This window comes from Myxococcus xanthus, assembly GCF_006402735.1.
Lineage (GTDB): Bacteria > Myxococcota > Myxococcia > Myxococcales > Myxococcaceae > Myxococcus > Myxococcus xanthus_A.
Genome location: NZ_CP017174.1, coordinates 7646696 through 7704366 on the forward strand (window position 1 = coordinate 7646696; position 57671 = coordinate 7704366).

35 protein-coding genes and 4 pseudogenes (1 of these 39 cut by a window edge) are annotated in these 57671 nt (G+C 65.8%); 23 read left to right on the top strand and 16 right to left on the bottom strand.

The window, feature by feature from the left end; all coding sequences use genetic code 11:
* Positions 1-32 precede the first annotated feature (32 nt).
* From BHS09_RS31430 to BHS09_RS31440, 3 genes are all read left to right on the top strand, one after another.
* Positions 33-1103 carry an IS630 family transposase gene (locus tag BHS09_RS31430; protein ID WP_237077616.1) on the top strand — a complete coding sequence of 357 codons (1071 nt, stop codon included), beginning with the start codon at positions 33-35 and terminating at the stop codon, positions 1101-1103.
* 1094 nt (positions 1104-2197) lie between these two features.
* Positions 2198-2521: an integrase core domain-containing protein gene (locus BHS09_RS31435; protein WP_237079927.1), complete on the top strand. Its 324-nt coding sequence runs from the start codon at positions 2198-2200 to the stop codon at positions 2519-2521.
* Positions 2522-2569: 48 nt separating this feature from the next.
* The gene (locus BHS09_RS31440; RefSeq protein ID WP_174259365.1) at positions 2570-3922 is read left to right on the top strand and encodes a hypothetical protein; all 1353 of its coding nucleotides are present in this window, start codon (positions 2570-2572) and stop codon (positions 3920-3922) included.
* Positions 3923-4407: 485 nt separating this feature from the next.
* Here the strand turns inward: BHS09_RS31440 and BHS09_RS31445 are convergent, their stop codons facing one another.
* Positions 4408-7656 carry a hypothetical protein gene (locus BHS09_RS31445; protein WP_237077619.1) on the bottom strand — a complete coding sequence of 1083 codons (3249 nt, stop codon included), beginning with the start codon at positions 7654-7656 and terminating at the stop codon, positions 4408-4410.
* A gap of 842 nt (positions 7657-8498) precedes the next feature.
* Between BHS09_RS31445 and BHS09_RS40370 the strand changes: the two are divergent.
* From BHS09_RS40370 to BHS09_RS31460, 3 genes and pseudogenes are all read left to right on the top strand, one after another.
* Positions 8499-8836: pseudogene (locus BHS09_RS40370) on the top strand (transposase); the annotation flags it as partial.
* Between the two features lie 234 nt (positions 8837-9070).
* Positions 9071-10387 carry a DUF1254 domain-containing protein gene (locus BHS09_RS31455; RefSeq protein WP_140795102.1) on the top strand — a complete coding sequence of 439 codons (1317 nt, stop codon included), beginning with the start codon at positions 9071-9073 and terminating at the stop codon, positions 10385-10387.
* Between the two features lie 290 nt (positions 10388-10677).
* Positions 10678-10983 carry an alpha/beta hydrolase family protein gene (locus tag BHS09_RS31460; protein ID WP_257792124.1) on the top strand — a complete coding sequence of 102 codons (306 nt, stop codon included), beginning with the start codon at positions 10678-10680 and terminating at the stop codon, positions 10981-10983.
* A gap of 118 nt (positions 10984-11101) precedes the next feature.
* On the opposite strand, the gene BHS09_RS31465 is transcribed toward BHS09_RS31460, so the two are convergent.
* The gene (locus BHS09_RS31465; protein WP_140799857.1) at positions 11102-13060 is read right to left on the bottom strand and encodes an alkaline phosphatase family protein; all 1959 of its coding nucleotides are present in this window, start codon (positions 13058-13060) and stop codon (positions 11102-11104) included.
* 697 nt (positions 13061-13757) lie between these two features.
* On the opposite strand from BHS09_RS31465, the gene BHS09_RS31470 reads away from it, so the two are divergent.
* The 11 genes and pseudogenes from BHS09_RS31470 to BHS09_RS31520 all read left to right on the top strand — a co-directional run bounded on the left by BHS09_RS31470 (position 13758) and on the right by BHS09_RS31520 (position 25667).
* Positions 13758-14501, top strand: coding sequence for a GntR family transcriptional regulator (locus BHS09_RS31470; RefSeq protein WP_140796666.1), 744 nt, complete (start codon positions 13758-13760; stop codon positions 14499-14501).
* 15 nt (positions 14502-14516) lie between these two features.
* On the top strand, positions 14517-15383 hold the full coding sequence (locus tag BHS09_RS31475; RefSeq protein ID WP_140799858.1) for a sulfite exporter TauE/SafE family protein: 867 nt from the start codon (positions 14517-14519) through the stop codon (positions 15381-15383).
* Positions 15380-15697, top strand: coding sequence for a DUF1634 domain-containing protein (locus tag BHS09_RS31480; protein ID WP_140799859.1), 318 nt, complete (start codon positions 15380-15382; stop codon positions 15695-15697). The genes BHS09_RS31475 and BHS09_RS31480 overlap by 4 nt, the downstream gene beginning before the upstream one ends.
* Positions 15698-16247: 550 nt before the next feature.
* Positions 16248-17255 (top strand): ferritin-like domain-containing protein, encoded by a 1008-nt coding sequence (locus tag BHS09_RS31485; protein WP_140799860.1) that lies wholly within the window; start codon positions 16248-16250, stop codon positions 17253-17255.
* Between the two features lie 220 nt (positions 17256-17475).
* A complete protein-coding gene (locus BHS09_RS31490; protein WP_335929624.1) occupies positions 17476-18867 on the top strand; it encodes a hypothetical protein in 1392 nt (463 codons plus the stop codon).
* 36 nt (positions 18868-18903) lie between these two features.
* Positions 18904-20220, top strand: a complete 1317-nt coding sequence (locus tag BHS09_RS31495) for a DUF1254 domain-containing protein (RefSeq protein ID WP_140799861.1) — start codon at positions 18904-18906, stop codon at positions 20218-20220.
* A 250-nt stretch (positions 20221-20470) separates the two neighbouring features.
* A pseudogene (locus tag BHS09_RS40375) lies at positions 20471-21120 on the top strand (transposase); the annotation flags it as partial.
* A gap of 378 nt (positions 21121-21498) precedes the next feature.
* Positions 21499-22365 (top strand): hypothetical protein, encoded by an 867-nt coding sequence (locus BHS09_RS31510; protein WP_140799864.1) that lies wholly within the window; start codon positions 21499-21501, stop codon positions 22363-22365.
* Positions 22366-22687: 322 nt separating this feature from the next.
* Positions 22688-22861 (top strand): annotated as a pseudogene (locus tag BHS09_RS39695) (pentapeptide repeat-containing protein); the annotation flags it as partial.
* A 297-nt stretch (positions 22862-23158) separates the two neighbouring features.
* Positions 23159-24544 (top strand): prenyltransferase/squalene oxidase repeat-containing protein, encoded by a 1386-nt coding sequence (locus BHS09_RS31515; RefSeq protein WP_237080474.1) that lies wholly within the window; start codon positions 23159-23161, stop codon positions 24542-24544.
* 337 nt (positions 24545-24881) lie between these two features.
* Positions 24882-25667 carry an anti-sigma factor antagonist gene (locus BHS09_RS31520; RefSeq protein WP_161605183.1) on the top strand — a complete coding sequence of 262 codons (786 nt, stop codon included), beginning with the start codon at positions 24882-24884 and terminating at the stop codon, positions 25665-25667.
* 755 nt (positions 25668-26422) lie between these two features.
* Here BHS09_RS31520 and istB read toward each other — a convergent pair.
* The 3 genes from istB to BHS09_RS31545 all read right to left on the bottom strand — a co-directional run bounded on the left by istB (position 26423) and on the right by BHS09_RS31545 (position 32030).
* Positions 26423-27187 (bottom strand): IS21-like element helper ATPase IstB, encoded by a 765-nt coding sequence (gene istB / locus BHS09_RS31530; protein ID WP_140787629.1) that lies wholly within the window; start codon positions 27185-27187, stop codon positions 26423-26425.
* Complete coding sequence (gene istA, locus BHS09_RS31535; RefSeq protein ID WP_140793108.1) at positions 27184-28800, bottom strand: IS21 family transposase; 1617 nt, start codon at positions 28798-28800, stop codon at positions 27184-27186. The genes istB and istA overlap by 4 nt, the downstream gene beginning before the upstream one ends.
* Positions 28801-30275: 1475 nt before the next feature.
* Complete coding sequence (locus tag BHS09_RS31545) at positions 30276-32030, bottom strand: Ig-like domain-containing protein (protein ID WP_140799867.1); 1755 nt, start codon at positions 32028-32030, stop codon at positions 30276-30278.
* Between BHS09_RS31545 and BHS09_RS40380 the strand changes: the two genes are divergently transcribed.
* The gene (locus BHS09_RS40380; RefSeq protein ID WP_418763971.1) at positions 32029-33348 is read left to right on the top strand and encodes a transposase; all 1320 of its coding nucleotides are present in this window, start codon (positions 32029-32031) and stop codon (positions 33346-33348) included. The two genes, BHS09_RS31545 and BHS09_RS40380, sit on opposite strands and share 2 nt — an antisense overlap.
* On the opposite strand, the gene BHS09_RS38760 is transcribed toward BHS09_RS40380, so the two are convergent.
* A complete protein-coding gene (locus BHS09_RS38760) occupies positions 33258-33488 on the bottom strand; it encodes a hypothetical protein (protein ID WP_161607137.1) in 231 nt (76 codons plus the stop codon). The genes BHS09_RS40380 and BHS09_RS38760 overlap by 91 nt on opposite strands.
* A 220-nt stretch (positions 33489-33708) precedes the next feature.
* On the opposite strand from BHS09_RS38760, the gene BHS09_RS31555 reads away from it, so the two are divergent.
* Positions 33709-34614 carry a hypothetical protein gene (locus BHS09_RS31555; protein ID WP_140799869.1) on the top strand — a complete coding sequence of 302 codons (906 nt, stop codon included), beginning with the start codon at positions 33709-33711 and terminating at the stop codon, positions 34612-34614.
* A gap of 575 nt (positions 34615-35189) precedes the next feature.
* On the opposite strand, the gene BHS09_RS31560 is transcribed toward BHS09_RS31555, so the two are convergent.
* Together BHS09_RS31560 and BHS09_RS31565 are read right to left on the bottom strand one after the other, a co-directional pair.
* A complete protein-coding gene (locus BHS09_RS31560; RefSeq protein WP_140799870.1) occupies positions 35190-36206 on the bottom strand; it encodes an alcohol dehydrogenase in 1017 nt (338 codons plus the stop codon).
* 375 nt (positions 36207-36581) lie between these two features.
* Complete coding sequence (locus tag BHS09_RS31565) at positions 36582-37475, bottom strand: LysR family transcriptional regulator (RefSeq protein ID WP_140799871.1); 894 nt, start codon at positions 37473-37475, stop codon at positions 36582-36584.
* Between the two features lie 638 nt (positions 37476-38113).
* On the opposite strand from BHS09_RS31565, the gene BHS09_RS31570 reads away from it, so the two are divergent.
* Positions 38114-38995: a DMT family transporter gene (locus tag BHS09_RS31570; RefSeq protein WP_140799872.1), complete on the top strand. Its 882-nt coding sequence runs from the start codon at positions 38114-38116 to the stop codon at positions 38993-38995.
* Between the two features lie 84 nt (positions 38996-39079).
* A pseudogene (locus BHS09_RS31575) lies at positions 39080-39286 on the top strand (transposase); the annotation flags it as partial.
* A 188-nt stretch (positions 39287-39474) separates the two neighbouring features.
* On the opposite strand, the gene BHS09_RS31580 reads toward BHS09_RS31575, so the two are convergent.
* The 3 genes from BHS09_RS31580 to BHS09_RS31590 form a co-directional block, all read right to left on the bottom strand.
* The gene (locus BHS09_RS31580) at positions 39475-42498 is read right to left on the bottom strand and encodes an efflux RND transporter permease subunit (protein ID WP_140799873.1); all 3024 of its coding nucleotides are present in this window, start codon (positions 42496-42498) and stop codon (positions 39475-39477) included.
* The gene (locus BHS09_RS31585) at positions 42495-43439 is read right to left on the bottom strand and encodes an efflux RND transporter periplasmic adaptor subunit (protein ID WP_161605185.1); all 945 of its coding nucleotides are present in this window, start codon (positions 43437-43439) and stop codon (positions 42495-42497) included. Before BHS09_RS31585 ends, BHS09_RS31580 begins: the two co-directional genes overlap by 4 nt.
* A 118-nt stretch (positions 43440-43557) precedes the next feature.
* Positions 43558-44754, bottom strand: a complete 1197-nt coding sequence (locus BHS09_RS31590) for a TolC family protein (protein ID WP_161605186.1) — start codon at positions 44752-44754, stop codon at positions 43558-43560.
* Positions 44755-44960: 206 nt separating this feature from the next.
* Between BHS09_RS31590 and BHS09_RS31595 the strand changes: the two genes are divergently transcribed.
* Both BHS09_RS31595 and BHS09_RS31600 read left to right on the top strand, forming a co-directional pair.
* A complete protein-coding gene (locus BHS09_RS31595) occupies positions 44961-46007 on the top strand; it encodes a hypothetical protein (RefSeq protein ID WP_140795121.1) in 1047 nt (348 codons plus the stop codon).
* 182 nt (positions 46008-46189) lie between these two features.
* Positions 46190-47221, top strand: a complete 1032-nt coding sequence (locus BHS09_RS31600; RefSeq protein WP_140799876.1) for a trigger factor — start codon at positions 46190-46192, stop codon at positions 47219-47221.
* A 25-nt stretch (positions 47222-47246) separates the two neighbouring features.
* On the opposite strand, the gene BHS09_RS31605 is transcribed toward BHS09_RS31600, so the two are convergent.
* The 5 genes from BHS09_RS31605 to BHS09_RS31625 all read right to left on the bottom strand — a co-directional run.
* Entirely contained in the window at positions 47247-47615 is a 369-nt protein-coding gene (locus tag BHS09_RS31605) for a hypothetical protein (protein ID WP_237077622.1), read from the bottom strand.
* A gap of 150 nt (positions 47616-47765) precedes the next feature.
* A complete protein-coding gene (locus BHS09_RS31610) occupies positions 47766-48107 on the bottom strand; it encodes a zinc ribbon domain-containing protein YjdM (RefSeq protein WP_140795124.1) in 342 nt (113 codons plus the stop codon).
* 399 nt (positions 48108-48506) lie between these two features.
* Positions 48507-53054 carry a myxosortase-dependent M36 family metallopeptidase gene (locus BHS09_RS31615; RefSeq protein WP_140799877.1) on the bottom strand — a complete coding sequence of 1516 codons (4548 nt, stop codon included), beginning with the start codon at positions 53052-53054 and terminating at the stop codon, positions 48507-48509.
* Between the two features lie 43 nt (positions 53055-53097).
* Positions 53098-55701, bottom strand: a complete 2604-nt coding sequence (locus BHS09_RS31620; protein ID WP_161604930.1) for an Ig-like domain-containing protein — start codon at positions 55699-55701, stop codon at positions 53098-53100.
* A 159-nt stretch (positions 55702-55860) separates the two neighbouring features.
* Positions 55861-57671 carry the 3' portion of a hypothetical protein gene (locus BHS09_RS31625; protein ID WP_237079929.1) on the bottom strand. It continues 1618 nt past the right edge of the window, so only the last 1811 of its 3429 coding nucleotides appear in the window; its start codon lies beyond the right edge, outside the window; its stop codon occupies positions 55861-55863.

Genomic DNA, 57671 nt, shown 5'->3' on the forward strand with positions numbered 1-57671 from the left:
AGGCCCTGCCCGAAGGCAAAGGTAGGCAGTGGTTGAAGAGGAAGCAGCGACAGGCGCTGCTTCGGTGGGCAATCAAGAGCGGCTGCCCGCTCACCTATCGGAGGTGCCTGGCGGTGGCGGCCGTGGGGCGTGGAGCGTCGTGCCACGCCACCGCCCGGACATTGGAGTGTGCCACTTCGACAGTGGTGGTGGCGGTCCGGCGCTACCGGGAGGGTGGACGCCAGTCTCTTCGAGACAGGCGGGAGGGAAACGGACGCGCCAAGGTGGACGAGCGCTTCCGCGAGCGGCTCATCCGCGTGCTGGAGGGGACGCCCGAGGACTGGGGCTGGTGTCGTCCTACTTGGACTCGCGAGTTGCTGTGCCAAGAGTTGGCCCGCCGAGGCCTGGCCCGCGTGTCCGTGGCGACCATGGGGCGCACGCTCGCCTCGCTCGGTGCCCGGCTCAAGGCGGCCAAGCCCATTGTCGAGTGTCCATGGCACAGCTGGAAGCGACGACGTCGACTCCATGAGTTGAGGTGTCTCGAGGTGTATGGGCCCGCCAAGGAGCCCGTCCTCCATGTCGACGAGGTCGACATCCACCTCAACCCCAAGGTGGGGCGCGACTGGTGTCTGCCCGGACAGCGCCGGGTGGTGGTGACGCCGGGCAACAACCAGAAGCGTTACTTGGCCGGAGCACTCAACACACGCACGGGGAAACTGACGTGGGTGGAAGGCACGTCCAAGGCGAGCTTCCTCTTCATCCAACTGCTCTGGCGCCTGGCGAGTGAATACCGACGAGCCCGCCGCATCCACCTCGTCCTCGACAACGCCTCGGTGCATTCCAGCAAGAAGACGCTCAAGGCCCTGGCGCAACTCCGCGGGCGCTTCGTCCTCCACTTCCTGCCGCCATACTGCCCCCAGGGCAATCGCATCGAGCGGGTGTGGCTTGACTTGCACGCCAACGTCACTCGCAATCACCGCTGCCGCACCATGGCCCAGCCCATGCCCGCGTGCATGCCTACCTTACCGCTCGCAATGCCCAGCGCTCCGCCAGTCCATCCCTGCGTCGAGCCGACCTCAGGCGCACCTCCTGAGGTCGTTCGAGAATCACGATCGTTGGTTTAGCACATGAATCAGCCCACGGACTTGACTGGGTAACTGGCAAAGTCAAATATGGAGGTGAGGCCTTTACTGACCATGTCGCGATACTGATTGAAAGCTATCGGCAACACTCCTCGCCAACGTGCCGCTGCTCTCGCACTCACCTGCATATACGGATGCACGGCGCCCTCTGAGAGAGCCCCTGCCCCCATCGACATTCAGAACGAGGCGGACAGCATCGAATGCCAGAGGGCTCGCACCATCTTCAAAACCGATGCCGAGCGACATAACAACTGCGTAGAAGACGACGACTGCTACATAGAAGACCTCCGCGTGGTCCCCCAAGGATGTTGCTTTTCAACGTCATGGACTTGGCGCCAACGCAGGGAAACCCGTGCTCTTCTCAATACGACCTACATCCAATGCGGCGGTGTGGCGGACTATTACTGCCCCAGGTCATGTACTGCCGCATGCATCGAAGGGAGATGCGTTGGCAGGATTAAGCCTCCAGTCGAAGCACCACCCGCCCCGTAGAGACTGCTCGCAGCTCGTTTGTTCATGAGATGCGCCCACGAAAATTGACCATGTAATTTCTGGGCGCGCCTCCCGACACAGCCACTTCCACCCAGTTCGGAAACCACATCTGGCGACTCACACGCCAGATGTGGTTTTTTCTCCACCACAGGGCTCTATTGAGCACCTCTTTCACCGACTGGAAAGTCCGGTTGCCCGCTACACCCACCCAAACCCGGTCGCCGCGTCACGCGCGCGGCAAGGCCAGCCCGCCAGTGCGTCAATTCGAGTGAGCGAGGCGCGCAAGGACATCGCTCTGCCTGGGCCAGTTGATGCATCAGCCGGGGCTGCTGGCAAGGAACCGGGCCCTCCGGGTGCTGGGGCCCACGACGGCACGATTACCATCGACAAGCCCAACGTCATGTGGGGCACCGAAGCCATCTGCACCGTGACGACGCAGGAAGGCCAGGCCACCGTCTTCATTGCCGTCGACCACGGCACCTCCGCGCGCGTGGGCAGCCACGCCGCTCGGGTGGGAAATCGCGTCGAGGCCCTCGAGCCCCTGCCAGGGCATCCAGGCCCGCTCCGGCGCGTACGACCGTGGCGTGGCCACAGGGCTGGCCATCCGCCACGACAACGACCGCCAGTACGCCTCGGAAGCCTTCCAGGACAAGCTGCGCTTTCTGGGAGCCGAGTCCCGCCCGTCCTTCGTCCGCAGCCCCGAAGGCAATGGCTGCGCCGAGCGCTTCATCCGCACGCTCAAAAAGCAACTGCTCCGGGTACGCACCTTCGCCACCGAGGAAGAACTCCGGCTGGCCCTGCTGCAGTGGGCCTACCGGTACAACGAGCACTGGCTGCTGGAGTGTCACAACTATCACTCTCCGAGTCAGGCCCGGCGGGAGCTGATGCAGTCGAAACAGGCGGCCTGATTACAACCAACCTGGTGTCTCAACAATCCGGCGCGGTACAATGGCTCAATGAGATTCCTTCGACAGGTGAGGCTCGCGCAGGTGGCTGTGGCGGCGATTGGCTTCTCAAGCTTCGGTTCGGCCGTGGCCGAACCCGAGGTGAAGACAGTGCCCGACGTTCTGGAGGTAGGGGCACTCACCTCGACGTTCGAGGAATTCCAACGAACGTGTGACGCCGCGGGACGGCGACTGTGGGGACAGTCGCTGTGTGCCCCTCTCCTCGTCGTCCATCCCGTCACGCGCGTCTTCGTCGCGAGCACCTGGCCGAGTGGATCGGGAACAGGGCCCTGGGTGGGAATGTTCCCCTCGGAACTCACCATCGCCAACACGGCGCTGACTTGGGCGGGAACCACCTGGGTCCAGCTCCAAGGTCCGTTGCCCGATGCCCCCGCGCGTCGCCGTGCCCTGCTTGCCCACGAGGCCTTTCATCGGCTCCGCACCACCTTGGGCCACCCAGGGCGGGAGAAGGACAATGCCCACCTCGATGGCATCGAGGGCCGCACGCTGCTGCAACTCGAGTGGCGTGCCCTCGCGGCCGCCCTGCGCGCGACGACCCCCTCGGTCCGCACCCGCGCCGTCGAGGACGCTCTCGTGTTCCGTCGCGAGCGCCGAACGCGCTTCCCTGAAGCGGCGGTCGCGGAAGGGCTCCTCGAGGAGCACGAAGGCCTCGCCGAATACACGGGTGTGGCGCTGGCGGTGGCCGACGCACGTGGCAGGCGGGCCCTGGCGCTGGAGAACCTCGACGATGCCGTCAAGCGAAGCTCCTTCGTGCGCTCCTTCGCATATGCATCAGGCCCCGCCTATGGCCTCCTGCTGGACGAGGCGGGCCCCCGCGCCCAGGGATGGCGTGCCCGAGCGCTCGCCGGGGCGGACCTGGGAACGCTGCTCCAGGACGCACTGCGGCTGGGCACGCCCGAGCCCTCACCCGAGCGCGAAGCGCGCTACGGAGGCGCCGCTCTGCGAGAGACCGAACGCGAGCGGGCCCGCCTCGCCCAGGCCCGGGCCGAGGCGCTGCGCAAGAAGTTGGTGGAGGGCCCCGTGCTACACCTCCCCCTGGTGCGCATGCGTATCCAATTCAACCCCGGTGAGCTCATCCCGCTCGCCGAGCACGGCACGGTGTATCCCGGCGCCCGCATCGTCGATGCGTGGGGCTCGCTCACTGCGACCTCCGACGTGCTCCTCTCCTCGGACTGGAAGACGGCCACGGTGAACGCCCCCCCGTCGGGCCCCCGAGATGCACGCTGGGAAGGCGAGGGCTGGGTGTTGGAGCTGGCCCCCGGCTGGCGCGCCAACAAGGGGCCCCGACCAGGAGACCTGGTTCTCCAGGCTCCCGAGGCTCGCTCACCGGCGCCTCAACCCTAATGAGCCTCAGGGAGTAAGGTTAAGAGCGAGGCTGTTGCGTTCGTGAGGAGGTGCACTTCTCATGGCTTGGCAGCCTCGCCGGCTCTCCGCCGAGCAACAGCAGGAGCGACGCTGGTGTAGACCCGCGCGTGCTGCACCAGCCTACCTGCGTTCGCAGGAAGGGCGGGGAGTGTCCACACGCAGGCAGAGAGGTGTTGAGGCGTCTGAGACGGGCGTAATTCCGACCTCTGTCAAACGGAAGGGAGGACCCACGGCTCGCCATGCGAATCGCTCACGTCATGACGCGCGTTTTGACGCAGCCTTGACGCACTCATGACGCAGCGACTGAATTTTGGGTAGGCACAACTCGAGAGTGGCCCTTCCGCCCCATCCGCCTCGCCCAAGCCAGCGCCCCGCCACCCATCTTCCTTCTGGGGATGGATGGGAGGCGCGGGCGCCTGGCTGGGAGCCTGGCTCTGGCGGAGGCGACAGAGGTCGCCGAGCGCCTAGCGGCAACTCCTGTCGAGGACGTAGCCGACGTACATGGAGGTGTTCGCGCTATCCACCGCGAGCCCGCGGAGATAGCCATCTGCACCACAGCCGAAGGAGTACTCGGCGTTGCCCACCTTGCAGTTAGTGCCCCCCCCGCCTACCTTGGGCATCACCGTGATTTTCCCCGTCTGGAGATTCCTGCACGACAGCACAATCGTCGAGAGGTTGAGTTCGCTGCACCATGCTTGATTTTGCGCGTCCTTTGCCCAGCCGTTGATTCCGGTGACCCTCTGGACGACTTCTCCCGCCGCGCAGTCCTGGGTGAAGAGGTTGCCGCCCATGCCACCAATCGAGGGAGCGCTCGTGGTGCCACCGATGACTCCTCCGGAGTCGAAGCGGGCGCAGCGCATCCCGAGCGCATCCAACCATTCGCCTGCCCGCCCGTGGATTCCGACCGCCACCTCGTCGTCCCCGCACGTGAGGACCTGGACGGTGTCGTTCTTCTCGCACTTCGTCCCCGTGGCGTCGCGCAGATACCCAGCTTTGCAGGTCCAGGGACAGTCCTTCTTGGCAGCGGTTGGACTCGTATACACCGCATTCACGGGTGCGTTCGTGCAGGCATTACGGGCATTGGAGCTCGCGGGCGACCAATACCCGATTCCCACGTCCACACAGACTCCACTGGAGAGGTACTGGCCCGCAGCGCAGAGGAACGACACACAGAGGCGGGGAATGGCCGACGTATCACACTCCAGACCCGCGGCGCAGTCACTCTGCTGGTAACACTTCTTTCCCTCAGAACAAGGTGCGCAGGGCCCCCCGCAGTCCACGTCGGTCTCGTTCAAATCCTTCTTCCCATTATCGCACCATGAGGGCTGGCATAATCCATCGTCTGAGCCGTATTTCTCACAATACAGGGGACGCCTCTCCGCCCCCCCCCGCAGCATACAGTCGGAGTTCTGCTTGCACTCCATTCTGATATCGCAGCGTGCACAGACGGAACCGCCGCAATCCACGTCCGTCTCGTCACCGGATTTCTTGTCGTCCTGGCAGGAGCTCAGGACACAGAAGGTGCCGTTGCTCACCCCGGACGCACAATCTGCCCCCACCGCGCATCGCGCTTTCACCTTGCATTTCGCACAGTCCTTCCCACCGCAGTCGATGCCGCTCTCGTCCGCGTCCTGGACACCCGTGTTGCAGTGGTTCTGCACACATACTCCCAAATTCACTCCAGAAACCTCGGACTTCTTGCAGTACCCGGATGCGCAATCCTCGGGGCGGATACAGCCCTGCTTATTGCCGCAGGGCTTGCACTTCGAACCGCCGCAGTCGATGCCCGTTTCGTCTCCGTCCACGACGCCATCGGCGCAGTGGTCCTTGGCCGAGCACTTACCCGCATTGCAATACCCATGTGCGCAGTCCGAGTTGACTAAGCAGCGCTTGCCCGCAGCACAAGCGCCACAGGAACCACCGCCACAGTCTATTCCCGTCTCACGCCCATCCCGCTTCCCATTGCCACACGTGTTCGCGCAAAAACCCAGACCATCCTTCAGGCTGATCTTCTCGGGCCCCCAGAGTGGAATCGGAATGGTGTGGACTTCGAGGGGACCAATGTCCCATCCAAGCCCCGCCCCGGAGGAGCCCAAGTAGCTGGTTCCCGGGGGCTGGACCCGCCCGCCCACCTGGACACCGAGGCTGGCGTCGAGCCCCAGGGTGATGTCCGCCGTCGCCTTCTTCCCTTCGCAGCGTGACGCATACTTCGCACTGGCCACCAGTGACGCGCGGACACCGGCATTCACACCGAGGGCGTCGTACACGTACACGTTCAGGCGGGGGATGAGCCCGCAGACGACCACCAGGCTGCCTTCGCCAGTCACCGTGGCGGAGGTGTTCTTCGCAGTGGTGTGCACGGGCTGCGTGTTCGTCAACGCTCCGTTCTCGTATTTCGCCGTGAACTTGAAGGTCGCGTTCTGCTCATACTCCACCTTCGCCTTGATGCCCGCCTTCGCCTCGAATCCACACTCGAGGTCCAGCTGGAGGGTCTGGGTAAACACGACCGGCACGGGCCCGACGAGGACCGTCTGCACGGCTGGCTTCGTGACGAGGATGTTGCGCTTCCAGCCTCCCGCGGGCCGCATGTCCGGATTGCCCAGGTACTTCTGCTTCGCGTCGGCAAGGGTGTCCTCGGCGAACTTCGTTCTCTCCGCGAGCTTCTTCGCGAGTTCGGGGCCCTTCAGCGTGCCCACGGATGCTATCGTGGCATTCAGAATGGCCTCGAGGTCGAGCTTGAACCGGGCCTTGCTATCCACGTTCAGCGTCATTCTTGTCGAGTCGCGGCCCGCCAAAAGGCCGGGCACGTGCAACTCCACCTGCGCGCCTGGGTTGAAGGTGTACTCCACCGCCGCGCTTCCACTGCCCGAAATGGAGAGCGTGTACGGAGTCTTGCCTGTCTCGTTGAAGGTCTTCTTGTATTCCTTGAGCGTGAACAAGGGGCTGGCGTAGTTGTTCTTGATTTCGGGCTTGATATCCAAGCCCTTGGTGATTCCCTCGACCGTCACGGCCTTCCAGATGTCCACCGCCGCTTCAGCCACCGCCCTGGCCGCTCCGCCTATGGCCTCGCCCACCGCCTTGATTGCGTTCCAGATGGAGCCCAGGAAGGGGTCTCCCGGCTGATTCGGGTCAAGCTCCTCTCCAACTTCGGGCAAGGGCTCATCGTCGGGATTGCCCTCGGCGCTGGGGGACATCACATTCGCATCGACGTACAGGTGGCTGGCGGCCCATTCAAGGTCGAGCTTTGAGATGTCCACGGTCTCCATGTTCGAGTAGTCGAACGTAAGCCGCATCTCCCCCTTGACGATGTCCTCGAGCGCCGCGGCTTCCGTTGCCACGACGAGGGTGTCATCCACCTCGGTGACGGAGACAACCCTCCGGGCGAAGCCCAGGGGATTCGCGCCCGGGCCGTCACTCGGTGCGGACACCACAATTTTGCCAGCTTCCCACTCCAGCACCTCGGGGTGCTCCGCCCTGGGGAAGATGAGCGAGTCTGGCCGGACGACGACGGTGCGCGCCTGGGTCTCCGTGACGACCTCCACCCAGGGCTGGGGTTGAAGGTTGTTGTAGTCGGGCTCGAACTGGGGCTCCCACACGACGCTGTCGAGGTCCTCGTGGGGGCTCTTCACGGTGAATTCCGTTGGGGTATCGTCCTCGGGGAGCGTCTCCGCGCACGAGCCAGTCAACAGGAGACAGGCGAGAATCGCCAGCACAGGGGGGCGGCTGCCACCCATCCAGCGGCGCCGGGAACATCTTTTCTTGGACATGGGGATTCCGGGGGTAGGGATTCTCGGGACTTAGCAAGTGCCGTTCCACGGACAATCCCCGCGCGCTCCCTCCACAGAGGGGACGTGGTGAGGAGGGTTGACGTGTCATTGAGGCAGCGTTGACGTGTCAATGGCGCTGTACCTACCGGACGCACGTCGAGACCTGGGTAAGCCTGAAGGCGTTCCGCCCCAAGGACGAGAAGGCGCAGGGCGACAAGGGCAACCCGACGATTGACTTCCACGGCCACAAGCGCAGCAACGCGAGCATGAGTCGAAGATTGCCCCGGAGGCGAAGCTGGTGCGCAAGGGGAAGGGCAATGAAGCGAAGCCAAGTAACTGTGCCTACCCAAAACTCGGTCACTGCGCCCTGGGTGCGCCGGAGTCCACATCTGACAGTGCGTCAATGCGAGCGAGGCGCGCACGGGGCAGGTGCGCGTGCGGCTGTGATGCGGGGCTGTCACCGAGGGGGGTCCGGACTTCCGACACCTCCCCCCTTCTCGGCAGGCCTGAACTTCCAAGACCGCTGGGGATGACGGAGGAATCGCCATGCTGGACTCGGTACCCCTCCGGTAGTTCCCATCTTTGGCCCCGGTCACCGCCAAGGCATGGAGCTGGCTGTGCCGCCCAGGCCCCTCTCGCGAAGTTCCGCTGGCCGTAGCTGATGCGCGAGGCAGGGCTGCCGGTCCCGAACCAAGCTGCGCCTCCTCAAGCCTCGGGCGCAGCATCAGTCCCCCGTTGAACCGTGCGTCAGTGCAAGTGAGAGAGGCCCGCACGGCAGAGGCGACATCTGGCGGCTGCGTGGACAGCTCCGCAAGCAGAGGTCGGCCCTCTTCGAGGCGCCGACTCTCCAGGCCTCCAGGAGGGGCTGCGGCGGCAGGTGCCCGAGGGGCGATGCAGCGCCTGCGGCAGGGCTTCGCCACCGCCACCTGCTTCTTCTCCTTCCCCACGGCCACGGAAGCACCTGCGCAGCACCAACGGCCTGGAGCGCCTCCGCGGTGAGGTGAAGCGCGGCATCCGTGGTGTCGGGGCGTTCCCAGACCGCGACAGCGCTCTGCGCCTATTCACCGCCGTCGCTCTTGAAGTCACCGGTGTCTGGGATGACCGCAGATACCTTGACGTGGCCTAGCTGAAGTCAACCCAGACGCCTCTGCATCATGCCGCCAAGGAGCCTTCCTCCCCAATCCCCTCCTGGCCAACTACACAAGGTTCGGGACCTGACCGTCTGTTCTGCCCTTGTTCCTTGACTTGCGGACTGCGAGGATGCCCTGCCAAAGCAGGCGGCGTATCGACGTCGCTGGCAGTTTTGAGCCTGGGGCTGTCGGCAACAGCCCCCACCCCTCCACTGCGAGTCCAAACTACCGTGACACCTCTGCCCCCCAAAGAAGCCCAGGCGATTGCGTACCAAGCCTTCATGTACGGTTACCCGCTGGCCGAGAACTACTCCATCCTGTGGCAGAGCACTCTCGCCGTCCAACAGCAATTCAATACATTCTACGGCAAGGCGCAGCTCTACGGTCCCAGCGATACCACCGTCATCACTCCCAACAACGACACGGCGTACTCTCAGGGATGGCTCGACCTGGGCGCCGAGCCAATAGTGCTACAGGTGCCGGCGGTCCCCCAAAATCCACCGCGATATTACAGTTTCCAGATCATCGATGCGTGCACCAACAACGTTGACTATGTTGGCTCGTTGACAACCGGCACGGCGGCGGGCAACTACGTCCTTGCGCCCCCCGGCATGGTGCCCAGCAACGTCCCGAACGCGACGGTGATCGCCGTCCCGGGTCGCTACATCTTCCTGCTCGGGCGCACGCAAATCCTGGGGCCCAGCGACATCCCGGCAGCTCAGGCAATCATGGACCAGTACGCGCTGGTCCCGCTGTCCCAGTTCCTCGGCCAGCCCGCGCCCGCGCCTGCGCCCGCAACTCCATTCCTGCCGGCCGCCTCCTCATTCGTCACAACGCTGGCGTTCTTCGAGTACCTCAACCTGGCGCTGACCTTCCAGACCCCGCCCGCCGGAGATGCACCGCTCCTCGAGCGCTTCGCACGGATTGGCGTGGGGCCCGGCCTGCCCTTCAATCCCTCTACGCTTGATCCGGAATTGGCCGGCGCGCTCCAGCGAGGCATCCTCGAGGCCAGCAATGCCATCACACACAAGACCAAGGAGGGCGCCGTCGAGAATGGCTGGAACATGCCGGAGGTGAACCTCCCCTACTTCGGCACGGACTGGTGGACCGACTACGACTTCCGTTCGATGATCGCACGTGCAGGGATCTACGCGAACTCGCCCTCAGAGGCGCTCTATTACCGCGCCTACCAGGACACCCACTCGAAGCCCCTCGACGGCGCCAATCGGTACACGGTGACTTTCCCCGCGGGCCAGCTTCCCCCTGCCTCGGCCTTCTGGTCGTTGACCATGTACGGGGCGAATCAATTCCTGGTCCCCAACAGCATTGATCGCTACTCCCTCGGGACTCAGTCGAACCTGACCGTCGCAGCCGACGGCTCCGTGACGATCTACGTCCAGGCCAACGCCCCCGCCGGCCCCAAGATGCCAAACTGGTTGCCCTCGCCGCCCAGTGGCTCGTTCTATATCGTGCTTCGTATCTACGGCCCGGAGACTACGTCCTACATTCCGCCCGGTCTGGTGCAGGTCGACAGCTCCAACTCGTGACGGTCGTCCTCCCGAGCGCCCATCGAGGGCTGTGCCTACCCGAAATTCAGTGGCTGCGCGAAGTTCGCGGCGAACCAATCGGGCCCTGATCGGCAGTCGCTGCCTGGACCATGCCAATAAGCCCCTGTTGTGACTCGTTATTTTCTCGAAGATCGGTTCGAGATTCTCTGCCGCAGCGCAGAGAACGAGTTCGCGCAGGGCTTCATTCGGGGAGCTGAACGAAGGGCCCTGCCAACCGGCAGGGCCCTTTTGTTTAACACGGGCCTCGCGATGAATATCGCGGGGCCTTCGTGCTTAAGCCCCTGAATCCCAAGAGATTTTGCTTCGCGGTACAGCAGAGGGCTACACCACAGACGCAGGAAGCGATGCTTCGAGAAATCTTCCCGCTGTTCCACGCGGAGAAGATTCGCAAGCCCCTGCTCGTCATCCAAGGCGTCAACGATCCGCGCGTTCCCAAGGACAGAACGGACGCGCTCGTCGAGACGGTCCGGAAGAACGGCGTGCCCATCGACTCCTTCGTCAGTACGAAGAGCGAAGAGGAGACCCCCGTGAGAATCCTCTCCTTCCTGGACCAGCACCTGCGACGACGGCAGTGAGCCCCGCGCCGCTGCGTTTCAGCGGCGCATGCGCGCTTGCAGGAGAAACCGCGCTCCCACCGGGCCCGATGGCGTCTCGATCTTCAGGAGGCCACGATGAACGCCTCGGCGTCCGGCCTCAATCCGGAAGCGAAAGGTATCGGCCCTCGCGGAGGTGGACTCTCCCGCCTGCCTCGGGCTGGAACGCGAGCACGAGCGCATCGCCCACCCGCGCCATGCCGAGTCCTCCACCGGGCGCGCCATGGGCCCCGAGGATGGGCGACTGCGGACTCCAACCCGCCTGTGCAAGGGTGCCAAAACCATCGTTGAAGGACGCAACGTCCTTCGTGCCGTAGGCCACGGGCTTGGCAGGCGTCATGAGGCCACTGATAGAAAAGGTCTCCGTCATGAGCGGAAGTTGAGAGCCCACCGGGTGCACCAGGTGGAGCACTCCCGCGAGTTCCGCCGTGGCGAGGGGACTCCCCGCCGCGTAGGGCCTGTTCCAGGGCTCTGGCTCTCCATCACTGTCCGCGAGGGGCTGACGGGTGAAGGCAGCGACCGGGAACTGACTGGGAGACCACGTGTCTCGCGTCGTGACTCCATCCCCCACGGCAAGCTTGCTGTCGGCAGGCGGGATGACCACGTTGAACGGAGCGGTGTTGTACGAGACCACGGACATATGGGTGCCGCCCGTCGGCCTGTAGATGAGGTAGAGCGAGGCCCCCAGCGAGCCCAACGTCATGGGCCCCTCGGTGAAGGCGCCTGGGACCTGCACCTCCCCTTCCCACGCCCCGCGCTGGTGGATGCGCGACTGGATCGCGCCCTCCTCCGTCCGATAGGCCAGCATGAGGCGCTGCCCGTCCGCGAAGGCGACGAGGGACAGCGCACCGCGCGCGCCGGTGGCGACCTGAGTGGGCGCGGAGGACCACCCGTTGCCAACCGCATACGAAAGAGCGTTGAGCGTGCCATCTCGCGTCTCGTAGACGAGCACCAATTGGTCCGTCGTGGCCGCGAGGGCCATGGGCCCACTCCCCGAAACTCCGAGCGAGCGCTCCTCCGACCAGACCGAGGACTCCAACGTGCGAACGCGGAGTTCACCTTGCCTCGTCGCGTACACGAGATGGAGCGCCCCCGCGAACTCCGCGAGCACGAAGTTCGCCGCCTCGGAGACCGGAGTGGGCGGCACATCCTCCCACCGGAACTGCCTGCCCCAGAGGAACTGGAACCAGTTGGAAGAGGCGTCATTCTTTCCCAGCGAGCCCAACTGGAAGTTCTCCTCAATGGTACGCAGCAGGCTGTAGTGGTTGTAGCCCTCGGCCTGCTCGCCGGGTTGAATCATGTCGCCCAGCAGCACGGTGTAGATCTGGTTGGGCCCGTCATAAGTCATGAGTTCCGAGCCCCCCACGTAGGACTTCTTGAAGTCCGCCTCGTCGAAGGTAATCACCACGAGCGTTCGTGGCGGCAGAAGTGAGTCCGGTCCCGGGAAGCCCAGCTTCCCCAGGAACGACTCGAGCCACTCCGCGGCCTGGTCGACGAGCGTGGGCGCACGCTCCTCCGGCTCATGGAACTTACCGGTGAGATAGTGGCCGTCATTCCAAATGTTGGGAGTGAACCAAGCGTAGTTCGGCAGAGTGCCGTTCTTGATATCCATCCAGAATGCATCCTCATCCTGGATTCGCTCCCAGCGGGCGCTGCTCTCTTGGATGTTCTTGAAGGATGAGAACGGGTTGTGCCTGATGACGTAGGGGCGCTGATCCTTCGGCTTGAGCGTGGGCGACCAGGGCGTTTTCTGCGGGTCGTAGCTCTGCATGTACGCCTTCCACGTCAGTCCCCGCGGTGACTCCTCGATGAGGTCGACGATGGTCCGCTGAGGAAGTGGCTCGGGCTGGTCATCGTCTGCGACGTTGCAGAGCTCCCCGGCAATCGACGTGATGTAGTTGGTCTGCGAGGGATGCATGACGCCAAAGGAATTGCGCAGGCAGATGCCCTGCCGTGCCAGCTTCTTGAAGTAGGGGTTCTGCATCACGTAACTGCGGTACTGGTTTTCGAGCATGATGATGAGGACGTGCTCGAAAGCGCGGTGGTGCTGGATGTTCATGATGGAGCTCCTGGGTGAGGTGGTCCCTCCAGCATTGCAAGCCGCGCACCGCGCGCACTCCAGAGGAGAGGCGACACGCAAGTGGCCTGGCCCGTCGCGGTGACGTGTCCGTCGCGTCCGTTGACACGTCAGCCACGTCAATTGACACACCTGAAATGCGGGCATGGTGGCGTTGATTCGTGTGCCTGTGCCTACCCAAACTTCAGGCGTTGCGTCACGGGTGCGCCGCCGTCGCATTCGGTAGGGCGTCACTGCCGTGAGCGAGGCGCGCGAGGCAGTAATCGTTCGCCGTGCCCCGTCTCTTCCCCCTGGGGCACAGCCCTGGCTTCATCAAAACCCGAACGGCTCCGCGCCCTTGCCCCTTCCTCTGCGCGCAGGCGTAAGACAACCGGCCGCAAGCGGCCAGAGATATTGCGCGGCGTCCGGCCCCAGGTCCTTGGCAATCTGCTGCTGATGACGGCCTCGGGCCGTTATCAGCACCGCCTGGCACCGGTCGCGCAGGCGCCGACGCTCCGTCATGCGGAAGCACGCCCTGAGCTCGCCCCTCTGGTCCCCGCTCAACTCCAGCCAACGCACTCAGGGTAAATCCGAGAAGGACTCGCCGAGTCGTGAATCAGGGAGTGACCCTGCACATCAGGGATTCTTCTCGCTTGAGAGGGACCTTGACATCACGACATCATGATGTCGTGATGTCATAATGGGTGCCACGCGTGAATCCAACCCGCTTTATGCGAAAGTCGAATTGACGCTTGCTTCTGAAATCGCAGCTGGGGTCCTCCCTCCTCGCAGCCAACTTCCCACGGAAGACCGCTTGATTGAGCGGTTCGGCGTTAGCCGAACGACAGTCCGAAAAGCGATAGAGAACCTCGTGGCTCGTGGCTTGGTAGAGATCCGGCGCGGCATCGGTACCTTCGTCGCGCAGCCCAAGATCATCCAAGAACTGACCGAGCTGACTGGCTTCGTCGAGGACATGCAGGCACTCGGCCGCACCCCGACCGCTCGGCTCCTGGATAGTCAGCTCGTCCCAGCCGATGCTGACGTTGCCCGGCAACTCGTCGTGTCGCCCGGCAGCCTCGTCATGCGCATCCAACGCGTGCGGCTCGCCGACGGCATGGCCATGTCCTTCGATGAAACCTACCTGCCGCGCGAGATAGGGGAGAAGATCGTCACCCACGATCTAGAAACCGAGCCAATATTCGCACTGCTCGAAGAACGATACCACCTGCCACTGATTGAGGCCGAATACCGGCTAGAAGCCATCACAGCCACACCGACCGTTGCGCAGGCCCTCGCCGTGGAGCCCGGTAACCCGGTCTTCCTGATCGAGCGCACGTCATATAGCGAAGGGTCTCGCCCCATCGACTACGAAAGGCTCCACTATCGCGGCGACCTCATCAGGTTCATCACTCGCTTGTCCCGGCGTCCACGCGCGCGGTCATGAGCCGGAGACACGTCAATGAACCCCACGATGGTCTTCTGGCTGTTCGCGGCCGCCTTTGGCGCGAGTGCCCTCGGCGGCGTGCTTGGCATGGCCAGCGGCATCTTCATCGTGCCAATCCTCACGCTGTTCTTCAACATAGACATTCACGTAGCGATCGGCGCGAGCATCATCTCGGTGATTGCCTGTTCGTGCGGCAGCGCTGCGCCGCTCCTGAAGAGGCGCCTGACCAATATCCGGCTTGCGATCGTCCTTGAGACAGCCACCACACTCGGCGCGCTGACAGGCGTGTTCCTGATCGGCATCGTCTCGAATTCGTTTCTGTACGGCCTGTTTGCTTTTATTTTGACGCTATCCGCAAAGCAGATGCTAGCGCGGCGGCGCGAAGTGGAAGTGGCCGATACCAGCGGGCCAAACGTGAAGAGTCTGGCCACGGTGCTACGCCTGCATTCGAGCTTTCCCGACCATGCATCGGGCCGCGACGTGCCTTATCAGGTTGGTCACGTGCCGCTCAGCCTGGCTCTGATGTACGGGGCCGGCGTGATCTCGGCGCTGCTCGGTATCGGCTCCGGCGTGCTCAAGATCCCTGCCATGGATACCGCCTTGCGGCTGCCCATCAAGGTCTCGTCTGCCACATCGAACTTCATGATCGGCGTGACGGCCGCAGCGAGCGCTGGCGCCTACTTCGTGCGAGGCGATATCGACATCGGCATTGCGGGGCCTGTCGCACTTGGCTCAGTCGTCGGGGCGTTCGTCGGGGCGCGTTTGCTGATGAGGCTGCCCGCTGAGAAACTTCGCATCTCCTTCGTGGTGATCCTCACCCTGCTTGCGGTTCAAATGCTCCTGAGCGCCCTTGGTGTTCAGTTCCTCGGAGGGTCGGCATGAAGCCTACGACCAATCGCCTTGGTCGGTGCGAGCAGAGCATCGCCGGACTGCTTTGGAACGGCACTTGGCTTGCGTCAGCGCTCGTTACCGCCGGGATAGCCTTGGGCGCGACACATGACTTCTGGAGTTTTCTCGCCCCCAGCCTCAGCGGCTACGACGTGATGAAAACCGGCGTGGCCTTGTTCATCATCTTGCCCATCGCGCGTGTGGCGCTGATGCTGGTCATGTCCCTGCGCGAGCGCGACTACATCTATACCGCGATTTCGGTGTTCGTCCTGGCTGTCATCGCGGCCGGGGTCATGGTCGAGCTGTGAGCCTGTGACATGCTCCCGAAAACTGGACCGGATTTCGAGTGGGCCCTCCACTGGGGGAACGTACGGGACGCAAGCAGGTAAACGGAAGAGCAGCGCATGTGGATGCTGTAGAAGGTCGATGCCGGAGCCGAGGCGAAGGCGGTCTGCCGGCGGCATGGGGCGACCGAGCAGAGCTTCTACCTGTGCCGCCCCCAAGACGGGTTGCTGCGTCATGGATGCTTCAACGCGGCACTCGGCAGTGCGTCACCGCCAGTGAGCGAGGCGCGCACGAAGGCGAGGGACGAACACTTCCGCCTGGTTGTGAGCGCGGCGGGCGAGCACGGCCTGGCCGCCCGCAGGCTTCTCACCACGCCCAACGCAAAGTTGGCGGACACGTCAGCCTCCGTCACTGACGTGTCAGTGACACGGGATTCCCCTGGCACCCGGAGCCTGGCATCACCGCAAGGAGTTGAAATGACTGGAGCCGTTCTTCCGCAAGCCCTGGCGCGAACATTGCTCTTGTCGCCGGCACATCCATCCACGGCGCCTCGCATCAACCTCAGAGTTCTCCATGCAAAACAAAACCTGGACCGACGCGGCCCTCCTCGAGCATCTCCAGAAAGCCGTCTACTTGGAGCTGTGGACCATCCCCCTCTATCTGACGGCCGCCTATTCCTTGCAGGTTCCCGGCACGAACGCTCAGCTCCCACCCCAGCAGGTGACCGTTCGCGGAAAGAAGAACCCCAATCGAAGCCGGGAGCAGCTCGCCTTCAACAACATCTACTCGGTCGTCGTGCAGGAGATGCTACACCTCGAGCTGGCCAGCAACCTCTTCAATGCGCTGTTCGCCCCCAAGGGATACTCGCCGAAGTTCACGGGCGAATGGGCGCCGCGGTACGACAGGTTCCCGTCCTGGATCGCGGTCAACAAGCCCGTGAAGCTCGGGCCGGTGGACCCTGAGCAAATGTCCCTCCTGGCCGCCATCGAGACCCCCGAGCCCAAGAGCGATGGCGTGCTGAACGGGCCGCAAGATGCCTACGATTCCATCGGTCAGTTCTACAAGGCCATCGAGCAGGGCATCAATCAGCGCTGGAACGAACTCTACCAGCCCGACGCGGACCACCGGCAGAAGAGCGAATTCGCCAACCCGCAATATAGAAGCGACGACTACACCAGGTTCAGCAGCACCATCGGCGGTGACAGCCGCACCGCGCTGAAACAGGCGAATGAGGTGCTCCAGGCCATCGTCGGGCAGGGCGAGGGCAACCTGGGACCCGTCATCGACTCAGAGCTCCGCCCCGAGGATGCCAACGACCTAGAGGATCAGTTCAGCCATTTCGCGCGATTCCGGATGGTGCAGGCAATGCTGAAGTTCGGCGGCCCGCTGAAGACCTATCCCACCACGGAGAGCAGTGGGCTCGCGGCCGCGCAGCAGCAGCTCACCACCGGATTCACGAGCCTCTTGACCGCGTTGGAGAAGGGCTATGCCGGGGACGACGAACTCGACCTCGGTAGCATGTGGGCTCTTCCCAAGCAAATCGTGTCCGTGTGGTCTGCGGGCGGAGTGCCGCAGTTCTAAGAGTCCCTGACAAAGTCAGGGCTGGGCGGGTCGTTGGAAAGGGCCGTGGCGGAGTCAGCCTGTCCACGCAGTTGGGGACTCGGCGCCCGCCAATGCCTGAGGAGGTGCTCGCGCTGGGCGCGCTGCCCGGACTCCTCCCGAACACGGCCTTGAGTGCGAATCACTCAAGGTCGTCACCGCCGACGCCTCATCAGATGCTTCACCTCTCAAGGACCAGGCCATGTCGCTCGCTCACGTCGCGTCCACCGCCTACTCATCTGGCCCCCTCCTCCTGATGCCTCCTGTTCGACAGCCCCTGCTCTGGCTGAATTGCGTCGCGCTGGCGCTCGCCATCGCCGGCTGCGGCTCAACCAACCCGCCTGACAAGCCAACGGACTACGTCCATCCGTTGGCCGAGGGCTCGCCCATCTGCGGGCGGGCGGACTTCGACGAGATGTTCCCCTATTCCATCCGCTCGGAGACGCTGCCAGTCATTGTCCACTACTACAGGGAGGTGGAGCGAGAGACGGCACAGCAGGTCCTAACGTACGTCGAGAAGGGCTGGGACTACCATGTCAAGCGACTCGGCATGCGTCCCGCCATCACGGATCAGGGCGAGTGCGGCCCTGATGAAGCGTTCGACGTCTTCGTGTGGAAGGGCCACCGAAGCTGTCTGGTCAACGTCCTCTCGGGTGACCCCTCCACCCCATGGGACGACCGGCGCGGCTTCATGGTCGTCGACCCGTGGGGCCCCTACGGCGGCCCCGAGCTCGAAGAGACCGTCGTCCATGAAATGGCGCATGCCTCGCAGGCCGCGGATGACTGGTACGAATCCCCCATCACCTTCGAAATGTCCGCCGTGTTCACGGACCAGGTGTATGCGAACCGCTACATCAAGACCTATTTCGATGACTTCCAGGCCCATCCGGATTGGGCCCTTGACCGCGATGACAAGTATGAGACCTGGTACATGTACGGGGCCTCCCTGTACCTGCTCTACTTGAAGGACCGCTTCTTCGACGGCGACCCCGGGTTCTTGTCGCGCATGTGGCTCGCGTCCCGCAATCCACCAGGGGCCGAGAACGACCCAACGCTCAACGAGCCAGATTTCGCCGATGCGCTCGACGCAATGCTTGCGGACAAGGGCTTCAGCTATGTCGAGACCGTCCCTGAATTCTCACGCTGGCGCTGGTACACGGGAGACCACGTCGATGACCGCCACTTCCACCACTTCCAGGGGGGCTTGGACAACCTGAAGGCCGCGAAGCTCGCGCTGGCTGCGGACCAGGAGGCATCCCCTGGCACCCTTCGTGTCACGGAGGATGCGCCGATGATGCTGGGCACCAGCTACTTGTCGCTGCGGACCGGAGCCAGCACTCCGAACGCCCTCTACGTGTCTCTGGAGGCCCCAGCCGACGCACGCCGTCGCTTTGTCGTTCAAGCAGTGCCTGGATTGACGCCCGACTCTGATGGCGAGACGCTGGACCTCTCGTCGGGTCCGAAGCCCCTGCTCTTCACTGCGGACTCGACGCGGACGCTCATCGTCACCGTCCTGCCCACGGGCCCCTATGACCCGGACCTCCGAGACGAGGACCGGTATCCGTTCTCGATTGTCCTCTCGACTCATCCCTAACAGCACCCCACCCCACCACTGCAAGTCCAAGATACCATGACACCTCTGCCCCCCGACGAAGCACAGAAGATCGCGTACCACGCCTTCATGTACGGTTACCCGCTGGTCGAGAACTACTCCATCCTGTGGCAGAGCACTCTCGCCATCCAACAGCAATTCAATACATTCTACGGCAAGGCGCGGCTCACCACGCCTAACGATACCACCGTCATCACTCCCAACAACGACACGGCGTACTCGCAAGGATGGCTCGACCTGGGCGCCGAGCCGATCGTCCTGCAAGTGCCGGCGGTGCCCCAAAATCCACCGCGGTACTATAGTTTCACGATCATCGATGCGTGCACCAACAACGTTGGCTTCGTTGGCTCGTTGACAACCGGCACGGCGGCGGGCAACTACGTCCTTGCGCCCCCCGGTATGGTGCCAGGCAGCGTCCCGAACGCGACGGTGATCCCCGTCCCGAGTCGCTACATCTTCCTGCTCGGACGCACCCAGCTCCTGGGTACCAACGACATCCCGGCGACCCAGGCGCTCATGGACCAATACACGCTGGTCCCGCTGTCCCAGTTCCTCGGCCAGCCCGCGCCCGCGCCCGCGCCCGCGACTCCCTTCCTGCCGATTGCCCCCTCGTTCATCACGACGCTGGCGTTCTTCCAGTACCTCAACCTGGCGCTGACCTTCCAGACCCCGCCGGCCGGGGATGCGCCGCTCCTCGAGAGCTTCGCACAGATCGGCGTGGGGCCCGGCCTGCCCTTCAATCCGTCCACACTCGATCCGGAACTGGCCGGTGCACTCCAGCGCGGAATCCTCGAGGCCAGCAATGCCATCAAGGAAATGACCCACCATGGCATCGTCAAGAACGGCTGGAACCTCCCGGAGGTGAACCGTCCCTACTTCGGCACGAAGTGGTGGACCGACTACCGCTTCCGGTCGAGAACCGCACAGGCGGGGATCTACCCGGTCTCGCCCTCGGAGGCGATCTACTACCGCGCCTACCAGGACGAGAGCTCGAAGCCCCTCGCCGGCACCAACCAGTACACGGTGACTTTCCCCGCCGGCCAGCTTCCCCCTGCTGCATCCTTCTGGTCGTTGACCATGTACGGGGAGAATCAACTCCTGGTCCCCAACAGCATTAATCGTTACTCGCTCGGGACCCAGTCGAACCTGAGCATCGCCGCCGACGGCTCCGTGACGATCTACATCCAGGCCAACGCCCCATCGGCCGCTGAGATGCCGAATTGGTTGCCCTCGCCCGCGAGTGGCTCGTTCTACATCGTGCTTCGCATCTACGGCCCGGAGAACACTTCCTACATCGCGCCGGGACTGGTGCAGGTCGGCAGTTCCGGTTCGTGACGGTCGGCCTCCCGAGCGCCCATCGAGGGCGCTCGGGCTGGACCACCAAGGGCATCGCTTGCAGTGAGCCCTGCGCTACTCAAGCTCCACCAGTTGGCGCTCCCCGTCCCGGAGGACGCGCACCGGTCGCTGCATCCCGGCCTGGAAGAGCGACGCCTCCATGGGCCGCACGAGGCGGTCCGCCGTGGCCTGGAACTCAGGACACTCGGATTGGATAGAGCGTCACAGCGAGTGAGAGAGGTGCGCAGCGCAGAACGTCTCGGCCCTGGTGGCCTTTGGCGAGGGCAAGGATGGGCACCGACACCTGCTGGCAATCATATTGGGCAGCCAGTAGGTGGACTCGTGGCTGGAGCTGCTTCGCCAACCGTTTGAGCGAGACTTGAGGGGCATGCGCCTCGTCATCGCCGACGGGCATGCGGGCTTGGCTGCCGCGGTCTGGCAGCAACTGCCCGAGGCCCAGCTCCAGCGTTACACGGTGCACTCTACCCGGAACGTCTTCGCCAAGGCGCCCTGGAGGCTGCGTGGCCGGCTTGGCAAAGACACCACGGACGTCGTCGAAGCCCCCTCTCCCCTGGACCCCAGGAAGCACCTGGAGGCGCTCCAGGCCGGCCTGGAGCGACAGGTCCCCGAGGCCATGGAGTGTCACGCGAAGGCTTCGCCGCGGCCACCCGCTCCTTCTCCTTCCCCTGGGCCCACTGCAAGCGCCTGCGCAGCACCAAGGGCCTTGATCTCCTCCTCGGAAAGGTGGAACGCCGCATCCGCGCTGCCGGCGCCGTCCCGGACCGCGTGAGTGCGCTGCGCCTCGTCACCTCCGTCGCCCGCCAAGTCACCCGAGTCTGGGACGACCGCCGCTACCACGACAGGCCCCTGCTGAGGTCAAACACAGACACCCATTCATGATACCGCCAAAGAACCTTCCTCCCCGCCCCTCCTGAGCAATTATACAAGATTCGGGACTTGACCCTCGCGGGCTGGGCCGCGAGGCTCCCTTTTTTGACTCCCGCACGAACGAGGAGTCGACAAAGTCACGGGAAAAGCCTACCCCTCGACCCACATGACAATGGCCATGCCTCCCCCGTGCGCAGCCTCCGGGAGATGATGCGGGTAGAAAAACCTCTCTCCTGGACTCAGGACCCGGCTTGCGCCCGGAGCCCCTTCCGAGATAGGCGCTATCCCTACTGCCGCGCGTTCGACGGTTCCGAACACATGAGGTCCGTTGCACTCGATTGAAGGAGCCCGATGCCTGACAAGACACCCGATATCTCAGCAGCAGAACCCATGTCCTTGGACCAATTTCTCGCGGCGCCAATCGAGCAAGTGCGTCGGATAGCGCCCGCCACGCTCATCTGGGTAGTGGAAGGCACTCGCCGCAGTGCCGCCCTGGCCGGCATCGACGTGAGTTCCGAGGACTATGCCCACTGGTCCATCTCCCAGATGAAAGCCTGCGTGGAGCTGTTCTTCCACCACGGGGTGCGCCACGTCATCACCCCCTTGCTCACACCGAGTCAGTTCGCTGAGGTCACCCCGCACTACCGCGAGCGCCTGTTCGACTGGGTGGCACTGTTCGTGAAAGAATTCTCGCTGCTCACCACCTCCCAGCACCAGGACTGGCGCCTGCGGTTGCTGGGCGCCGAGAGTCTGCCGGATGAGCTACGGCCTCTTTCCGAGAAGGTCGCGGCAGCCACCCCTCGGGGCAAGCACACACTGTGGTGCTCGGTGGTGGCGCAGTCGGGGGCCCCCTGGAACGAGTTGCTCCAGGCCGTGATTCGCACCGGAGCCCGCACCCGCGAGGATGCCATCCGTGCACTCTACGGCGAGGACATCCCTCTCGCCCAGTTGATGATTGCTTTTGGCAAGCCCATGGTGTCCCCGGAGCAGGTCCCTCCCCTGCTGCAAGGCCCAATGGACTGTTACTTCACCCAGCGGCCCGGCTACCGGCTTACCGAGCGGGAACTGCGCACGGTGCTCTACGACCATGCCTACCTGCGGCGCACCTGGCGCGCCGACAAGACGGGGCGGGCGGAAGAGGCCATCAGCCACCGCCGCGCGTGGGAGGAAGGACCCATGGTGGGGCTGGGTATCCGCCTGGGCCCATTCTGGTACCCCGCCCCCATGACGGTCCCTCCCCTGGAGGACACACATTGAAGTGACGTGCTCTTGGACTGCGCCCGCTCATTCCCGCGGTCCAACACCTCTTGTCACCCCACCCGTCGACAAGGCCGGTGGCCTCGTAGAAAGACGACATGAGGGAAGTTGGGGCGACGGCCGGCGCACGCCCCATCAAGTCGTACGGACCTCGCTTCCAAGGAAGTGCTGGCGCTCCCAACGACTCCAACTCGTGGTGTGTACCGATTGGGTATGGCCAGTTTCATCAGATGAACGCGATGTTCACTTCGAGGAAGAAACGTCCATGGCAGACCGCTCTCACGTTGAGCAGATTGGTGACGGGGGCCCCACCGCCCGCAGCATGTGGAACCAATGGAGAAAGGACAACCCAGACATAAGACCTGACCTCACCGGAGTCAGATTCGACGGATTCGACCTCTCGCGATTCGACTTCAGCGGCGCTGATTTCAGCAGAGCCTCGCTCCTCGACACCAATCTCCGTGACGCCAGACTCACCGGCGCCGACCTCACCGGCGCCGACCTCACCGGCGCCGACCTCACCGGCGCCGACCTCACCGACGTCACCGGAAACATCAAGGCTCAAGGGAAGAGTGCCGAGGCACAAACAGGCGCGGTCATGCCAGACGGGGCCCGTCACGCAGAGGAGAGCCCCTGTCCGAAGAATGAAGACCTTCAACACCACGTGCGGCGTGTGCTGCGCCGCGCCTGTGCACATCTGGCCCAAGCCCAGTCAGCGGATGGTGCGTGGCGGGTCCCCCCCTCGCCAAGGTTCCTTGAGAATGCCCTGGCGTGCTTGATCGCGGATGCATTCGTGCCCGAATTGCGACCGCACCTGCGCGCGACACGTCGCTGGGTCCAGGCCGCACCGGTCCAGAAACACCACGAAGTGCCTCGTCTGATAGAGAGCTGGCTCCAAGGGTGGGTGGGCAGCACGGCCCCCACGGCCACCCTTGACGTGTCCCATCCGCTCTTCTCCGAGCCGGTCTTCTGCGACCGCCGGAACTTCTTCCTCGCGCTCGCGCTCGCGGTGGGCGCACCCGTGCGTGGAGGGCCGTCTCGCGAGGAACTCCAGGCCCAGTTGCTGGAGCGGCTCCGCGCCCGTCAGACCGTGCGACTCAAGCGTTGGTCAGGAGCGGAGCTGGCCGCGCTGTTCCTCTTGCTGGCTGATGAAGCGCCGTCAGCGGACACCGTAGAGGCGCTGAAGGCGCTGCGCGAGGCCCAATCGACCTCGGGCTCCTTCGGTGAGCAGATGGGGGCAACCCTCGTGGCGCTCGCGGCGCTGCGCCGGTGGGACCCCACCTCGGAGGCCTTCGCCCGCGCGCTCGACTTCCTTCTTCACGAGCGCACGACAGCGGGGGTGTGGTGCTTCAGCCCCGCGGAGGTATGGGATACGGCTCTGTTGTGCCGAGCGCTGGAGGGGTGTGAAGACCTGGAGCCCGCGATGTTCGAGCGTGCCTGGTCCTTCCTCCTTCGCGCTCAGAATGAGGACGGTGGCTGGTCCTACCGGGAAGGGGTCGAGTCGGATACCGACACCACCTCGATGGCGATGCTTGCCCTACCTCGCACGGACGCCGGGACGTCCGCGTCGGGCCTGGGGCGAGCGTACCTGGAGCGGATGCAGACCCCAGCGGGGCTGTGGCTGACGTGGCAGTCCCGGGACGACCCACCCGCCGAGGACGTGGTCGCACATGCCATCTTGGCGTTGCGAAAATGGGGCACGGTCCCTGCGTTCTGGGCCCCCGCAGGGGAGTGGCTTGCACTGCGCGCGCGGCAGGAAGGCGGCTGTCGTGCGCACTGGTACAACATCGACTCTTATGCCTCTCACGAGGTGGGGCTGGCGCTTGGCCCCTCCCATGACTCGACACGGCATCTTGCACGGGAGCTCGTTGAGCGGCAGAACCCGGATGGGGGTTGGCCTCCCACCCAAGGGGCGGCGAGTTCGGCAGCTGCCACGGGTATGGCGCTAGCGTTACTGACCTTCTACCTGCCCAATGAGCACCTGTGCGTGACTCGCGCCATCCACTACCTGGCAGAACTCCAAGAGCCGGGGGGCTCTTGGCCTGGGCCGCTGCAGATGTACGGTCCAAGGCCCTTCGCTATTGACTACCCCATGCAGATCCACGCCCTCTCCGTTCATGGACTGGCCGCTGTGGCAAGGGCCTCCCGTACTCCGCCGCGGCCCCTCACGGAACTCTGAGCTTGCCCGACGGAAGCGGGTGAAGGTCACAGCGCCTCCGGCAGTCGTGGGCCGGGCCCTGCGCGCCACCAACTTCGGAGTGCAATGAAGGCTGAGCCTACCCAAACCCCGGTCGCTGCATCATCGGAGCAACAAGACCACCTTGGACAGTGCGTCGAGGCGAGTGCGGCGCTGCTTCCCGTCCATCCTTCTTCCTGGGGCGAAAGGTCATAACCCCCAGTCAGTTTCCCAATATCTAAAAAACCAACATACTTGCAAAAGCAGATTTTCGAGCGTACTCCATATCAAGCGATGGCTTGGCTTTCTTGAGGCCGCGCGTCCACGGCCCTGGATGCCCATGTCCCTGAAGCTGTCTGGCGAAAGCCGCCTCACCTTCATCAATGACGTCACCGCGGCCACGCGAGTCTTCTTGAGGGAAGCAGGATTCCCGGACGCGACCGCCGAGCACGTGGAGTTGGCCGTGGCGGAGGCCGTGGCCAATGCCATCCAACACGGGAACCAAGGCGTCGAGAGCCGACGCGTGGACGTGATGCTCGTCTCGCTGGCGGACCGAGTGACAGTCTCCGTCCGAGACGAAGGAGCCGGCTTCGACGTCGCCGCGATTCCAGACGCGCTCGCGCCAGCCCACCGCCTCAAACCCTCGGGCCGGGGCGTGCTGCTCATGCGCGCACTCATGGATGCGGTCGAGCTCTCGCCCCATCCCGAGGGAGGCACCGTCGTTCGCCTGTCGAAGCAGCAGCCCCGCAGTGCCCACCACCCCCCAGGAGAAAGAACCATGTCTGAGTTGAACATCAGGGAGCGGCAGTCCGGCGACGTGACCCTCTTCGAACTCGCCGGGAGGATCACCATCGGAGCCGGAGACACCGTCCTGCGCGAGACCGTTCGCACCGCGATACAAGACGGCAGGAAGAACCTGGTGCTCAACCTCGCCGAGGTGACCTATCTGGACAGCGCTGGACTGGGTGAGTTGGTCAGCTCCTATACGACCACGAGCCGTGAGGGCGGCAGGCTCAAGCTGCTGAGCCCCTCTCGGAAGGTCCAGGATCTACTAATGATCACCAAGCTCATCACCGTCTTTGATGTCTACGACACCGAGCAGGAGGCGGTGAACAGCTTCAAGTAGCCCTGGTTCGACCGTCAGCAGGGGAGCCCTGGCGTCCAGGGCCCCTGTGCCTACCCAAAATTCGGTCGCTGCGTCATGCGTGCGTCAAAGCTGCGTCAAAACGCGCGTCATGACGTGAGCGATGCGCATGACGAGCCGCTGGGTCCTCTCTTCCATTTGATTGAGGTCGAAATTACGCCCGGCTCAGACGCCTCAACACCTTTCTGCCTGCGTGTGGACACTCCCCTCCCGTCCTGCGAACGCAGGTAGGCTGGTGCAGCAAGCGCGCGTCTACGAGGGTGTTGTTGGAAGGAGCGAGACTCTACGCAGCGCGGCGCGCGTACCGGTGGTGGAGCCCGAAGACTTCACGTAGCTCTATCACCTCGACTCCGTGCTCCGGGCCCTCCACCTCACGCGTCTCGGGCGCATCCTTCCCGAGCGACAGGTGCGTCCGGCTCGCGTTGTAGTAGCGCTGGTACTCGCGCAGCAGGCGCCGAGCGCGGCTTCGTTCAGGACGACGACATGGTCCTGCAGTTCCCTACGTATCGAGCCGATGACTCTCTCCGCATAGGAATTCTGCCACGGACACCGCGCAGCACTCGGCACCTCGCGAATCCCCAAATGGGCAAGCGTGGCTCGAACGCCCTCGGAATAGAGATTGTCCCCATCTCGGTGCAAGTACCTCGGAGCGCTGGCCCTCAATGGTCACGTGAAAACCGGCCAAAGAGGGTCCCTTCAAAACCGGCCAAAGGGAGAGGACCGAGACAGGAGGACTCCTACCCCGCGGACTCGGAGGTCCGCAACTCCATGGCCCCCTTGGTGCGCCAGCTGCGGGGACCGAATTGGACGACGTGGGCATGGTGCAGCAGACGGTCGAGCATGGCGGCCACGGCGGCGTTGTCCCCCAAGAGCTTCCCCCAGTCCTCCACTGGCCGGTTGGAGGTGATGAGGGTGGAAGCCTTCTCGTAGCGGCGCATGATGAGCTCGAGCAGGTCCTCGGCGGCGGTGGCCGGCAGCTTGCGCATGCCGAGGTCATCGATGATGAGCAGAGGCGCGCCGGTGAGCGCATCGAGCTTCTGGCGTCGGGTGCCTTCGAGGCTTGCTTCGGCGAGCTCCTCGAGCAGGTGGTGCGCCTCGCGGTAGAGGACGCGATGGCCCTGGGACTGGATGACGGCGCGGCCGAGGGCCTGGGCGATGTGACTCTTGCCGGTGCCTGGAGGGCCAAGGAAGAGCGCGTCCTCGCGCCGCTCCACGAAGCCGCCGGTGGCCAGCTCGAAGACGAGGCGGCGATTCATCTTCTTGTTGAAGTCGAAGTCGAAGCCGTCGAGCGTCTTGCCCGCGTCGCGGAAGGCGCCCTGCTTGAGGCGGCGTTGGATGAAGCTGTCGCTTCTGCGAGTCAACTCGTCGTTGACGAGGGCGGAGAGGAAGTCGAGTGGAGCGAGCTTCTCGGCTTGCGCCTGGAGGATGCGGGCCTCGACGGCCTGGGCCATGCCGGACAGGCGCAAGGTGGTGAGGGCGCGGGTGATTTCGACGAGATTCATGTCTCGGTGTCTCCTGGGTGAGGGGTGGGTTGAGTCAGACGGACGATGACGTCGCGGTAGTGGGTGAGCTCGCGGATGAGCGGGTCGACCTGGCGCAGGGTGACGGGAGTGGGCGTGCGTCTTTCGAGGTAGCGGCGCACGAAGCGGTAGGTGGGGACGCCCACCTCGAGAGCCACCTCGCAGGCGTCGTCCAGGGCAGCGGCGCCGTGCTTCTTCACCAGGGACAGCACGCCCAGGATGCGGCGGGTGCCCACCTCTCCTTCTCGGCGGTGCACCTCGGCGCAAAGGGCGGCGACGCCGCGTCCGGCCCTGGCGGCGCGCTCGAGAAGTTGCACGGTGGTGCGCGGCGCGTGGGAAGGCCTGTCCTCCTCGCGTGTGCGGTGGTGGCCGCGAGGGGCCCGGGTGTGCTCCCGGAGCAGTTGCCCCGTAGCGGGCAGCAGCAGGCGGACGTGGAGGCTGTCCCACTGCACGTGCAGCTTGCGGCCGATGTGTCCCGGGGGCACCGAGTAGTACGCGCCGTCCACCTCGACGTGCCCGTCCAGGTGCACCACTCGCTCACCGTAGGCGTAGTAGCGGAAGGGCTCCACGGGCAGGGCCAGCAGCCATGGGCGCTCCTCGCCGAACATGGCGGCCACCTGGCGCTTGGTGGTGCCGTGGATTCGGGTGTCCGCCCACTTCGCCTCCCACGCGTCGAGGTAGACCTGGGCGGCCTCCAGCGACTCGAAGCGCAGGCCCTTCAGCGGCGTGCGCTGCGCGTGGCCCACCGCAGACTCCACCTTCCCCTTCCTGTCCGGGTGGCGGACTCGGGCCGGCAGGGCCGTGGCCCCGTAGTGGGCCAGCACGTCCCGGAAGAGCGGATTGAGGGCCGGCTCGTAGACGTCGGGCGAAAGCACCCCCTCACGCAGGTTGTCCAGCACCACCGTGCGCGTCACGCCTCCCAGCCGCCGGAAGGCCTCCTCGTGCAACTGCGCCCACGCGCGGCTGGAGGACTTCCAGCACAACAGCCGCACTGACTTGCGGCTGTAGCCCAGCGTCATGACGAACATGCGCGTGCGCCGGTATTTCCCCGTCTCCGGGTGGCGCACCATGGGCCCCTCCCCATAGTCCACCTGCGCTTCCTCGCCCGGCGTTGTGTGGATGACGGCCTTGGCCTCCGGGCCCTGGCTGTCGCGCAACGCCCGGACGAAGCGGCGCACGCTAATGTAGCTGCCCGTGTAGCCCTGCGTGTCGACGAGCTCCTCGTAGATGGCGCGCCCGTTGCGGCCCACCTCCAGCCGCTGCCGCACCAGCTCGACGTAGGGCGCGACGATGCTCGCCGATACGTGCCGGACTCCGGCTCGGCTGCGCGGCATGGAGTCGGTGGTCCCCTCATTGGCCGGTTTTGCTCCGGCGGCCTCGGCCTCCGGCTCACTCGCCTCGGTGGTCCCCTCATTGGCCGGTTTTGACTTGCCCCACCGGCGCGGTGGACGGATGCCCACGCCCGCGGCCTTCAGGTAGCCGCTGGCCGTCTCACGGCGCACCCCCGTCGCATCCTCGATACGTCTCAGACTCCAACCCAACCGCCCCAGGGCGATGACCTGCTGCTTCTTCTCGTCGCTCAAGACGTTGCCCATCCCCCGGGCGGACTCCACGTCCTACCCGGGCGTCAACGTCTCGGCCCTCCCCATTGGCCGGTTTTCAGGGGACCTTCATTGGCTGGTTTTGGGTGACCACTGAGGCTGGCCCAGGGAAAGGCCTCTCGCAACTGCTGCTTCGTCCATTCCTCCGTCGGGTGCGCTGTCACATTGAGGTGGAGGATTCGCCTGTCCGGTGACTCACAACCACAAATCCCAACAGCACTCCAAACGTCGCAGTGGGCATGACAAAGAAGTCCATCCCCGCAGACTCCGCCAGATGTAAGCGCAAGAAGCTCTGCCATGAGGGCGCTGGCTTCGGCGCTCCCCTTCCCGGACTGGGCATGTACCGAGCGACCGTTTCTGGCCTACCTCCATCCCCAGCTTCAGCAACTCTCCGTGAATGCGTGGGGCACCCCATGTCGGGTTGGCTTCGGCCATGCGCCGAATCAACACGCGCAGTTCCGGAGTTGCCCGAGGCCACCCTGTCCGACGCCGGGACTTCCAGCGCCAGAAGAGCCGAAAGCCCATCCGATGCCACTTCACCACCGTCGCTGGCTGCACCAAGCACAGTGGCCTTCACCACCCCTGCCAGAGGCGATGGAGAACACCCCAGAAAAGGCGTTCGCCTCGGGGACGGGCGCGTCTCACGGAAGACTGCGAGTTGCTGGCGAAGAGCCAGGTTCCCCAGCGCCAGCTCCGAACGGCTCCGCAGGGCCGAGAGCATCGTCTCGACCAGCGCCTTCACGAAGCCCCGCATCGTGCCATTCTTGCCGACCGTAGCAGGCAGGCCAGAAGTCTGGCGCGCTCTGTCATGAGCCGCCTGACGCCCCAGAGACAGTCGCGCACACTCGCCGCCCCTTCTGGCCCCAGCATGCAGTGGGGTCCCTGCGCTATTCAGAACCCCATTCGCAGTTCCGTGCATGCAATGACGCGTTCGCTGACGCACGCGGGCACTGGACCCGAATTTCTGGCAGCCACAGGCTTTACGCCGGGAAGAACCCTTCGGCCCCCACTGCCGTATCTGTGAGCGACTTCGTTCTTCCCGCGTGGAAGACGAAAAAAGAGGACCGGATTATCGACGAAGGCGTCATCACGCCGCACTGCCGAGGGTGCCGCATGACGAGCACGTCGACCGCCTACGACTTCGATAGTCCAGCCGACCTGGCCCCCTCCTACCTCCACACAGTCCCCTGCCAGACAGGCCACCGGATGCCACACGCAGAGCAGACGCTCCGAAACTTCCGGAATAGCGGCGCGCGCGCATTCCTGGCGCAGCGCTACGACCTCGCGAACCTCTGCTCGCCGTGAGCTGACGAGCGCGATTTCGACTCCGTGCAGTTCGGGTCGCAGAGGACTGAGGAAGGTACATGAAGAGGGCGGGACCACCCTCTTGCCTCCAGCCGGACGCTCACGTCGTCAATGGGCCTGACTTCTGTTGGAGCCCCTGGATGCGAAGTGCCGCCTGCTCCTGGCTACGGCGCAGGCATCCAGGCCAGACCCAAGTTCCTGCTGCTGCCCGAGTTTACGTCCTGGATATCGCTGCCGTCGGCCAGATTGGCGCTCCGGAGCACTCCACCCAGCCAATCCACCCAATACAGCCGCCCGGCCGTGGCATCGATGGCAATCCCGTGCACTGTGGTCTGGTTGGTCACCAGGGTAGTGGCGTTGGAGCCGTCCAGATCGGAGACATAGATACTGTTGCCGCGGGTCGAGTAGTACACCTTCCCGCCGCTCGGGTCGACCGCCAGGCCCACCCCCAGGCCGCCCAGGCCTGAAGCGAGGGTCTCCAGGTTGGTACCATCGAGATTGAATCGCACGAGACTGGTGTTGTTATAGGTAATTACATACATCTTATCATTCGGGATATCGAACGCGATGGCAGACGGGCTATTGATGCCCCCGACGACCTGCGTTGGATTGCTGCCGTCCAGCTCGGCGCGCATGATCCGTTCTCCGTTGAAATCGGACCAGTACAGCCTGCGGTTCGTCGAATCGACTGCCAGCGCGCTGGGGTAGCCTCCGTCCGCCACGACATCGACCGGATTCGCCCCATCACTGGCCGCTCGGACGATGGCGCTGTCGCGCGTGTAGAAGATGGTACGGGTGACCGGGTCGGTGGCGACGAAACCGGCCCCGCTGATGCCAGTCTTGAGCTCAATGGCATTCGTGCCGTTCACGTCAACCCTCCACAGCGAGCCGGCGGTCGTGATCCAGTAGAGGCTCGCAAGACCGGTGACGTCGACCGTGAAGGTGGTGGAGGTGGTAGCGGCGCCGTCACTCACGGAGAGGGTGATGGTGGTGGAGCCGCTGGCGCTGGCGACAGGGACGACGTTGAGGATGCGGCTGGAGCCGGAGCCGCCAAGGACGAGATGGCTGGGGTCATTGGGCACCAGGTCTGTATTGGAGGACGTGGCGGTGACCGTGAGGCTGTCGGCGGCGGTCTCCACGTCGCCCACGGTGAAGGCCAGGTCGCCGGTCGAGCTGCCAGCAGTGATGCTCTGGTTGGCCACGGGGGAAATGGTAGGGAGGTCATTCACCGCGGTGACGTCGACCGTGAAGGTGGTGGAGGCGGTGGCGGAGCCGTCGCTCACCGAGAGGGTGACGGTGGTGGTACCGCTGGCGTTGGCGACGGGAACCACCTTGAGGGTGCGACTGGTGCTGGAGCCTCCGAAGACCAGGTTTGTGGGGGCGTCGGGCACCAGGGCGGTGTTGGAGGACGTCGCGGTGACCGTGAGGCCGTCGGCGGTGGTCTCCACGTCGCCCAGGGTGAAGGCCAGGTCACCAGTCGAGCTGTCCTCGGCGATGGTCTGGTTGGCCAACGAGGATAGCGTGGGCGTGTCGTTCACTGGGGTGATGGTGATGGTCACCGTGCCCTGGGCGCTTTGGCCCTGGCGGTTGGTGGCACGAAAGATGAGCGCATCTTCGCCATTGTAATCGGCGCCGGGGGTGTAGGTGACGGAGCCACTGGCGCTGATATCACTCAATGTGCCGTGGTCCGGTGCGTCGACGATGGTGAAAGTGAGTGCCTCGTTGCCGGTGGCCGGCAGGCGCAGATTGAGGGGCGTGTCTTCCACCGTCTCAAGCGTGATGTTGCGGGTCACCGGCGGGATGCTGGGCGGCTCGTTGTCGCGACAAGCGGCGAGGGTGCTGGCCGCCAGTCCAAGCACCAATCCAGCGCGCAATGCGGCGACTGGCGCTGCGAGCCATCTCGAAAGCAAATATGACATGACGTTTCCTCGTGGGGGTGCCCGATATGGGCAGCGTAAACGCGGAGCGCCGGGTTCTCCGCTGACGCTGGCCGCGCTGTCAATCCTCATTTGTCGACTTGTTCGCGCTCATATTAGTGCGAATAGTGGACCCCAAACCGCAGCACCTGTGCCTATCCAAATCCGGTCGCTGCGTCATGAGTGCGTCAAGGCCACATTCGGCAGTGCGTCAAGGCGAGTGAGCGAGACGCGCACGGTGCCGAATGTCTCTGCCCTGGTGGCTTACGGCGAGGACGAGGACAGGCACCGACACCTGCTGGACATCCACTGGGGCAGCGAGTCGGTGGAGTTCCTGTCTGGGACTGCTGCACCTGCTGCTCAAGCGGGACTGACGGGCATCCGACTCGTCATCGCCGATGAGCGCGCGGGGCTGGCCGCTGTGGCACGACGGATGTTAATCAGAAGCTCAGTTGCTGCGCTTCACGGCGCACCTCACCGGAACGCCCTCGCCAAAGCCCCCTGGCGGCTGCGAGGCCGGCTCGGTACGGAGACGTCAGCCGCCCTTCGGACTCCCAGCCTCCAGGAGGCTCCAAAGCACCAGGAGGCGTTCCAAACCGGCCTGGGCCGCCAGGTGTCGAGGCCATGGAGTGTCTGCGTGAGGGCTTCGCCGCCGTCACTTACTTCTTTGCCTTCCCCAGCCCCCCTGGAAGCGCCTTCACAAATCCATGGCCTGGAGCAACTCCACGGCGAGGTGAAGCGTCGCATCCGCGCTGTCGGCGCCGTACTGGACCGCGCCAGTGCGCTGCGCCTCATCACCGCCATCGTCATTGAAGTCACCAGCGTCTGGAATGACCGCCGCTACCGCGACATGTCCCTGATGAGCTCAGCCCCAGATACCACTGCTGCTGGATACCTCCGCGGTGCTTTCCGCCCTGGGCCCCTCCGAACCAACTACACAGGATTCGGAATTGCCCCGGCCTCTATCCGAGTGACGCAGCGCCGGCGCAGGGCGCCCCAACAGCGCCATGTTCTGAGCGACTCCCAAACGCGTGATGCCCTACCTTCGTGCTGGCTGGAATCTGGAGGTGTGCGCCGAAGGCACTGGAGCACGGTGCACGTCGTGTCATGCCCCCACAGCCAGGTTCACGGAAGGAGGAGCTTGTCGCCCCCTCGGCTTCGAGTTGCAGTACGCGCGCAAGAGCCGGCGACGCCTCATCCGGTCTCCTGGGTACTGGCTGGTTCGCTCACCTACTCCCCGAAAGGATTGAGCAGTTCGGCCAGCTTCTTCTCGTACCCGGCCACATCGATAAATGGCTGGAGGGACTTGACGTGCGAGTAGCTGTTGAACTTCTGGAGTAGCGCATTCGCGGTGGAGAGAGAGAGTCGTTGTCCACGCCCGACAGCAGCATCAGGCTGGGATACAACTTCTGGAAGCGTGTCGTGTTCCAGGTGATGGCTTTGTCCAGCGAGTCGTTCCACGCATTGTAGTCGGCACTCGTCCCCGCCTTTCCTCCAATCTGGAGGATGACCGTGCTCCCCTGTGCCTACCCCAAATTCGGTCGCTGCGTCATGAGCGCGTCGAGGATCCGGAGCCCCAGCCCGAGGGCATGTATTCGGATGACGAGACGAACCCGGAAGACATGTACCCGGACGACGAGGAGGAGCCCAAGCCGCGCGGCCGTTGAGGTATAGCTGCCGCATGACGTCCTCTCCTCCCCCGGGCGCGGTCGCATTCGTGGACCGCTGGCGCGAGCTGTTCGATGCCTGTGACTGGTCCGGCCTGCGGGCGCACGAGCATCCCGACTTTCCCGAGGCCGGCCCTCCCCGCCAGAACGACAGCTTCATCCGCGGACTCGGCAAGAGCGGCTTTCAAGTCACGAGCGCGACGCTGAAGCCCTTCGTGCAGCCCCGGTGGTCCATCTTCCGCTCGCAGCGCCTGCACCCGCAACCGACGTATTGGTGTGACCTGGTGTTGAAGAACGCGAAGGGCCACGAGACCGAGGCCTTCATCGCCCTGGCTCCATGGGAGGGCACCGAGGGCGCCTTCCGCGCCTCGTATTACGTCGAGATTCCCCCGAAGAAGAAGGTCGCCCCGTTGGACTTGGGCAAGGAGCGCCAGCGCGTCGCGAAGTTCCTCGCCAAGGCAGTAAAGGACTTCGCCCGGGTCCAGGACGCACGGCCGCTCCAACGACTGGAGCTCCAGTACTCCACCGACAACGGGACGCTGAACGTGAGCTTCGACCTCGACCCGGCGGCCGAGCCGGGACGTGGCGACGCGATGACCCATTTCGGCTTCGCGGAGCTCCTCGTCCCGCGCTGGGCCGACATGAAGGAGCACAGGCCGTCCCTGGTGGGCCTCGATGGCGCGAAACTCGCGGCCCGCGAGGATGGGACCTGGGGCACGCCCGAGGCGCACGCGCAACTCGAGGAGCACTTGGGGAAGATGCTCGTCGCGACGCTGCTCGAGATGCGGGACAGCGGCCAGTTCGAGGCCCTGCGCGCCTCGGCCACCGCGGAGCTGGGTGTCGAGGAGCACGAAGGCCACTTCGGCTGGCCCGACTACGAGGAGCGCAGGCGCGAGAACAGGATTGCGTCGTCCCCGTAGCGCCGCGCGTGGAGGCACGGCTCGGATGCCCCCGCCCTCTGGGCGATGAAGGGGGACTCCACGCCGCCGGTCCGTGGCCCGAGTTCGCTGGGCCACGCAACATGCAGCCGCGAGTTGGGGCAGCGGCAACCTGGCGCGGCCGGCTCGACACCGCCCGGGGAGGCCGTGGACGCTGGCCGGACCGGCCGCGATGGGCCACGGGGCCACCTGGACGTGGTTAACAGCTTTGTTAACCATCAAGGGCATCCGATTCTGACAATCCCGGGCTTTCGATGTCACACCTTCCAGGGTTGCGTCGTTTCCCTCTTTCAGAATGACGAATCGGGCGACCTGTTAACCGAGAGAGCGAAGCGCGGTTAGCCTTTACTGGGTACTCACGATTTCGTTGCGCGGCACAGACTCTCAGAGACGGCTCTCAGACTGTCTCGGCCGCGCTTCTCGACCGGCACAGCGCTACCCCCGCCGCGCTGCTCTTCTCCACGCGGGGCCAGTGCCCTCGAATTGGATTCCGGACCGAGAAGACAGTCCGAGGACACGCCCGCGCTGACAGCCAACATGAGGAGCGAGTGCACTGCTCATCGCATCTTGAGCACCACTCGGAAGCGGGCGTGGTTGCTCATCATTCGCTCGAAGGCCTCGCCAGCGCGCTCCAGGGGAAACACCTCATTCTGGGAGCGCACACCCGTGAGCGCGCTGAAGTCCATGGTGTCCTGCGAGTCCTGGGGAATGCCGCTGGGCCAGCCCTGGACGCGCTGGCGCTTCATGATGAGTTGCTGGCTGGTGACGGGAATGGGCTCCGCGCCCGCGCCCAGTAAGAGCAGGACGCCGTCGCGGCCCAGGCCGCCAATCATGTCCGCCACCAGGCTGTTGCTCGACGCGGTCATCATGATGACGCGCGCGCCGCCCAGGGCCTGGAGCGCCTTGCCCACCTCGCCCTTCTCCGTGTCGATGTATTCATGGGCGCCCAGCTCCGTCGCCAGCTTCCGCTTGTCCGCCCCGCGCGAGATGGCCACGGTGCGGTAGCCCAACTTGCGCGCGAACTGGATGGCCAGGTGCCCCAGGCCGCCAATGCCTTGCACCGCCACCAGGGAGCCCGGCTTCGCGCCCATGTTCCGCAGGGAGTTGAACGTCGTCACGCCCGCGCACAAGAGCGGCGCGGCGTCCTCGGACTTCATACCGTCCGGGACTCGGGCCAGGGCCTCCTGGGGCGCGAGCATGTATTCGGCGTAGCCGCCGTCGTAGCTGATGCCGCAGATCTGCTGGAAGTCACAGGTGACGAAGTCGCCCACGCGGCACGCGGGGCACTGGCCGCAGTGGCCCCCGTGCCAGCCCACGCCCACGTGCTGGCCCGCCTTCCACGCCGTCACCCCGGGCCCCACCTTGTCAATGCGGCCCACCACTTCATGGCCGGGCACCCGCGGGTACTGAACGGGCATCCACCCCTCCTTGGTAATCGCATCGCTGTGGCAGACGCCACACGCGTCCACGGCGATGAGCACCTGTCCGGAGCCAGGCTCGAGGACATCCCGCCCCACGACTTCGAGCGGGCCCTTCGCCTGCTTCACCTGCACTGCCTTCATCTTCCTGGCCATCGCGCCCTCCCCCATGGGTGTGAAGAACGCAGGTGAATATGGGCAGGCCCCGAAGTGAAGACGACAGGCCAGATGGAGTTGAGGCGGCGTCCATGCGGGCGGCCGCCTCCATGCCGGTGTTGCTCAGTGGCGGGTGAGGGTGGCAGGGACCGGCCACGGCGAATGGGCCGTCGCCCCTCAGACGGCAGAGAGTCGAGCGCTCCCGCGACCTCCGTGCCCTGTGCCTACCCAGAATTCGGTCGCTGCGGCATACGTGCGTCAAAGCCCTATTCGGCAGCGCGTCAATGCGAGTGAGCGACATCCCGGCGCGACTATCGCCAGTCGCCTTGTCGGTCATCAATCCAGCCATGAGAGACAAGGCAAACAGAGAACCTATTACACATCCCGCCGAGCGATCTCCAAGAAGTTATGAACAAGGGCCGAACGGCTGGATTTCGGGTAAACAAGAGCAAGTCGTGCAACCGGCCGTGCGTCGCTGATATCTCGGTAGCTGACGCCCTCCAGGGCAAGTTGACGCATTGACGCCGGGACGATTGAAACCCCCTGGCCAGTTGCGACGAGCGAAAGGACCGATGCGATTTGTGGTGCGGATTGTCCCACGCGCAGCTCGAAGCCAGCCGCAGCGCAAGCCCTCACTGCGGCGTCAAACAAATCTGGGCCGTTCATTCTCGGCGTGAGGATGAATAGCTCCTCACGCAAGCTTGCGAGGGCCACAGGGCCCGAGGCCGCCATGGGCAACGCGGGGTGTCCAGCCGGAAGCGCAACAACCATCGGCTCATCGGGCCATGAAACTACGTTCATCTCAACCGTGTCGATTCCAGAGGGGCGCATAAACGCGAGTTCGAGACTCCCCTCGTGTAGTGAGGCCCCAAGAGACGCGCTGTTATTCTCATTAAGGGTCAGCTCGACCTCGGGATAACGGTGGCGAAATGCCCGAATTGCTCCTGGAACGACAGGGTTAATCGCCGCTGAACTCGTGAAGCCAATGCGGAGCACCCCTGTTTCGCCACGTCCAGCACGTTGTGCCTCCCGGATAGCCACGGCCACCTGCACGGGAAGGGAGTGCACTGCCGCATGAAAGGCCCTGCCCGCCTCGGTCAACTCCGCACCATGCGACATTCGGCGAAAAAGCGGGGTACCCACTTCTTCTTCAAGGTCACGAATCTGCTGGCTGAGCGGCGGCTGACCGATCCCCACGCGAGCGGCCGCTCGCGTGAAGTTTCGCTCCTCGGCGACCGCCAAGAAATATCGGATATGCCTTAATTCCATGGTAGATCCAAAACAGATAGCTCTAGGCCCTACAATATATTGGACAGATGACCCGTCAAGAGACACGTTCACCCCAGTGACTGCTCTTCTTCATCAGCGAGTGGAGACAAATCTCCGCTCCCTTTCAGCTCAAGACTTCCCCTGCTACTTGGACGCGGGTTCGCGCTCGAAGTCTCGTCTGCCCCGGCAGTACTCACAGTGCCGCCCGCCTTGACCGCAAGGACGTTGGCAACCATGCGCATTGCCAGCACAGCACTTTCGCCCCTCTGCATCCATCCAGACTGACGCCTATCTCCTCCAGAGGGGAGGTAGCCGCCAACCGCCCCTACAGAACGCCCCAGACTCTAGAAGTCACTGTTCGCGACTCACACCCAAGAACAACGACTGCAGGACCCAGCGTCTGCAGCAGTGACAGTCTGCTTGGCCGAAGAACTCATTCAAGCACTGGGGAGTGCTTCGAGGCTCTAGCCAGAACAGCCCTTGGCAAACTCGCGAGCCACGTCCACTCGAGAGCCGCAGCGGACGGGACCGCGCGGAACACAGCGCCGCCACGTCCACATCAACAACTGGCACCACTCCCGCCCCTATCACACCCAAACACAGAGCCATCCAAGCATATCAACCACCAAGAAAACACCATGCAGAAACCCCACACCAACCATCATCACGGGCTCCTTCAAATCCACATTGCCGTATTACTCGCGGGCGGCGCGGGCCTCTTTGCCAAACTCCTCACAATCAGTCCCATGGCACTCGTCTCAGGCCGCACAACATTCGGATGCCTGGCGCTCCTGATTGCTGCCATACTGACCCAAACAAACCTCCGCCTACATGGATTCAAGGACCTGGGAGCCCTAGCCCTCTCAGGTGCAATCCTAGCCACCCACTGGTTTACATTTTTTCTCTCAATCCAAGTATCCACCGTAGCCATCGGACTACTGGCGTTCTCAACATTCCCTCTATTCACCACCATCCTCGAACCCATCATCTTCAGCGAACGTCTACACCGTCGCGACGTCGTCACGGCAACTACCGTGACAGTGGGATTGGTGCTCGTGACGCCGAGCTTCGATTTCAGCAACCATCTGACTCAGGGACTGCTGTGGGGAATTCTCTCCGCATTCACCTTTGCCGTACTGTCGCTCCTAAGTCGCTCCTATACCCATAAATACTCCACCATCAGCATCTCGCTCTATCAGCAGGGCTTTGCCGCACTATGCTCGCTGCCCCTCGCCCTGCAGTGGGAAGGTACGCTTACAGGTCGCGACCTGATACTGCTCTCCATCCTGGGAGTGGTGTTTACCGCGCTAGGACAAGGCCTTGTGGTGGCAAGCCTACGACATCTACGAGCAAGGACGACGAGCGTGGTGTTCAGCCTGGAGCCGGTCTACGGAATCTTGCTCGCGTGGCTCATACTCAGAGAAGTACCTAGCACACGGACGCTACTAGGCGGTGCTCTCATTTGCGGCGCCGTCGTGTGGGCCTCACTCAACCAAGGCAAAGCCAATGCGCACGCCTAATTGGTGATTCCGAGTGGTCTGCTCCCCAATTTTCGGACCAGCTGAAGAGTGAGAGAGTCCTCGCGGCCAGGAGGTAGGTCGGTCGTGAGGAAGAGCAGGTTTACCGAGGAGCAGATGGTCCGCATCCTGCGGGAGGCGGAGGCGCCTGGGGCCAGCGTGGTGGAGGTGGCCCGGAAGCACGGCGTCGCCGAGCAGACGCTCTACCGGTGGCGGCAGAAGTTCGGCGGCATGGAGGCAAGCGACGCGACGCGGCTCAAGGAGTTGGAGAAGGAGAACGCGCGGCTGAAGAAATCGTCGCTCCTGCTTCTGCTCGGTGGAGAGATGGCGAGGCTGCCATGCCATGAGAAGTCCTGCTCACGAACTCAACAGCCTCGCCCTTAACGTCACTCCCTGAAGCTCATTAGGAGTTGGACAGACTGTGCCATCAACCAGGCATACGTCGGAGGATGGTCCATGAGAGACTGCTCATCGCGCCTTCATCATCGTGAAGGAGTCGATGAACGACGCACCAGCACATACGCTGCCGGCAGCCCCACCAGCACCAGGACGGTGGAGAGGGACAATCCTCCCAGCACGGTGATGGCCAGCGGGCGTTGCAGCTCGCCCCCTTCACCCAACCCGAGTGCGAGTGGAACAAGCCCCAGCAACGTCGCCAGCGTCGTCATGAGAATGGGACGCAGGCGCACGGCGGTGGCGCTCATGATGGCCTCGCGAGTGGGCAGTCCCGCGGCGCGGCCCTCCTCCGCCCGGTCGAGCAGGAGGATGCCGTTCTTCACCACGAGCCCCACGAGCAGGATGCATCCCATCAACGAGGAGATGTTGAGCGGCGTGCCCGTGAGCCGCAGGCACGCGACGCCCGCGGAGAGGGCCATGGGGACCGCGCCCAGGATGAGCAGCGGGAGCACGACGCCACGGAAGTGGAAGGTCAGCACCAGGAAGACGCCCAGCGTCGCCAGCAACAAGACGAGCACCATGGCTCGGAAGGACTCGCGCTGACTCTCGCGCTGGCCCCCCAGCCGCACCTCCACGCCCACGGGCGGCGTCAATGTCGCGAGCCGCGCCTGGACATCCGCGGTGACACCGCCCAGGTCTCGAGATGCCAGGCGCCCTGTCACGGCCACCAATGGACGCAAGTTGTCGGACAACAGCTCCGCCGGCTCACACCGCTGATGCAGTCGCACCACCTGCATCAATGGAACAACCAGCCCTGAAGCGGTCCGCAACCGCAGATGCTGGAGCACCTGGGGGTCCAGGCGGTCGGCGTCGTGCAGCCGCACGCGCACGTCCACCTGCCGCCCCTCGCGTGGGATGGCTCCCACGACTTCCCCCAGCAACGCGGTGCGGACCTGTGTCGCCACGTCCCGCGCCGTGAAGCCCAAGCGGCCCGCTTGGACGAGGTCCACTTCCAGGTGGGCCTCGGGCGTGCATCCCGCGACACCGTCGAACAGGTCCGTGAGGCCGCGGATGCCTTGGAGCCGCTCGGCCACGCGCGGCCCGAAGTCCCGCAGCACCTGGACATCCTGTCCCAGCAGCATCACCTCGACGGGGTCCGGCGCGCCCTCCAGGTCGGAGAGCACGTCCTGCAGCAGCTCGACGAACTCCAGGCGGACACCCGGGAGGGCGGATTCCGCACGAAGGCGCGTCTCTTCGATGATGTCCGGCCCAGGGCGCTTCCGATGGGGAGCCAGCGACACGGTCAAGTCACCGCGTGACGATTCCGTGGCCGCCGGAGGCCCCAGCTCCGCGCCCAGACGCCGGCTGGTACCCACGACTTCGGGAATCGCGGCCACCACTTCTTCCAGCGTCCGACCCAGCCGGTCTGCCTCCGCGACCGAGGTACCCGTCGGCGTGAAGTAGTCCACGACGAAAGCGCCCTCATCCAGCTCCGGGAGGAAGCCGGTCCCCACGCCCCGGCCCACCATCGCCAGCAGCAGGGTGATGAGCCCCACCCCGGCGACGAGCAGCCCCGGACGCTGGCTCCACTGCTCGCGCAGGCGCTTCGGGACGGAGGGCGCCGACGCGTGCGGGGCGCCTCGCGCGACGAGCAACCAGCCGCACAGCAGCGGGGTCAACGTGACGGCCAGCAACAGGGAGAACAGCACCGCGGCGCATAGCGTGAACGCGAGCGCGGAGAAGAACTGGCCGGACACGCCGGGCAACAACGACAGCGGCGCGAAGACGACGACCGTGGTGAGCGTGGAGTTGGTGACGGGCCAGGCGATTTCGCGCAGCGCCTCCGCGGTCGCAGTCCACCGCTCCGTCCCCGCCGACACCCGGCGGTACACCGCTTCCACCACGACCACGGCGTCGTCCACCACCAACCCGATGGCGACCGCCAGTCCGCCCAGCGACATGAGGTTCAGCGTTCCCCCCACGAGCCAGAGCGCGCCGATGGTCATCGCCAGGGTAGCGGGGAGCACCACGGCCGTGGCCGCCATGGCCCGCCAGGAGCGCAGGAAGAGCCCGACCACCGTGAGCGTGAGCAGCCCCCCCAGGATGACCTCGTCACGCACGTGGGACACGGACCGGGCGATGAACCCCGCTTGGTCATAGGAGAGCGCGACATCGATGCCCGGGGGCAACCGGGTCCTCACCTCCTCCACCCGCGCGTGAATCTCCCGCGCCAGGGTGACGGCATCCGCGCGCGGACTGCGGCCCACGTTGACGAGCACCGCGGGTTGGCCGTTCGCATAGGTCCGTGTGAGCCGGTCCGCATGCCCCTCCTCGACTCGCGCGACATCTCCCAGGCGCACCGGCGCCTCGGGCGTGCCCCCCACCACGAGCGTCGACAGCAGGTCCGGGGACTCCACCGGTCCCTCCACCACCACCAACGCCTGCTGGTAACGGACGTCCACCCGGCCCACCGGTTCGAGCATGAGCGCGCTGCCGACGCTGGTCGACAGCGCGGGCAGGTCCATCTTCTCCTGCTCCAGTTGCCGCGCGTCGACGGCGATGGTCAGCTCGCGCACGTCGCCCCCGAGCACGTCCACACGTCCCACGCCCGCGAGGCCCGCCAGTCCAGGGCTCAGCGTCCGCAGGGCGAAGTCGCGCAGCCGGGCCGGGTCCGCTGTTCCCGTGACGGCAAGGGTCTGGATGGGGAAGGAGGATGGCGTCAGCCGCTCGGCGGCAAGCGTCACGTCGGGCGGCAGCGAGGCCCGCACCTCCGCGAGCCGGGCGTTGACGAGCCCCAAGGCCCGGTCCATGTCCGTGCGCGAGTCGAACCAGAGGGAGGTCTCAGAAGCCGCGCGGATGGTCCGGGAACGAACCCGCCGCACGCCAAGGACCGTGGACAGTCCCTCCTCCACCGGGCGCGTCACGGAGAGCTGCATCGTCTGCGCGCTGGCTCCGTTCAACGTCGCCGCGACGACGATGCGAGGGAAGGACACCTCCGGGTAGAGCCCGCCAGGGAGCCGCGTTGCGCCGAGCGCGCCCGCGAGCGTCAGGGCCGACAGCAACACCACCACTCCAGGCGCGTTGCGGCGAAGCAGCGCCAGCCACGTCACCGGACGACCTCCACGCCAGCATCATCCGGCAGGGAATAGCCTCCCTCCACGACTACGGATTCCCCCACCGTGAGCGGTCCCGCGATGATGGCCCGTCCTTCGTCCTCGGACGCCACGCGGACGGGCACCGTGTGGACCCGCCCTTCCTCGACCCGGGCGACGCCAACACCGCCATCCCCAAGGGGAAGCAGCGCGGAGGACGGCACACTCAGCGCCGGGCCCAGGTCCTCCAGGACGATGTGGGCTCGCGCGGCCGCGCCCAGGCGCAGGTCCCCGCTCGGGTTGGCGAAACGCAGACGGACCAGCACATTGCCACTCTGCGAGTCGACGGAGGGCGCCACCGCGGCGACCTCACCTTCACGAACTCCGGCAAGCCCGTCGACGAAGAGACGTGCGCGTTGGCCGGGCGCGACCGACGCGGCTTGCGACTGGGTGACGAACACGCGCAACTCCAGCGGGTCCGTCGCCGAAATCTGGACCACGGCGGGCGTCGAGCCATCCACCATCTCGCCCTGTCTCACCCATACCGTCGTCACGACCCCGTCGAAGGGAGCCTGGAGCGACGTGCGCCCCACGCCGCGCCGGGCCAACTCCAAGGCACTCCGGGCGCGCACCTCGGCAGCACGTGCGGCGGCCTCCGCACTCTGGTCCTGCTCCGCGTCCTGACGGGCCGCGACCCCACGCTCGACCAGGAAAAGGGTACGCGAACGCTTCTCCTGCGCGGCCTCGAGCGCCGAAGTGGCTTCGTGCAGCGCGGCCTCCGCCTGCTGGAGTTCGGCGATGGCGGGCCCCGTGTCCACCTGGGCGAGGACATCCCCCGCCCGCACCCGGTCACCCTCCGACACACGCAGCAACGACAACCGGCCGGGCACCGGGGGCGCAAGCCGGACTTCACGCCCTGGCGGAGCGGACAGTACACCCGTACCCCAGAGACCACGCACGTCCTGCCCCAAGGCCACGGGAGCAACGCGGACACGCGGCAACGGCAGAGGGCGCTCCTCCGAGGGCGGCCGCCGACAGCCCGTTCCGAACGCAAGGAGGCAGGCGAGTAGCGCGAATCTAAGGCGCATCGAGCGGAAACCCGACAGCGAGTTCGAGGTCAGCAAAGGCGGACTGGGCGGCGAAGGTGGCCTCGATGGCCTGGGTCCGCATGTCCGTTGCCGCCTGGAGCGCCACATTGAGCGCCACCCGGGGGCTTCGGCCCGCCAGATACGCCTCCAAGGCCATGCGCTCCGTCTTCTCCACGGCGGGCAGAATCTCCTCCGCGTAGCGCGCCATGCCCGCGAGTGCGGCGGCCAACCGCGCGTGGGTGGAAACAAGCTCCGTCCGCCGGGAGCGCTGGTCCTCGTTCTGACGAGCACGCGCGGACTCCAGGGCGGCCGCGGCGCGAGCCGTTTCGCCCCGGCCCAGTCCGGGGAGGGAAAGGTCCAGGTCGAGCGCACCGCGAAGGAAGGCATTCCGCCCTCGCGGGCCATCCGCCTCCACGGAGACTCCCACCGTCGGGACGGGCCAACGTTCACGCCGTGCCGCCCGCAGCGTCGCTTCGGCCGCCGCCACCTCTGCCTGGCGCGCCTCGCCGGCAGGAGACACCGCACCGAGCGCGAGCACCGAGTCCAGTTCCACCAAGGGCGGCGGCCGCGCATCCACGGGCGCCAGCACCACGCTGGGCTCCCTGCCCAACAACAAGGCCAGTGCCGCCGACGCGGCGACCAGGTCTCCCCGCAGGGTCAACAGTTGGACTTCCGCGGCGCCACGCGCGATGCGGGCCTGGATGAGCTCCAACTCTGGAGCCGCCCCGCTTTCGAAGAGCAACGCGGCGGCGGCCTCCGACTCACGCGCGAGCGAAAGCGCCCGGGCGGACGCCTCCACGAGCTGGTGGGCGCGCAGGAGCGAGAAGTAGTGACGCCGGGTATCCGCCCGGACCGCGGCCTCACTCGCGCGGCGGTCGTCCGTGACGCTTCGCGTCGTCAACTCCGCGGCGAGAATGCGTGCCGCACGCGCCCCTGGAGGCGGAAGCTTCTGCGTCAAGCCCACCGCCCATCGCGGGTCATTGCCGCCGCCCCACAGCGACAGGGTCAACGGAGCGAAGGTCCGCGCAAGGGCCTCGTCCCCCTGGGCAACAGCCTCCTGCGCACGGGCCTGAGCAAGCGCGGGGGCCCGTCCTCGGGCCGCGAGGAACGCTTCGCGCAGCGTGAGCGGCTCCCCCAAAGGGGCGAGGCCACAGACCAGCAGCACGGTAGCGACGGTGGGAGACATTCCTCTCTCTGGCGAGACGAACGCCAGAGAATATGGCACCCTCATTCACCGCCATCCCCCCCACATGCACGTACTATCCGGCAGCATGTGATGCACTGCCCTGAAGTGTGGGAGGGAGTGTCTGGTCGGTGATGCTGACGCAACTCCGGCGGGGTGTTCGCGATAATCCCCACGAGTTCGTCCATTTCAATTTCGAGAGGCCCACCATGGGTTTCGATATCCGCAAGACCCTCAACTCTGCCCGCGCCAACGTCCAGAAGGTAGCCAAGGACGTCCAGAAGACCGTCGAGGACAACAAGGGGCTCATCAAGGGCGCCACGGCGGTTGCCACCCAGAGCGCGAAGGCCTTCGGGTACGGCAAGGATGCCTTCCAGCAGATCAAGAACATCAAGAACGGCGCCGAAGGACTGCTGACCGGCAACAACCGGGCGTTCGTCAGCAACCCCACCTACGCTGCGGGCGAGTTCAAGGGCCTGACCAAGTTGGGCGCCGGAATGAAGGCCGCCGCGCGCTACGCGGGCATCCCTGGCGCGGTGATGTCGGGCGCCACGGCCGTCAAGGACATCCGCCAGGCCATCCGCACCGGTAGCAAGGACGACATCATCACCGCCACGCGCTCGACGCTCGACGCGACCAAGGCGGGCCTGTCCGCCGCGACGGGCGGCATCGTCGGCGGCAAGGTGATGGGCGGCGTGCTCGGCGGCACCGTCTTCAAGGAGAAGCTGGAGGCCGGCAAGAAGGCCGTCGACGCCTTCAAGAAGACGCTCCCCAACGCCAGCGACGACGTGCTCAAGGCCGTCAAGTCCGCCGCCACCAAGGGCATCTTCGAGAGCGGCACCGCGAAGGGCGTGGGCCAGGCCGTCAAGTCCGCCGCAGCCGAGACGGCGAAGGCAACCAGCACCCTGGCCCAGGGCCTGACTGGCAGCGGCACGCGCCAGGCCGCCAAGGCCGCGCTGAAGACGGCGGGCAAGGAGGCCGGTGAGGCCGCCCTCAAGCAGGGCGCGAAGGCCGCCGCCGGCACCGCCGCCAAGGCGCTGGGCCGGTTCGCCCCGGGCGTCAACGTGGCCATCGCCGCGGTCGACGTGGCCAACGCTGGCGCGACGCTGATGGACAAGAACGCGAGCACGGGCAAGAAGGTGACGTCCGTCATCACCGCGGTGGGCTCGGTCGCCGCGGCCACCAACATCCCGATTGTCAGCCAGGTGGGCGCCGCGGTCTCCACGGTGTCCAGCATCGTGGGCGCCTTCTTCTAGAGCAGCGCCCCACCCTTCGGGGTTTGTCAGAGCGGCTCGGCTGGACTATGCCCTGGTCCATGCCGAGCCGTCGCTTTTCCCCCCATTGGCGCGGGCGCTGGCAAGCCTATCTCCCGGGAGCATTCGTGAGCCGCAAGCAAGGGACGCAAGGACCAGGTCATGGAGTCGAGCGCCTCCTGAAGATGAGCCCGGTGGCGAGCCTCGTCTCCGCCAAGGCCCTTGAGCTCCCCACCGTGCAGGCGCCCTCCCTGGAGGGAATCTCGGTGCGGGTCCCCACCCCGGACGACCTGACCGAGGAGGACCTGCTACGCGCCTTCCACGAGAAGCGCCGCGCCCTGGCGACCTCGCGCGAGCGTCAACCCGGCGAGTCGCTGGAGCTGGGCGACGAGGTGCGGCTCAACATCGTGGGCTACTCCGACGGTAAGCTCATCCCCTTCTCCGCGCGCTTCGGCATGACGACGGAGCTGGCCCCCATCGAGGCCCTGCCTGGATTCAGCGAGGCCGTGGCCGAGGGTGCCAAGGTGGGCCAGTCCCTGCAGATTGCCCTGGAGCTGCCGGACACGTACCCCGTGGAGGCGCTCCAGGGGAAGCCCGCGCGCTTCCTGGTGGACGTCCTCGCCGCCCACGAGGTGACGCTGCCCCCGGAGAGCGCCCCCGCGTTCCTTGAGAAGCTCGGGCTGGGCGGCACGCTGGGCGAGGTGATGACCCACCTGCGCGACGAGTTGGAGGACGCGGCGGCGTCACAGCTCTGGGTCCAGGCGCGGGACATGGTGCTGGACGAGTTGGCCCGGCGTGCTCCGGTGGAGCTGCCTCGCGCGCTGGTGGACGAAGAGCTGCGCCGCCGCTGGGTCCAGGCCGAGGGCCAGGGCATGCTCGAGCACCAGTTCGACGTCGACGAGCAGAGAGAAGCGCTCGAGGGCTGGCTCACGGACCCCACCACGCGCGCGGACGCCGAGCGCCGGCTGCACATCGGTATCGTGCTGAAGGCCGTCACCGAGGAGCACAAGCTTCAGCTCACCCCGGAGAAGCTCGATCAGTTGGTGCGCGACCAGGTGGAGCCCTTCGGGCTCACCGCTGCGGATGCGCACGCCGCCCTGCGCGAGTCGCCCGAGACGACGAAGCGACTCACCGAGATGGGCTGGTACCTGCTCGCAGTGGAGCACGTCATGAACAAGGCGAAAGTCACCTTCGAGGGCTCCGAGCAGGAGGGCTGAGGGCGCCCTCGCGAGGAGCGCGAGCTCAGCCCTCGCTGAACCACAGACCCGCGCCACCCGCGAGGCCCATGCCCAGGAACAGCGCGGCAAGCCCCCACGTCTGGGCGCGCGACCACCGGAGCGACTCACCATACCGGTAGCCGCACACCAGGATGAGCAGGGCGAACCCCAGGCAGATCGACGCGGGCCCCAGCGCGACCAGCACCTTGCGCGGCGTCCCGCTCACGTCGAGGACAGCCAGCAGCAACAGCGGCCAGAAGCCGATGACAAGCAGGCCGAGCACGAGGCCTAGCCCCCAGCGCCCTTCGGGAGAGGACAGCTCCATGAAGTCCAGGAAGCGCGTCCACCAGGAGCGGGGCGGCTCTCGATGACGTCGGGGGGCTGAGGGCTGCACGTGGGGCGGCTCCAGGGACGGGGTGCGGTGCACCTCGCAGCCTCTTCTAGTGCAGCCCAGGGCGGTTCGCGGCTACTTTCCTTCCGTCAAGTCGGACACCATCCCTGCTCCTTCCAGGGTGTCCACTGAAGCGGAGAGCAGCCTGGCTCCTCAAGCCTTCTTCACGAACTCCGACTTGAGCCCCATCGCACCGATGCCGTCGATCTTGCAGTCGATGTCGTGGTCACCGTCGACGAGGCGGATGCTCCGGACCTTGGTGCCGACCTTGACCACCGTCGACGAGCCTTTGACCTTCAAGTCCTTGATGACGGTGACGCTGTCGCCGTCCTGGAGCAGGTTGCCGTAGGCGTCGCGCACCTCGCGCTTCTCTTCCCCCGACTCTGCGGCAGCGGCTGTCGACCACTCATGCGCGCACTCCGGGCAGACGTAGAGGCTGCCGTCTTCGTACGTGTAGGCGGAGTTGCACTTCGGGCAGGAGGGCAGGGCGCTCATATCGATTCCAGAGAAGGGAAGCGCGGAGGCATATACACGAGCGCGAGCCGAAGGGCTCCCGTTCCATCAACAGCCCTCCTGATGGAACGGAAGACCTGCGTTGGCACACGGAAAACAGCCGGGCGATGCAGCCCATCGCCAGTGGGCTTGCCCCGATTTCGTGGGACAGACTCAGACTCGTTACATTTTCCGTGGTGTTGAGTCCCAAGCACGGGCACATCTTCTCCACCCTCGACCGCATCCAGCTCGCGGAGCCCGGGGTGGTGGGCATGTGACTGACCGCCGCGCGGGTGCCTGGGAATTTCCACGGAACGAGTGAGTCGCCGCGCATCCCGAGCGGGGCGATGGCGCATGTGCCACCGCCCCGCTTCACTGCCTCAAGGCAACGTCAGGACGGCGTCAGTCCTCGCGCCGCCTCCACGCGAGGAGCGAGAGCAACGCCATCGCCAGCGGGAGCGCGGCAGTCGTCCCGGTGGACGAGCAACCGCTGGACTCCTTCGGCGCCGGGGGCGCCGGGCTCACCGTCACCGTGACCCGGTCCTCGGCGGACAAGCCACTCTCCGAGGAGACCTTCACCACGAAGACGAACTCCGTGGCGGCCGAGACCTCGGGCGCGGTGAACTGGACACGCGCCTGCGTCGCATTCTGGAGCGTCACGGCGGGGCCCTCGCTCTGGCTCCACGCGTAGGTCAGCGTCCCCTGCTCCGGGTCCGTGGCCGTGGCCGTCAGCGTGACGGACTTCGCCGAGGAGGTGGACACATCGTCCCCCGCGCTCACGGTGGGCGCGAGCGGCACGTGGTGCACCGTCACACTCACCTTCGCGGCCTCGCCACTCAGCTGCCCGTCACTCGCCACGAGCTGGAAGACGAGCTCCGCGCTCCCCTTGGCGACCGCGGGCGCGGTGAAGCTCGGGGTCAGCGTATCAGCGCCCGTCAGCGTGACAGGCAGACCGGAGACCTGCGTCCACTGCTGGCTGTCCACCGCGTCGCCGTCCGGGTCCTCCGCGCTTCCCTGGAGCGTCACCGTGCTCCCTTCGTCCACCGTCTGCGCGGTGCCCGCGGACGCCACCGGCGCCTTGTTCACCTGGCGCACGAGCACCTGGACCGTGTCCCTGTCCCGCAGCCCCCCGTCCAGCACCGTCAGGCGGAAGGTCAGCATGGTATCTGCCAGCACCTCCGGCGCGGTGAAGCTGGGTGTGGCCGTGTCCGCGCCACTCATCGCGGCGAAGGGACCCGCCACCTGCTCCCAGCGGTACGTGAGCGCACCACCCGCCAGACTGCTGCCGCTGCCCTGCAGCTGCACCACGGACAGCTCATCGACCGCCAGGTCTTCGCCCGCCTGCGCATCCACCTGGCCCGTCGTGCAGACCCCCTGCTCGTCCACCAGCGCCGTGAAGGGCGTGTTCGCCAACCCCGTGAAGGCGATGTCATCGATGAACCAGCCAGAGCCCCCGGCCGCCTCATCCGTGCCAATGCGGAAGCGGATGCGAACCACCTTCTCCGCGAAGGCGGTGCCCAGGTTCACGCTCGACGTCACCAGCTGCCTCTGCGTGAACGCGAAGCTCGCACCGCCGAAGGCTCGGCGCCCGGTGAGCGGATTGACGTTCCCTTCGTAGTTCGTGAGCGTGACGTTGTACCCGTTGGAGGTGATGCGGTTTCCGATATCGGTCCACGTCTGGCCGTCATCCTCCGACAGCTCGAGGACACCGCCGTCGAAGTACTCTCCGCTTGACGCCTCGAAGGAGTAGCGGTGGCGGAAGGTGAACGACAAGCCCGCCTTGCCCACATGGAGCGGCGGCGAGACGAGCGCGAAGTCCGCGGCGCGCCCCACGTCCTCTCCATGGAAGAAGCGCTCAGTCCCGGCATCCTCGTTCACGGTGAAGGAGACGCCGCCCACCGCGGACGTCATCGTCCAGGGCAGCAGCCGCGCATCCACACTCTCGGTCGTCGAGGCCCCAGGGAGCTCGTCCTGCTCCACCTTGGCGCTCAGCGTCGCCTTCTTGTCACCGGCAGCCACCCCGTTGGCATCGCGGTAGGCGATGTTGAAGTGGACCACCGAGCGAGGCGCCGCGCCCCAGAGCCGCACCGGCACCTCCACCGTGGCCGTCTCGTACAGCCCCACGGTGGGGAAGCTCGCCGCCCCACCATTGGCCAGCTGCACGGCCTCGCTGTCCGACGAGACGGTGATGCTCGTCGCCTGCAGCGGGGCGGTGCCCGTGGCGCGCAGCGTGACGCGCAGCACGCCGCTCTCGCCGTTGTCCAGATACCCGTCCGCGTCGCAGGTGTTCTCGCTGCCGTCCTCGGTGAGCTCCGCCGAGACGAACACCACGTCCGCGCCCGTGCGGAAGCTCTCCACCACGCCCGCATGGTTCGTGGAGGCCCGGTCCGGCGCCACCGCGCCGATTCCCGCGCCACGCCGAGCGAACGCCTCCGCGAAGATTTGGTAGTCCGCCGGGTCTCCCGCATAGGCCGCCGCGAGCAGCGCGTCGCGAGCCTCCAGGAACGTCGGCGAGGCCGGGGTCAGCGTGTACGCGGTGACGAGGTAGCTCTTCATCCGCCGCTGGGCTTCGTTGAACGAGAGCCGCGAGGAGTCACGCAGCAGCCCGACGTAGCACTCCCACAGCATGGTCGCCCAGACTTCGCCGGAATTGTGGTACTGGGCGTTGCTGCTCCCATCCGCTCCGAAGGCATAGGGCGCGCCGCTGGGAAGACGGACTCCGTTGGAGATGTGCTTGAAGGTCAGCGGGTTCTTGCGGAAGTCCACCGAGTAGGGCACGCGGCGAATCCCGAAGTAGGCGGCGTCCGCGCTCATGTGCCGCGTCGCGAAGTCGCCCACCGGGAAGACGCCCGTCCAGTTCGGATTCGAGGCGACCTGCGCATCCTCCTCGCGCACCGTGAGCAGCAGGGCGTGGAAGTCCGCCCACCCCTCTCCCATGCTGCGCGCCTGGTTGGTGCCCAGGCCCGCTCCGTCATGGACGAGCCGGTTGCTGATGTAGTGCCCCCACTCGTGCGCCACGATGCTCGTGTCGATGGTGCCGTCCAGGTCACCCTCGGGGCGCTGAATCATCGAGAGCTGCACCCCCTCCGTGAGCTTCCCTCGGATGCGGTCCGCGTCCCCCTTCGGAATCAGCACCGCGCCAATGCGCGACGGCGAGAGCCCGCTCTCAATGCCCATCCCCTCGGGCATGTCCATGCCATCGATATTGGCGATGACGACCCCGATGGCCCCAGCGGCCTGGGCCGTGAGTGCCTTCCGATGGAAGCCGCAGGTGCCTCGGTCGAAGAGGGCGATGTTCCCCTCCACCTCCGCGGCGTTGGTGAGCGCCGTGCAGCCATCCGTCGTGGAAGGCCCGTCGGCGTTCTCCGCATCAAACCCTTCGACCACGCGGCCGGACACCGAGAACACGCGGGGGGCGAACTGCGCGGAGACGAACGTATACGGTCCCGCGATGCTCGCGGGCGCCGTCACTTCGACGGAGTTCTGTGCGGTGCCTCCGGGAAAGATGAACATCTGCATCCGCGGGCGGGCACCGTCGGCCGGGGTGGACATGTTGGCGTTGTTCACGCCACCGAAGTCCTGCGCCTCCGCCTTGATGCTGTCACCCCCAAGCCCTCCACGCCCGTAGTTGTCATGCTGGGCGTTACCCGCCGCTTCGTTGAAGCCCGCGTCGTAGTACGCGTCGTGCAGCCAGTTGTTCACATAGAACAACTGCGTGACGGAGGACTGGATCTGCTGGGGTGTCTCGTACGGCAGCAAGTTGAAGCTGTGCGGATAGTCGAACGTCGCGGGCCCCGTGATGGCCGCGCGCATGTCCCCCGCGCCGAACCCGTCCGGCGAGGCCAGGTCCGCGTACGCGTCCACGTTGTTGCCCACCGACTCCGTGGCGTCCACGGGCAGCCACGGGTCATTGCGGCTGAAGGGCGCGTTGTCGAGCGTCACCAGGTTGCGCTCGACGAAGAGCGGCACGTCGCCATCCGGCGTCCCCGTCGGGTGCGGGATGTGCGAGTTGCCCGACGGTCCGGCGAACGGAGTGAACGGAGACGTGGCATCCGCCCAGACGCGGTAGCTGTGCGCCGCGTCCGCCGTGAGGTTCTTGCGGAACAGCACCCGGCCGTCCTCCGCGGCGATGACGTACGAGTAGTAGTCCGAGGCAGAGGAGCCCGCGGCGCCCGTGTTCAGCTCCACGTAGTAGGCGGGGAGCAGTCCCTCGGGAAGCTGGAAGAGCACCGGCTTGCTTCGAGCGGGGATGCGCAACCCGACCGGGAGCGGCCGGGCATAGGGGACCAGCTCATGATGCGAGTAGCGGCCCGAGGCCCCGCCCGTGAGCCGCAACAGGCCGGCATCGAGCGACTGCCCCGTCAGGTCCGCGAACGCCGCGGCCACGGCCTGGGGAGCCCCCATCCGGAAGGAGCGCGCGGGGCTCTTGTTGCCCTGCCCCACGTCCGGCGAGAGGTGACCTGAGGCGGCCACCAGCACGTTCTCCTTGTCGAGGAGCAGGTTGACGGTGCCACGGAACACCTCGACCCCCCCCACCTCCTGCCGCAGCGTCACCACCGATGAGCCCAGCGGGCTCCGGCGAACGCTGGCGACCGAAGTCCCCACCTGCGAGAGCGACCGGCCGCCATGGAACGGAGCCAGCGCATCGAGCTGGAGCCGGGCCGCGGTCGCCGGAGACATCCGCGCGTAGTCGCTGGCCGCGCGAAGCGACGGGGGAAACGCCGTACCTTGCGCGGGCCGCGAGGCCCAGACGAAGGTCGGCACGCCGAGCCGGTGCTCGCGGTGCAGCACCTGTCCGCCCAGACTCTCACTATCCTCCAGGAGCGAGCGGGCTCCGGGAGCGGGCGAGCGCTCCAGCAGTGCATCGTAGTTGGGAAGGGAGTCGGCACCAGCCTGCGTGCCCGCGAACGCCAGCGCGACACCGGCGAGGTTCTTGAGGATCGATTTCACGAGATGGACCTCGAAAGAGGGATGGGTGTGCTCGGCACGCGCGCTAGCGAGCCCAGAAGATGCGCCGCACGAAGTAGGCCGGAGGGTTCCCCATGGAGACGGCTTCCGAGCCGTCGGGGTTGGACACCATGATGGTGTTGATCCCCGTCACCGGGTCCCGCTCGGTGTAGGCGACCTTCGTGCCATCGGGAGAGAGCGTGAAGAGGGACTGGAGGAGCTCGCTGCTGCTGCCGAGCATGACGGGCCGCACGATTTCGCGGCCCGTGCCGTCAGGCCGGATGCGCTCCAGCCACGTGTCCGACTTCACGTCCGCGCTCCAGTAGTGGTACAGCAGGTCGCCGTTGGGCAGCTCCATCGGAAACCGCACGATGGAGGCCCTCTCCTGCCCCGGGACGGAGAAGTTGATGATGGAGCGCGCGCTCCCATCCTCCAGCGAGAAGGCCCAGAGCTGGACGCCCGCCATCGCGTACTGCACCGTGTAGAGCGTCTTGCTGTCGCGCGAGAAGGAGGAGAAGACCAGCGGCGAGATGGGGGAGGGCTGCGGCATGTCGTTGATGCCGCTGATGAGGACGCGCCGCTCGTCCGTCCCGTCAGCGCGGATGATGTAGGTGAACTCGACGCCATCACGTCCCGGGTACGGGTCGCGCATGCACGACCTCATGAATGAAATCCACTGCCCATCCGGCGAGAACTCCGGCATGCGCTCTCCGCACAGCAACGAGCTCGCCTGGGTGAGGCGCCGCACCCGGCCGCCATCCGCGTCCGCGATGTAGAGGAGCCCCTGGAAGTAGATGCCCCCGAACTTGTCTCGCCCGTCCACCCAGACCACCGACTTGCGGTCCGGCGAACGAATCACCTCCGAGTGGACGTCTCGCGGAGAGAAGAACGGCGTGGGCGCATGGGTGATTTGACGGAACTGGGAGCCATCCGGGCGCACGGCGAACGCCTGCGGGAAGGCCTCCTCCTCCGTCTGGGCCTCCGCCGAGGGAGAAGCGGTGAAGAACAGCAGCTCGGAGGCATCCGTCGCGCGCATCGTCCCCACGGTGGCGCTCAGCTCCGTGGCGTCGCCGATTCGAGCCAGCCCGCCCGCGGCGCCGACCTCGAACAGCTCAACGTTGAACCTGTAGTCGCCCTTGATGGCGAACCGCGTGCGGAAGGAGTACGTGTGACCCTCGGCGCCCTGAAGCCCGGTCGAGACCACCTCGAAGCCCGCCTCCTGCCCCACGTAGGCCGCGCCGCTCGGGTCGGTCTCCGAGCCGCCCGTCCACGTCTCCGGCCGGTCGGCCACCTCACCCGCGGCGCCCGAGAAGTAGCGCACCGGCTGGCCCACCACGGGGCTGTCGGTGGGAGGCAGGTGGAGATCGGCCGGAGGGTTGTGACGAATCACCGACACGCGCCACCGCAGCCGCGCGGAGGGCGGCAGGGCCTTGGTGAGCCGCGCCGTGAAGGAGACCACCCCATCCTCCATCGTCTGGAACGTCGGGACGACGCTGGTGATGCTCAGCTTCGACACGCTCACCTGGCCGGTACCGCGAAGTCCGTTGAAGGTCGCGGTGATGGTGGCGGAGCCCTGCCCCACCGGCGTCACCTGCCCACGCGTGGACGCAGTCATCGAGACCACGGCCACTTCCGTCGTGTTGCTCGTCCAGGCAGCGCTCGCGGTGACATCCTGGGTACGGCCGTTGGACAGCGTGGCCTCGGCGTGGAGCTGGCTCGGGTGGCCTTCAATCAGCATGCTCGCCGCCGGCGTGACGGCGAGCGCGGCGGCCTCGGAGACCGTCACCTCGGTGCCGCCGCTCATGCCCGCGAAGGTCGCGGTGATTCGGGCACCGCCCAGCGCGACGCCGCTCGCGACGCGCTTGTTCAGCGACACGATGTTCACGTCACTAGAGCTCCAGGTGGCCTCGTTGGAGACGTCCACCGTCGTGCCATCCGAGCGCGTCGCCATGGCGGTCAGCATCAGCGTGCTGCCACGGGCCATCGAGGCGTCACCCGGAGTCACCGCCACCGACGTCACGACGGCCGCGGTGACGGTCGCCTTGACGGTGGCCTCCAGCGTGCCGAACCGGGCCTTGAGGGTGGCCTCTCCGGGCGAACCGGCGCGAACCAGGCCGCTCGCGTTGACCTCGGCAATCGCCTCGTTGGAGGAGGACCAGATGATGTCGCTGGTGAGCCCGTGCGACGTGCCATCCGAGAAGGAGGCCGTGGCGGCGAGCTGCCCCGAGAGGCCCGCGGCGAGCGACAGCTCCTTCGGTTCGATGGACAGCGAGACAGCCGTGGCGTCCGTCACGTCGAGCCGCGCCTGCGCGGAGACGTCGGAGTAGGTCGCGCGCAGCGTCGTCTGCCCCTTGGCCAGCGCGCGCACCTGGGGCGCGGCGCCCTCCTCGGAGGACACCGCACCGACGGCGGCATCCGTCGAGGACCACGAAGCCTCCCGCGTGACGTCCCGCGTGCTGCCATCGGAGAAGGTGGCGGTCGCGGTGACGTCCGCGCCGATGCCCACGGCGAGCGAGAAGCTCTCGGGCGTAATCCGCAGGGACTTCACGGTGGGGGTGGACTTCTCGCTGCCGCAGCCGACAAGGACTGCCGCCGCGACCAGCCCCAGCAACACGGGGTGAAGCAGACGACAACGGGAACGCACTGACATGGATGGACCTCTCTGCAGCAAACCGCCGCGCGTGCGACGAACAGCAACCATGGAGTTGGAAACGAAACGGTACGGATTCGGGCGGCGCGCACCATCGGGGGCGCCCCTGGAAGTCCCTCAGGAATCCCCTAGGGGCGCTGATGCCGCGCGCTTCACGACTCAGGGCAGCGGGCTGGCGCTCACGCCCCGGAAGCTGGTGTTGGCCGGCGCCGTGGCCACGACATGCACGGACGGCGTGAACGAGCTTCCATCATCCAGGAAGGACACCAGGAGGTTGCCCGCGCCACCACCACTCGGCTGGTACGTGGTGACATAGACGCGAACTCCTCGGGGAGTCCGCACCGCCGAGACGCCATGGGTGGCGATAGGCACGATGGTGGTCCCCGCGACGGCGAAGGTGGGCACGAAGCTGGACACCCGGCTCCAGCTCACCCCGTCGAAGGTCCACTTCTCCAGGCGCAACATGTCCGGAGTCTCGCCCTGGCCCACACCCCGGCCGAGGTTGATGGACACGTAAGCGGTGTCCACACCGGCCACCTCGGGACGTTCATCGAGCAGCGCGAAGCCGGACGAGTTGAACACCGTCGAGAGCGAGGGGAGCTGGTTCGGCGCGACCGCCGCGGTGGGCTGCTCGGTGGGGAACGTAAGGATGCCCTGGTTGTAGCCCTGGGGATTCGGGTTCGGAGCGGTTCCGAGCGAGAAGTAGACGCGGCCGTCGAACAGGCTCACGAAGCGGGTGTCCGCCACGCCGGTGGAGATGGCTGTCGACACCGTGGTGTTCTCGGCAGGCAGCGCATGGCGGATGCCGCCGCCTCGACCCGACAGCCAGTAGCCGGTGCCGTCCACCGTCGAGGCCGCGCGCACCTGGTCTCGGTCATAGGCATCGCTCAGACGCACAGGGAGGGTGAAGGTCCCCGCGAGGTCCAGTTGCCCGATGACCCGAGGTCTCTCCGATGCGGTCGTGGCCGAGACGTTCGCCAGGCCCACGTCCGCATCGAAGCCCGTGAAGGTGAGCAGGCGACCATTGCCCGAGCGCGAGAGGTGCCCCTGGTGGACATCACCGCCGGACACCGTGAGTCGGGCCGCCCCCGCCGCGTTCGATGAGGGAATGGCGAAGGTGCGCACGGGCGCCCCCCCCATGGGGCGGTACTCATCGATGAAGACCTCCGTGGCATTCGAGTTGAGGGCAGTGGCGCCCGCGCCCACCCGGAACACCATCGCGTTCGCCTCACAGGCCACCATGACGGTGACGTGGGCCTCGCCCATGGTGCCCGTTCCGCCCGAGACCTCGCAGGTCTGTCCCATCGGGTGACGGCTCACCTCGACCGCATACGCCTCGCCAGGACGCAGCGGCAGCGGGAACGAAGACTCCCCGTCGGTGGCGACCGTGAGGGCGTCCGCGCCGGACTTCAGCCCCAGCGTGCCGGTCAGCCCCGAAACACTGACGCGCAGCCGGTAGACGTTCTCACACGTGACGACGATGTTCGTGACGGGCGCACCGCTCACGGTCCCCCCGCCGGAGCTCACGGCGCAGCGTTGGTTCTCCGGCTGAGTCTTCACCGTCACCGAGTAGCTGCCCTGCTCCGCGACCTGCTGGGCGAAGGTGAAGGCGCCATTGGCCGAAACCGGGAGCACCTCGTCGCCGTTGTTCTGGAGTTCGAGCATGGCGCCCTCGGCCAGGCCGCTCACGCTGCCACCCACGGGATACGACGCCGTGCCGCAGAGCACCTCGATGCGGGTGACGTCTCCCTCGCCCATCGTGCCCGTACCGTTCGACACGGTGCACACCAGCGGCGCGGTCGCCTGGGCCGTGACGGAATAGGCCGCGCCGAAGGCCACCGGCGTCGGGAAGGCGAAGGCTCCATCGGCGGAGACCGTGAGGTCATCCCCTCCGTTGTTCCTCAGCACCGCCGACTGCCCATCCCCCAGCCCCGCCACGGTGCCGCGCACGAGATAGGAGTTCGGCGAGC

Excerpts from the sequence above, each read along its gene's own strand:
- BHS09_RS31485 (WP_140799860.1), top strand. The coding sequence starts at position 16,248 with ATGCAAAACAAAACCTGGACCGACGCGGCCCTCCTCGAGCATCTCCAG.
- BHS09_RS31565 (WP_140799871.1), bottom strand. The coding sequence starts at position 37,475 with ATGGAATTAAGGCATATCCGATATTTCTTGGCGGTCGCCGAGGAGCGA.
- BHS09_RS31490 (WP_335929624.1), top strand. The coding sequence starts at position 17,476 with ATGTCGCTCGCTCACGTCGCGTCCACCGCCTACTCATCTGGCCCCCTC.
- BHS09_RS31620 (WP_161604930.1), bottom strand. The coding sequence starts at position 55,701 with ATGTCAGTGCGTTCCCGTTGTCGTCTGCTTCACCCCGTGTTGCTGGGG.
- BHS09_RS31465 (WP_140799857.1), bottom strand. The coding sequence starts at position 13,060 with ATGAACATCCAGCACCACCGCGCTTTCGAGCACGTCCTCATCATCATG.
- BHS09_RS31470 (WP_140796666.1), top strand. The coding sequence starts at position 13,758 with ATGGGTGCCACGCGTGAATCCAACCCGCTTTATGCGAAAGTCGAATTG.
- BHS09_RS31495 (WP_140799861.1), top strand. The coding sequence starts at position 18,904 with ATGACACCTCTGCCCCCCGACGAAGCACAGAAGATCGCGTACCACGCC.
- BHS09_RS31570 (WP_140799872.1), top strand. The coding sequence starts at position 38,114 with ATGCAGAAACCCCACACCAACCATCATCACGGGCTCCTTCAAATCCAC.
- BHS09_RS31590 (WP_161605186.1), bottom strand. The coding sequence starts at position 44,754 with ATGTCTCCCACCGTCGCTACCGTGCTGCTGGTCTGTGGCCTCGCCCCT.
- BHS09_RS31545 (WP_140799867.1), bottom strand. The coding sequence starts at position 32,030 with ATGTCATATTTGCTTTCGAGATGGCTCGCAGCGCCAGTCGCCGCATTG.
- BHS09_RS31520 (WP_161605183.1), top strand. The coding sequence starts at position 24,882 with ATGTCCCTGAAGCTGTCTGGCGAAAGCCGCCTCACCTTCATCAATGAC.
- BHS09_RS31475 (WP_140799858.1), top strand. The coding sequence starts at position 14,517 with ATGAACCCCACGATGGTCTTCTGGCTGTTCGCGGCCGCCTTTGGCGCG.
- BHS09_RS40380 (WP_418763971.1), top strand. The coding sequence starts at position 32,029 with ATGACGTTTCCTCGTGGGGGTGCCCGATATGGGCAGCGTAAACGCGGA.
- istA (WP_140793108.1), bottom strand. The coding sequence starts at position 28,800 with ATGGGCAACGTCTTGAGCGACGAGAAGAAGCAGCAGGTCATCGCCCTG.
- BHS09_RS31600 (WP_140799876.1), top strand. The coding sequence starts at position 46,190 with ATGAGCCCGGTGGCGAGCCTCGTCTCCGCCAAGGCCCTTGAGCTCCCC.
- BHS09_RS31555 (WP_140799869.1), top strand. The coding sequence starts at position 33,709 with ATGACGTCCTCTCCTCCCCCGGGCGCGGTCGCATTCGTGGACCGCTGG.
- BHS09_RS31440 (WP_174259365.1), top strand. The coding sequence starts at position 2,570 with ATGAGATTCCTTCGACAGGTGAGGCTCGCGCAGGTGGCTGTGGCGGCG.
- BHS09_RS31510 (WP_140799864.1), top strand. The coding sequence starts at position 21,499 with ATGTCCTTGGACCAATTTCTCGCGGCGCCAATCGAGCAAGTGCGTCGG.
- BHS09_RS31480 (WP_140799859.1), top strand. The coding sequence starts at position 15,380 with ATGAAGCCTACGACCAATCGCCTTGGTCGGTGCGAGCAGAGCATCGCC.
- istB (WP_140787629.1), bottom strand. The coding sequence starts at position 27,187 with ATGAATCTCGTCGAAATCACCCGCGCCCTCACCACCTTGCGCCTGTCC.
- BHS09_RS31595 (WP_140795121.1), top strand. The coding sequence starts at position 44,961 with ATGGGTTTCGATATCCGCAAGACCCTCAACTCTGCCCGCGCCAACGTC.
- BHS09_RS31610 (WP_140795124.1), bottom strand. The coding sequence starts at position 48,107 with ATGAGCGCCCTGCCCTCCTGCCCGAAGTGCAACTCCGCCTACACGTAC.
- BHS09_RS31560 (WP_140799870.1), bottom strand. The coding sequence starts at position 36,206 with ATGGCCAGGAAGATGAAGGCAGTGCAGGTGAAGCAGGCGAAGGGCCCG.